General features: G+C 40.7%; 71 protein-coding genes (1 of these 71 running past the window's edge). 15 read left to right on the forward strand and 56 right to left on the reverse strand.

The window, feature by feature from the left end; all coding sequences use genetic code 11:
• Positions 1-99: 99 nt before the first annotated feature.
• Complete coding sequence (locus tag FTV25_RS10745) at positions 100-726, forward strand: deaminase (protein ID WP_180003485.1); 627 nt, start codon at positions 100-102, stop codon at positions 724-726.
• 52 nt (positions 727-778) lie between these two features.
• Here FTV25_RS10745 and urtE read toward each other — a convergent pair whose 3' ends face one another.
• From urtE to FTV25_RS10775, 6 genes are all read right to left on the reverse strand, one after another.
• Complete coding sequence (gene urtE / locus FTV25_RS10750; protein ID WP_180003488.1) at positions 779-1,477, reverse strand: urea ABC transporter ATP-binding subunit UrtE; 699 nt, start codon at positions 1,475-1,477, stop codon at positions 779-781.
• Positions 1,478-1,490: 13 nt separating this feature from the next.
• Complete coding sequence (gene urtD, locus FTV25_RS10755; RefSeq protein ID WP_034171447.1) at positions 1,491-2,309, reverse strand: urea ABC transporter ATP-binding protein UrtD; 819 nt, start codon at positions 2,307-2,309, stop codon at positions 1,491-1,493.
• Positions 2,306-3,379 (reverse strand): urea ABC transporter permease subunit UrtC, encoded by a 1,074-nt coding sequence (gene urtC, locus FTV25_RS10760; protein WP_034705328.1) that lies wholly within the window; start codon positions 3,377-3,379, stop codon positions 2,306-2,308. The genes urtD and urtC overlap by 4 nt, the downstream gene beginning before the upstream one ends.
• A 4-nt stretch (positions 3,380-3,383) precedes the next feature.
• On the reverse strand, positions 3,384-5,021 hold the full coding sequence (gene urtB, locus FTV25_RS10765; RefSeq protein WP_180003491.1) for an urea ABC transporter permease subunit UrtB: 1,638 nt from the start codon (positions 5,019-5,021) through the stop codon (positions 3,384-3,386).
• A 94-nt stretch (positions 5,022-5,115) separates the two neighbouring features.
• Positions 5,116-6,402, reverse strand: a complete 1,287-nt coding sequence (gene urtA / locus FTV25_RS10770) for an urea ABC transporter substrate-binding protein (protein WP_159123013.1) — start codon at positions 6,400-6,402, stop codon at positions 5,116-5,118.
• A 317-nt stretch (positions 6,403-6,719) separates the two neighbouring features.
• Positions 6,720-7,487 carry an alpha/beta fold hydrolase gene (locus FTV25_RS10775; RefSeq protein ID WP_180003493.1) on the reverse strand — a complete coding sequence of 256 codons (768 nt, stop codon included), beginning with the start codon at positions 7,485-7,487 and terminating at the stop codon, positions 6,720-6,722.
• A 684-nt stretch (positions 7,488-8,171) separates the two neighbouring features.
• Here FTV25_RS10775 and FTV25_RS10780 point away from each other — a divergent pair.
• On the forward strand, positions 8,172-8,453 hold the full coding sequence (locus FTV25_RS10780) for a damage-inducible protein J (RefSeq protein WP_159123011.1): 282 nt from the start codon (positions 8,172-8,174) through the stop codon (positions 8,451-8,453).
• Between the two features lie 34 nt (positions 8,454-8,487).
• Here the strand turns inward: FTV25_RS10780 and FTV25_RS10785 are convergent, their stop codons facing one another.
• From FTV25_RS10785 to FTV25_RS10815, 7 genes are all read right to left on the reverse strand, one after another.
• Positions 8,488-8,856 (reverse strand): hypothetical protein, encoded by a 369-nt coding sequence (locus FTV25_RS10785; protein ID WP_159123010.1) that lies wholly within the window; start codon positions 8,854-8,856, stop codon positions 8,488-8,490.
• Between the two features lie 15 nt (positions 8,857-8,871).
• The gene (locus FTV25_RS10790; RefSeq protein ID WP_034706678.1) at positions 8,872-9,237 is read right to left on the reverse strand and encodes a hypothetical protein; all 366 of its coding nucleotides are present in this window, start codon (positions 9,235-9,237) and stop codon (positions 8,872-8,874) included.
• A 131-nt stretch (positions 9,238-9,368) separates the two neighbouring features.
• The gene (locus tag FTV25_RS10795; protein WP_034706681.1) at positions 9,369-9,971 is read right to left on the reverse strand and encodes a nitroreductase family protein; all 603 of its coding nucleotides are present in this window, start codon (positions 9,969-9,971) and stop codon (positions 9,369-9,371) included.
• 419 nt (positions 9,972-10,390) lie between these two features.
• Positions 10,391-10,882, reverse strand: a complete 492-nt coding sequence (locus FTV25_RS10800; protein ID WP_005235543.1) for a hypothetical protein — start codon at positions 10,880-10,882, stop codon at positions 10,391-10,393.
• Positions 10,883-11,221: 339 nt separating this feature from the next.
• Entirely contained in the window at positions 11,222-11,395 is a 174-nt protein-coding gene (locus FTV25_RS10805) for a hypothetical protein (protein WP_171431285.1), read from the reverse strand.
• A 236-nt stretch (positions 11,396-11,631) separates the two neighbouring features.
• The gene (gene fumC, locus FTV25_RS10810) at positions 11,632-13,026 is read right to left on the reverse strand and encodes a class II fumarate hydratase (RefSeq protein ID WP_180003495.1); all 1,395 of its coding nucleotides are present in this window, start codon (positions 13,024-13,026) and stop codon (positions 11,632-11,634) included.
• 135 nt (positions 13,027-13,161) lie between these two features.
• Positions 13,162-14,172 carry an NAD-dependent epimerase/dehydratase family protein gene (locus FTV25_RS10815; protein ID WP_034706304.1) on the reverse strand — a complete coding sequence of 337 codons (1,011 nt, stop codon included), beginning with the start codon at positions 14,170-14,172 and terminating at the stop codon, positions 13,162-13,164.
• A gap of 272 nt (positions 14,173-14,444) precedes the next feature.
• On the opposite strand from FTV25_RS10815, the gene FTV25_RS10820 reads away from it, so the two are divergent.
• The 4 genes from FTV25_RS10820 (at position 14,445) to FTV25_RS10835 (ending at position 16,775) form a co-directional block, all read left to right on the forward strand.
• Positions 14,445-14,684 carry a hypothetical protein gene (locus FTV25_RS10820; protein WP_180003497.1) on the forward strand — a complete coding sequence of 80 codons (240 nt, stop codon included), beginning with the start codon at positions 14,445-14,447 and terminating at the stop codon, positions 14,682-14,684.
• Positions 14,685-14,801: 117 nt separating this feature from the next.
• The gene (locus FTV25_RS10825; RefSeq protein ID WP_180003500.1) at positions 14,802-15,443 is read left to right on the forward strand and encodes a hypothetical protein; all 642 of its coding nucleotides are present in this window, start codon (positions 14,802-14,804) and stop codon (positions 15,441-15,443) included.
• 224 nt (positions 15,444-15,667) lie between these two features.
• Positions 15,668-16,321 (forward strand): hypothetical protein, encoded by a 654-nt coding sequence (locus FTV25_RS10830; protein WP_180003502.1) that lies wholly within the window; start codon positions 15,668-15,670, stop codon positions 16,319-16,321.
• Positions 16,290-16,775, forward strand: a complete 486-nt coding sequence (locus tag FTV25_RS10835) for a hypothetical protein (protein WP_180003504.1) — start codon at positions 16,290-16,292, stop codon at positions 16,773-16,775. The genes FTV25_RS10830 and FTV25_RS10835 overlap by 32 nt, the downstream gene beginning before the upstream one ends.
• Before the next feature lie 71 nt (positions 16,776-16,846).
• On the opposite strand, the gene FTV25_RS10840 is transcribed toward FTV25_RS10835, so the two are convergent.
• The 15 genes from FTV25_RS10840 to FTV25_RS10910 all read right to left on the reverse strand — a co-directional run bounded on the left by FTV25_RS10840 (position 16,847) and on the right by FTV25_RS10910 (position 31,399).
• Positions 16,847-17,593, reverse strand: coding sequence for an N-acetylmuramoyl-L-alanine amidase (locus FTV25_RS10840; RefSeq protein WP_180003506.1), 747 nt, complete (start codon positions 17,591-17,593; stop codon positions 16,847-16,849).
• Between the two features lie 11 nt (positions 17,594-17,604).
• Positions 17,605-18,000, reverse strand: a complete 396-nt coding sequence (locus FTV25_RS10845) for a hypothetical protein (protein ID WP_034171137.1) — start codon at positions 17,998-18,000, stop codon at positions 17,605-17,607.
• A 63-nt stretch (positions 18,001-18,063) separates the two neighbouring features.
• Complete coding sequence (locus tag FTV25_RS10850; protein WP_180003615.1) at positions 18,064-18,297, reverse strand: hypothetical protein; 234 nt, start codon at positions 18,295-18,297, stop codon at positions 18,064-18,066.
• Positions 18,290-20,308: a hypothetical protein gene (locus tag FTV25_RS10855; RefSeq protein ID WP_180003508.1), complete on the reverse strand. Its 2,019-nt coding sequence runs from the start codon at positions 20,306-20,308 to the stop codon at positions 18,290-18,292. Before FTV25_RS10855 ends, FTV25_RS10850 begins: the two co-directional genes overlap by 8 nt.
• Before the next feature lie 13 nt (positions 20,309-20,321).
• A complete protein-coding gene (locus tag FTV25_RS10860; RefSeq protein WP_180003510.1) occupies positions 20,322-20,714 on the reverse strand; it encodes a hypothetical protein in 393 nt (130 codons plus the stop codon).
• Positions 20,711-21,067: a carboxypeptidase regulatory-like domain-containing protein gene (locus FTV25_RS10865; RefSeq protein WP_180003513.1), complete on the reverse strand. Its 357-nt coding sequence runs from the start codon at positions 21,065-21,067 to the stop codon at positions 20,711-20,713. Before FTV25_RS10865 ends, FTV25_RS10860 begins: the two co-directional genes overlap by 4 nt.
• Entirely contained in the window at positions 21,057-22,277 is a 1,221-nt protein-coding gene (locus FTV25_RS10870; protein WP_180003515.1) for a hypothetical protein, read from the reverse strand. Before FTV25_RS10870 ends, FTV25_RS10865 begins: the two co-directional genes overlap by 11 nt.
• A 53-nt stretch (positions 22,278-22,330) precedes the next feature.
• Positions 22,331-23,947 (reverse strand): hypothetical protein, encoded by a 1,617-nt coding sequence (locus FTV25_RS10875; RefSeq protein ID WP_180003517.1) that lies wholly within the window; start codon positions 23,945-23,947, stop codon positions 22,331-22,333.
• Between the two features lie 9 nt (positions 23,948-23,956).
• Positions 23,957-25,921, reverse strand: a complete 1,965-nt coding sequence (locus FTV25_RS10880; RefSeq protein WP_180003519.1) for a hypothetical protein — start codon at positions 25,919-25,921, stop codon at positions 23,957-23,959.
• Complete coding sequence (locus tag FTV25_RS10885) at positions 25,911-26,330, reverse strand: hypothetical protein (protein ID WP_180003521.1); 420 nt, start codon at positions 26,328-26,330, stop codon at positions 25,911-25,913. Before FTV25_RS10885 ends, FTV25_RS10880 begins: the two co-directional genes overlap by 11 nt.
• Positions 26,327-27,706, reverse strand: a complete 1,380-nt coding sequence (locus FTV25_RS10890) for a hypothetical protein (RefSeq protein WP_180009798.1) — start codon at positions 27,704-27,706, stop codon at positions 26,327-26,329. Before FTV25_RS10890 ends, FTV25_RS10885 begins: the two co-directional genes overlap by 4 nt.
• 45 nt (positions 27,707-27,751) lie before the next feature.
• Positions 27,752-29,917 carry a tape measure protein gene (locus FTV25_RS10895; protein ID WP_180009799.1) on the reverse strand — a complete coding sequence of 722 codons (2,166 nt, stop codon included), beginning with the start codon at positions 29,915-29,917 and terminating at the stop codon, positions 27,752-27,754.
• 83 nt (positions 29,918-30,000) lie between these two features.
• Positions 30,001-30,492: a cell envelope integrity protein TolA gene (locus FTV25_RS10900; protein WP_180003482.1), complete on the reverse strand. Its 492-nt coding sequence runs from the start codon at positions 30,490-30,492 to the stop codon at positions 30,001-30,003.
• 12 nt (positions 30,493-30,504) lie between these two features.
• Positions 30,505-30,786 carry a hypothetical protein gene (locus FTV25_RS10905; RefSeq protein WP_180003525.1) on the reverse strand — a complete coding sequence of 94 codons (282 nt, stop codon included), beginning with the start codon at positions 30,784-30,786 and terminating at the stop codon, positions 30,505-30,507.
• A gap of 52 nt (positions 30,787-30,838) precedes the next feature.
• Positions 30,839-31,399 carry a hypothetical protein gene (locus FTV25_RS10910; protein ID WP_180003527.1) on the reverse strand — a complete coding sequence of 187 codons (561 nt, stop codon included), beginning with the start codon at positions 31,397-31,399 and terminating at the stop codon, positions 30,839-30,841.
• Between the two features lie 499 nt (positions 31,400-31,898).
• Here FTV25_RS10910 and FTV25_RS10915 point away from each other — a divergent pair, with 499 nt between their 5' ends.
• Positions 31,899-32,069 carry a hypothetical protein gene (locus FTV25_RS10915; protein WP_179992514.1) on the forward strand — a complete coding sequence of 57 codons (171 nt, stop codon included), beginning with the start codon at positions 31,899-31,901 and terminating at the stop codon, positions 32,067-32,069.
• A 30-nt stretch (positions 32,070-32,099) separates the two neighbouring features.
• Here the strand turns inward: FTV25_RS10915 and FTV25_RS10920 are convergent, their stop codons facing one another.
• The 26 genes from FTV25_RS10920 to FTV25_RS11045 all read right to left on the reverse strand — a co-directional run bounded on the left by FTV25_RS10920 (position 32,100) and on the right by FTV25_RS11045 (position 49,710).
• Positions 32,100-32,438 (reverse strand): hypothetical protein, encoded by a 339-nt coding sequence (locus FTV25_RS10920; protein WP_179992513.1) that lies wholly within the window; start codon positions 32,436-32,438, stop codon positions 32,100-32,102.
• 394 nt (positions 32,439-32,832) lie between these two features.
• Positions 32,833-33,009 carry a hypothetical protein gene (locus FTV25_RS10925; protein ID WP_179992512.1) on the reverse strand — a complete coding sequence of 59 codons (177 nt, stop codon included), beginning with the start codon at positions 33,007-33,009 and terminating at the stop codon, positions 32,833-32,835.
• Positions 33,010-33,118: 109 nt separating this feature from the next.
• Entirely contained in the window at positions 33,119-33,871 is a 753-nt protein-coding gene (locus FTV25_RS10930) for a hypothetical protein (protein WP_179992511.1), read from the reverse strand.
• Positions 33,871-34,041 carry a hypothetical protein gene (locus tag FTV25_RS10935; RefSeq protein ID WP_180003528.1) on the reverse strand — a complete coding sequence of 57 codons (171 nt, stop codon included), beginning with the start codon at positions 34,039-34,041 and terminating at the stop codon, positions 33,871-33,873. Before FTV25_RS10935 ends, FTV25_RS10930 begins: the two co-directional genes overlap by 1 nt.
• A 9-nt stretch (positions 34,042-34,050) precedes the next feature.
• The gene (locus FTV25_RS10940) at positions 34,051-34,473 is read right to left on the reverse strand and encodes a hypothetical protein (RefSeq protein WP_180003530.1); all 423 of its coding nucleotides are present in this window, start codon (positions 34,471-34,473) and stop codon (positions 34,051-34,053) included.
• Positions 34,448-34,945, reverse strand: coding sequence for a phage virion morphogenesis protein (locus FTV25_RS10945; protein WP_180003532.1), 498 nt, complete (start codon positions 34,943-34,945; stop codon positions 34,448-34,450). Before FTV25_RS10945 ends, FTV25_RS10940 begins: the two co-directional genes overlap by 26 nt.
• 7 nt (positions 34,946-34,952) lie before the next feature.
• A complete protein-coding gene (locus FTV25_RS10950) occupies positions 34,953-35,393 on the reverse strand; it encodes a gp436 family protein (protein ID WP_180003534.1) in 441 nt (146 codons plus the stop codon).
• Between the two features lie 7 nt (positions 35,394-35,400).
• A complete protein-coding gene (locus FTV25_RS10955) occupies positions 35,401-35,739 on the reverse strand; it encodes a hypothetical protein (RefSeq protein WP_180003535.1) in 339 nt (112 codons plus the stop codon).
• 10 nt (positions 35,740-35,749) lie between these two features.
• Entirely contained in the window at positions 35,750-36,823 is a 1,074-nt protein-coding gene (locus FTV25_RS10960; RefSeq protein WP_005236581.1) for a major capsid protein, read from the reverse strand.
• 3 nt (positions 36,824-36,826) lie between these two features.
• Positions 36,827-37,213 (reverse strand): hypothetical protein, encoded by a 387-nt coding sequence (locus FTV25_RS10965; RefSeq protein ID WP_180003537.1) that lies wholly within the window; start codon positions 37,211-37,213, stop codon positions 36,827-36,829.
• Entirely contained in the window at positions 37,210-38,187 is a 978-nt protein-coding gene (locus tag FTV25_RS10970) for a hypothetical protein (RefSeq protein ID WP_180003538.1), read from the reverse strand. Before FTV25_RS10970 ends, FTV25_RS10965 begins: the two co-directional genes overlap by 4 nt.
• 55 nt (positions 38,188-38,242) lie before the next feature.
• The gene (locus FTV25_RS10975) at positions 38,243-38,644 is read right to left on the reverse strand and encodes a hypothetical protein (protein ID WP_180003540.1); all 402 of its coding nucleotides are present in this window, start codon (positions 38,642-38,644) and stop codon (positions 38,243-38,245) included.
• 54 nt (positions 38,645-38,698) lie between these two features.
• Positions 38,699-39,904 carry a phage minor head protein gene (locus FTV25_RS10980; RefSeq protein WP_180003542.1) on the reverse strand — a complete coding sequence of 402 codons (1,206 nt, stop codon included), beginning with the start codon at positions 39,902-39,904 and terminating at the stop codon, positions 38,699-38,701.
• Between the two features lie 3 nt (positions 39,905-39,907).
• Positions 39,908-41,392, reverse strand: a complete 1,485-nt coding sequence (locus FTV25_RS10985; RefSeq protein WP_180003544.1) for a DUF935 family protein — start codon at positions 41,390-41,392, stop codon at positions 39,908-39,910.
• Between the two features lie 9 nt (positions 41,393-41,401).
• A complete protein-coding gene (terL, locus tag FTV25_RS10990; RefSeq protein ID WP_180003546.1) occupies positions 41,402-42,937 on the reverse strand; it encodes a phage terminase large subunit in 1,536 nt (511 codons plus the stop codon).
• Positions 42,938-43,402 carry a DUF2280 domain-containing protein gene (locus FTV25_RS10995; protein ID WP_005236588.1) on the reverse strand — a complete coding sequence of 155 codons (465 nt, stop codon included), beginning with the start codon at positions 43,400-43,402 and terminating at the stop codon, positions 42,938-42,940.
• A gap of 47 nt (positions 43,403-43,449) precedes the next feature.
• The gene (locus FTV25_RS11000) at positions 43,450-44,091 is read right to left on the reverse strand and encodes a putative metallopeptidase (protein ID WP_180003549.1); all 642 of its coding nucleotides are present in this window, start codon (positions 44,089-44,091) and stop codon (positions 43,450-43,452) included.
• Positions 44,051-44,491, reverse strand: coding sequence for a hypothetical protein (locus FTV25_RS11005; RefSeq protein WP_180003551.1), 441 nt, complete (start codon positions 44,489-44,491; stop codon positions 44,051-44,053). The genes FTV25_RS11000 and FTV25_RS11005 overlap by 41 nt, the downstream gene beginning before the upstream one ends.
• An 872-nt stretch (positions 44,492-45,363) precedes the next feature.
• Complete coding sequence (locus FTV25_RS11010; protein ID WP_159122978.1) at positions 45,364-45,852, reverse strand: antiterminator Q family protein; 489 nt, start codon at positions 45,850-45,852, stop codon at positions 45,364-45,366.
• Positions 45,849-46,259 carry a DUF559 domain-containing protein gene (locus FTV25_RS11015; RefSeq protein ID WP_180003553.1) on the reverse strand — a complete coding sequence of 137 codons (411 nt, stop codon included), beginning with the start codon at positions 46,257-46,259 and terminating at the stop codon, positions 45,849-45,851. Before FTV25_RS11015 ends, FTV25_RS11010 begins: the two co-directional genes overlap by 4 nt.
• Complete coding sequence (locus FTV25_RS11020; protein ID WP_180003569.1) at positions 46,256-46,513, reverse strand: hypothetical protein; 258 nt, start codon at positions 46,511-46,513, stop codon at positions 46,256-46,258. The genes FTV25_RS11015 and FTV25_RS11020 overlap by 4 nt, the downstream gene beginning before the upstream one ends.
• Positions 46,510-47,211 carry a hypothetical protein gene (locus FTV25_RS11025; protein ID WP_180003571.1) on the reverse strand — a complete coding sequence of 234 codons (702 nt, stop codon included), beginning with the start codon at positions 47,209-47,211 and terminating at the stop codon, positions 46,510-46,512. Before FTV25_RS11025 ends, FTV25_RS11020 begins: the two co-directional genes overlap by 4 nt.
• A complete protein-coding gene (locus FTV25_RS11030; RefSeq protein WP_180003574.1) occupies positions 47,192-48,160 on the reverse strand; it encodes a hypothetical protein in 969 nt (322 codons plus the stop codon). Before FTV25_RS11030 ends, FTV25_RS11025 begins: the two co-directional genes overlap by 20 nt.
• Positions 48,157-48,855, reverse strand: a complete 699-nt coding sequence (locus FTV25_RS11035) for a phage antirepressor KilAC domain-containing protein (protein WP_180003576.1) — start codon at positions 48,853-48,855, stop codon at positions 48,157-48,159. Before FTV25_RS11035 ends, FTV25_RS11030 begins: the two co-directional genes overlap by 4 nt.
• Before the next feature lie 51 nt (positions 48,856-48,906).
• Positions 48,907-49,398: a phage regulatory CII family protein gene (locus FTV25_RS11040; protein ID WP_180003578.1), complete on the reverse strand. Its 492-nt coding sequence runs from the start codon at positions 49,396-49,398 to the stop codon at positions 48,907-48,909.
• A gap of 57 nt (positions 49,399-49,455) precedes the next feature.
• Positions 49,456-49,710, reverse strand: a complete 255-nt coding sequence (locus FTV25_RS11045; RefSeq protein ID WP_180003580.1) for a YdaS family helix-turn-helix protein — start codon at positions 49,708-49,710, stop codon at positions 49,456-49,458.
• A gap of 115 nt (positions 49,711-49,825) precedes the next feature.
• Here FTV25_RS11045 and FTV25_RS11050 point away from each other — a divergent pair, with 115 nt between their 5' ends.
• From FTV25_RS11050 to FTV25_RS11060, 3 genes are all read left to right on the forward strand, one after another.
• On the forward strand, positions 49,826-50,527 hold the full coding sequence (locus tag FTV25_RS11050) for a LexA family transcriptional regulator (RefSeq protein ID WP_180003582.1): 702 nt from the start codon (positions 49,826-49,828) through the stop codon (positions 50,525-50,527).
• Between the two features lie 75 nt (positions 50,528-50,602).
• Positions 50,603-51,358, forward strand: coding sequence for a DUF3800 domain-containing protein (locus FTV25_RS11055; RefSeq protein WP_180003584.1), 756 nt, complete (start codon positions 50,603-50,605; stop codon positions 51,356-51,358).
• Between the two features lie 158 nt (positions 51,359-51,516).
• Positions 51,517-52,629 carry a hypothetical protein gene (locus FTV25_RS11060; protein ID WP_180003586.1) on the forward strand — a complete coding sequence of 371 codons (1,113 nt, stop codon included), beginning with the start codon at positions 51,517-51,519 and terminating at the stop codon, positions 52,627-52,629.
• On the opposite strand, the gene FTV25_RS11065 is transcribed toward FTV25_RS11060, so the two are convergent.
• The gene (locus FTV25_RS11065; RefSeq protein WP_180003588.1) at positions 52,626-53,216 is read right to left on the reverse strand and encodes a sce7726 family protein; all 591 of its coding nucleotides are present in this window, start codon (positions 53,214-53,216) and stop codon (positions 52,626-52,628) included. The genes FTV25_RS11060 and FTV25_RS11065 overlap by 4 nt on opposite strands.
• Before the next feature lie 118 nt (positions 53,217-53,334).
• The gene (locus FTV25_RS11070) at positions 53,335-53,505 is read right to left on the reverse strand and encodes a hypothetical protein (RefSeq protein WP_180003590.1); all 171 of its coding nucleotides are present in this window, start codon (positions 53,503-53,505) and stop codon (positions 53,335-53,337) included.
• A 114-nt stretch (positions 53,506-53,619) separates the two neighbouring features.
• On the opposite strand from FTV25_RS11070, the gene FTV25_RS16200 reads away from it, so the two are divergent.
• The 5 genes from FTV25_RS16200 to FTV25_RS11090 all read left to right on the forward strand — a co-directional run.
• A complete protein-coding gene (locus FTV25_RS16200; RefSeq protein ID WP_306669827.1) occupies positions 53,620-53,955 on the forward strand; it encodes a hypothetical protein in 336 nt (111 codons plus the stop codon).
• 208 nt (positions 53,956-54,163) lie between these two features.
• Complete coding sequence (locus FTV25_RS11075) at positions 54,164-54,517, forward strand: hypothetical protein (protein ID WP_005104451.1); 354 nt, start codon at positions 54,164-54,166, stop codon at positions 54,515-54,517.
• 221 nt (positions 54,518-54,738) lie between these two features.
• Complete coding sequence (locus FTV25_RS11080) at positions 54,739-55,104, forward strand: hypothetical protein (RefSeq protein WP_180003593.1); 366 nt, start codon at positions 54,739-54,741, stop codon at positions 55,102-55,104.
• Positions 55,101-55,376: a hypothetical protein gene (locus tag FTV25_RS11085; protein WP_180003595.1), complete on the forward strand. Its 276-nt coding sequence runs from the start codon at positions 55,101-55,103 to the stop codon at positions 55,374-55,376. The genes FTV25_RS11080 and FTV25_RS11085 overlap by 4 nt, the downstream gene beginning before the upstream one ends.
• Positions 55,377-55,378: 2 nt before the next feature.
• On the forward strand, positions 55,379-55,784 hold the 5' end (the start) of the coding sequence (locus FTV25_RS11090; RefSeq protein WP_180003597.1) for a YqaJ viral recombinase family protein. Its footprint extends 575 nt past the window's final position; 406 of the gene's 981 nt are visible here — the first part of the coding sequence; its start codon is at positions 55,379-55,381; its stop codon lies off the right edge, out of view.

The following is a 55,784-nucleotide window of genomic DNA, read 5'->3' on the forward strand; positions in this document are numbered from 1 at the left end:
TGAATATATAGAGATGTTCTATAACTCAAAACGCAGACATGGTTCCAATGGTCAGCGTTCTCCATTAGATTATGAAAAGGCCCATCAAAAGATGGTTATGTGTGTCTAGAATTTTGGTGGCTATTCAATGAGATAAAAACAAAATTGTTCACTAAAATTGAAAATTTAAGCGAACAAGATAAGTATCAAATAGAACTAATTTTAAAAGAAAGTCCAATTAAAGACATTACTGAATATGGACGTATTGTACACGCAGAGATGGATGCTATCTTAAGTTGTGCAAGAACAAATGATTCCACTAAAGATACGACCTTATATGTAACTACTTTTCCATGTCATAATTGTGCGAAACATATTGTTAGCGCCGGCATAAAAGAAGTCATTTTTGTCGAACCTTATCCTAAGAGTAAAGCCTTTGAGCTACATGATGATTCCATCACAGAGTATAAAAATGATAATAAATTACGGTTTAAACCATTTATTGGAGTGGGACCACGTAGTTTTCTAAATCTATTTTCAATGACATTGGGAGCAGGCAATGAGATGGTAAGAAAAGAATCAAATGGCTCATCAAAAAATTGGGAAAGTTATTCTGCTAAGTTAAGAATGTCTACAAGTTTAGTATCTATTAAGGCATTAGAAGAACTTGTTTCTGATGCTATTTATAGATGCCGTGATATGGATCAAGAAAAAATTAAATCATTATTAGTTTCCTTAAGTGAATAAAATCATTAAAAGTTATCTCACCCTTATTCTATAATTAAGGGTGAGATAAAGATTAAATCGCCACCAGATCCCGAATACCTTTGTCTGGCATTTCGCTTCCGATACCTTGAGCAATCACTTGTCCACGTGCCATAACCGTATAACCATCTGCCAGTTCTTCAGCAAAGTCATAGAACTGTTCTACCAGAACAATTGCCATTTCACCGCCATCAGCCAGCTTACGAATCACGCGACCAATATCTTTAATGATAGATGGCTGAATTCCTTCAGTCGGTTCATCCAAAATGAGCACACGCGGTTCAGATGCCAATGCGCGAGCAATCGCCAGTTGTTGTTGCTGGCCACCGGATAAGTCACCGCCGCGTCGATACTTCATTTCTTCTAATACCGGAAAAATCTCATAAAGATGTTCCGGAACTTTACGGGTTTTGGCTCCTTTAAATTTCGCCATGCCAATCAAAATATTTTCTTCTACTGTTAGGGTTGAAAAGATATCTCGTCCTTGTGGCACATAAGCCAAACCTGCCCGTACTCGCTGTTCAGGACCCAGTTTGGCAATATCTTTGCCATCTAAAAGAATCTGACCTGATTTGATGGGCAAAATTCCCATCAGACATTTAAGTAGTGTCGTTTTACCAACGCCGTTACGACCCAGTACGACAGAGCACTCACCGACAGGTGCATTGAAAGACACATCACGCAGAATGTGACTACCGCCATAAAATTGATTTACATCTTTAACTTCTAGCATCAGTCAGCCCCCCTTAACGTCCAAGATACTTTTCAATGACATCTTCATTGGCCTGGACTTCTGCCAATGTGCCTTCGGCTAAAATCGCCCCTTGTGCCAGCACCGTTACTTTTTCACTAATGGTATCGATGAAGCTCATATCGTGTTCGACCACCACCAGCGTATGATTTTTTTTCAGCTCCAGACAAAGTTCAGCAGTCCGTTCGGTTTCGGCATCGGTCATCCCTGCCACTGGCTCATCCAGTAAAATGAGTTTTGGACGTTGCATCAGCAGCATACCAATTTCCAGCCATTGCTTCTGACCATGCGATAAAAGCCCTGCAGGTTTGTGAATAAATTCCTGCAAGCGGATTTGCTGTAAGGATTCATCCAAGGCATTTTGTGCATCCGGATCGAGCTTGCTGAAAAAGCTTTTTTTAACACGTTTATCTTTAGGTGCAGCCAAGAGCAGATTTTCCATCACGGTGAAATTTTCAAACACCGTTGGTTTCTGGAATTTACGCCCGATGCCAGCTTCTGCAATTTCTTCAGTACTCATTTTCGCCAGATTATAGGTTTGGCCAAAAAATGCAGAACCTTCAGTAGGACGGGTTTTCCCGGTAATGACATCCATCAACGTGGTTTTACCCGCGCCGTTTGGCCCAATGATGCAGCGCAATTCACCTTCTTCGATATACAGCGATAAATCATTTAAGGCACGGAAAGCATCAAACCAGACACTGACTTTTTCCAGATAAAGTGCGATCCCATGGCTAAAATCTGGCCCTTGCTCTTTTGGTCGGCCATAGCCTTCAGAAGCATGGCCGCCATGAGGTTGTAAAATTTCACTCATTCGCTACGCTCCTTTTTAAAACGGTCAAATAATCCAATCACGCCTTTAGGCAGGAAGATGGTGACCACAATAAATAATGCCCCCAGAATTAATAACCAGGCTTCTGGATAAGCGACAGTAAAGTAAGTTTTAACTGCATTAATTAAGCCTGCACCCAGGATCGGACCGATCAAGGTACCGCGACCGCCAGCCGCTACCCAGACTGCCATTTCAATCGAGTTCACCGGATTCATTTCGCTCGGATTAATAATCCCGGCTTGTGGTACATACAGTGCACCAGCGATACCTGCAATCACAGCAGATAATACCCAGGCTGAAAGCTTGTACCATAAGGTGCGGTAACCTAAATATTGCAGACGGTTTTCACTATCACGAATCGCGCCAAGCACACGACCATAAGGTTTATTCATTAAATGGCGTAGACCAACAAAGCACAGCAATAACACCAGAGCCGTGATAAAACATAGGCTGGCACGCATCGGTGCTGATGTGATGTCCATGCCTAAAATGGTTTTGAAACCGGTAAAACCGTTATTCCCGCCAAAGCCTGTTTCATTGCGGAAGAATAAAAGTGCTGCCGCAAAAGTCATCGCCTGAGTAATAATCGAGAAGTAAACGCCTTTGATTTTTGAGCGGAAAGCAAAGAAGCCGAAAATAAAGGCAATTAGTCCTGGTACCAAGACCACAAGTATCATGGCCCACCAGAAATGATTAGTCCCCACCCAAAACCAGGGTAATTCAGTCCAGCTCAGAAAACGCATAAAGTCAGGCAAACCATCACCTGCTGATTGACGCATTAGATACATCCCAAAGGCATAACCACCCAAGGCAAAGTACAGGCCATGACCTAAACTTAAAATACCGGCATAGCCCCAAACCAGATCAAGTGCTAAAGCAACTAATGCTAGGCACATGATCTTGCCGATCAACGTGACCCAATAAGCAGACAGATGCAGGCTTGAATCCGCTGGCAATAAATGCAGCCATGGCAAGGCCAGTAAAATAACAAAACAGATCGCAATTGCGAGTGCGCTATAAGGTTTATCTGAAAGTAATGATGTGATTTTCATAGGCTTACTCCACAAAGCGTCCTTTAATGGCAAACAAACCTTGTGGGCGTTTCTGAATAAACAAAATCACAAGAACCAAGAGAATAATTTTCGCCAATACTGCACCCATACCAATTTCCAGTACGGTTCCACTGACACCTAGTCCCAAAGCGGCAAGAACTGCACCCCATACTTGACCAACACCACCGACAACAACCACAAGGAAAGCATCGATAATGTAGTTCTGGCCCAAATCTGGCCCAACATTACCCACTTGAGCCAAGGCACAGCCGGCAAGACCGGCAAGACCTGAACCCAGACCAAATGCCATCATGTCAATCCGGCTGGATCGGATACCGACAGCACGAGCCATTTGACGGTTTTGCGTTACGGCACGGACAAATAAACCAAAACGGGTTTTATTCAGTAGATAAACAAGTAGCAGCAAGACAGCTACAGTAAAGACAATAATTGCAATACGGTTATAAGGCAGCATCAGGCTTGGAGTAATCGAGATCCCGCCTGAAAGCCATGAAATGTTAGAAACTTCGACATTTTGTGCCCCAAAGATCATCCGCACCACTTGCATCAGGATCAGGCTCACCCCAAAGGTTGCCAATAAGGTTTCCAGTTGACGGCCATATAAAGGACGAATCACGGTACGTTCGATCAGCATGCCAATCGCTGCACTGACAATAAATGCCGCAGGAATCGCTGCGATCAGATACCAATCTACCCAACCACTAAAATGGGATTTAAAGAAACTTTGCACTACATAAGTGGTATACGCCCCGATCATGATCAGCTCGCCATGTGCCATATTAATGACACCAAGCAAGCCATATGTAATGGCTAATCCTAAAGCCGCAAGCAATAAAATACTGGCAGTACTTAAACCGGAAAATACATGTCCAGCCCATTCACTGGCCTGAATTCGGGTTTTGATACTACTTCTGGCATCGACCAGCGCTGCTTTTAAATCAGGATGCAGATTTGGCTGAGCCAGTTCATTTTGAACCAGTGCAAGAACGTCTGGTCTGTTGGAATCTTTTAAAACTTTTGCCGCTTCTATTTTGGTCAGGACATTTTCAGATTGATAATCCAGACGTGCTTTTAACTGGGCAAAACGTGATTTAACCGTATTGTTTTTTTCATTTAAATACATCTGATTGATGGCTTTAGCATCAAGTTCGGACAAGTTATTTTCCAGAATATCAATCGCCTCAAGTCGCTGAGAGGCTTCTTCTGAATTTAATTTCTTTTTTGCTAAACCAAAGGTCAGTGCTTTATTTAAGGTATTTACCAGCGTAATTTGCGATAAATCAGATGGCCAGGTTTCCACGGTTTTTCCGTCAGGATAGCTAACCAGTTTGTCTTCTGCTTCCAGAATATAAGTATTGCCTGAACTGTCAGTATAAAGCTGATCTTTTTCAACAAACTCTGCCAGCTGATCAAGTTGTTCAACACTGGCAGGCCACTGGTTTAATAAAGCACGACGAGTGGCAAAGTCCCCACGAACAAACTGCTGAATAGCATCAAGTGACTGTTGAGATGATTGCGATACGGTTGTTTCGCTAGATTGAGTTTCCGCATGCACCATATTGAGACACAAACACTGACTCAAAATTAAAAAAATGGCCGCGAGATTTAGGCGAGTGGACATGAGTGCCCTCCCTATTTATATATTTAACGCTGTCCCGTCCGGGAGATGAAAAACCAGAAAGGCCTACTGCCGGAGCAGCAGGCTTTGGAGGAAATTATTTAGGAATGTATGGGCTCCATGGCTCAGCAGCGATGGTTTTCGGAGTCTTATAAACCACGTCAAACTGACCATCACCACGGATCTGACCAATCATCACTGGTTTATGTAAATGATGGTTGTTAGCATCCATTTGTAACTGATAGCCAGATGGTGCATCAAAGGTCTGACCTGCCATCGCTTCACGAACTTTATCCACCTCAGTAGAACCGGCTTTTTCTACCGCCTGTTTCCACATATTGATACCCACATAAGTCGCTTCCATCGGGTCATTGGTCACAAACTTGTCTGCATTAGGCAATTTGTATTCCACGGCATACTGTTTCATCTTGCCGCTGAATTCAGTATTTTTCGGATTTTTCACGGACATGAAGTAGTTCCATGCCGCTAAATGGCCGACCAATGGCTTGGTATCAATACCACGAAGCTCTTCTTCACCTACAGAGAATGCCATAACAGGAATATCAGAAGCTTTAATGCCCTGGTTACCCAATTCACGATAGAACGGTACGTTTGAATCGCCGTTGATGGTTGAGATCACCGCAGTCTTTTTACCTGCAGCAAATTTTTTCACGTTACCGACAATGGTTTGATAATTACTATGACCAAATGGTGTGTACTCTTCCATGATGTCAGCATCAGCAACGCCTTTAGATTTCAGGAAAGCACGAAGAATTTTGTTGGTGGTACGCGGATAAACATAGTCTGTACCTAGTAATACAAAGCGTTCTGCTTTACCGCCTTCTTCACTCATCAGATATTCAACAGCCGGAATCGCTTGCTGGTTAGGCGCAGCACCGGTATAGAAAATATTTTTAGACTGTTCCTGACCTTCGTATTGGACTGGATAGAACAATAAGCCATTTAACTCTTCAACCACTGGCAATACCGATTTACGTGATACCGAAGTCCAGCAACCAAAGATGACCGCAACTTTATCCTGAGTGATGAGCTGACGTGCTTTTTCAGCAAATAGTGGCCAATCAGATGCTGGATCAACGATAACCGGTTCAAGCTTTTTACCTAAGACACCCCCATTGGCATTGATTTCATTGATCGCCATCAACGCTGTGTCTTTTAATGAAGTTTCAGAAATGGCCATCGTGCCAGATAAAGAATGCAAAATACCAACTTTAATCGTTTCCCCACTAGTTGCAGCTGCTTTCGGCTCAGAGGTAGCGGCCGTTTTATCTTCAGGCGACTTTGAACAACCTGTTAAAGTCAGTATTCCCAACATTGCAGCAACAATTAAATTTTTAGAAAACTTTTTTTGTTCGACTTTCATGTACTTCTCTCCAACCTTAGTTAGGCTTTTTTAGAAAATTTGAGAGAAGCTATTCAAATACTGTGCCACTTTTAATTTATAATTTTAACCCACTGAATTTCATTATGATTATCTATTTAAAATAAAAATAGAGATTAAATTTTGCACCACTAAATACATGTTGCTCTAAAATAGAAAATAAAATCTGAGGCTGAAAATCAATTAATTAGCCTATAAAAACCTCAAAAAAATGCAGCCTTTTAAATCAAAATATTAAAATGCTTACTAATGATGCATAAATAAAATGAGCAGAAAATACATCTGCTCATCAATATAATTTATTTTTCATCAATAAAATTTTGCATATGCTGCAAAACTTCCGCCGTCTTTTCACCATGTAGCCAGTGCCCTGCATTTTCAATCACTGCAATCTGTGCATGAATAAACTGCTGATTGATGGCTTCAAAATGTTCAGATTTAGAGATATATGATGAATTTCCACCTCTTAAGAATAACGCTGGAAGTTCATTTTTTTCTATCTTCTCCCAAGCAGTAATATCTTCATAATGATCAAACAGTGCTTGCACATTAAACAACCACTGCCCTTTATTAAATGATTTTAAAAGAAACTGGATGACCATTTCCTCTTGAATATATTCACGCATAATTTTTGCTGCTTCATTTCGTGAAGCGACTTGCGCCTGTTGGACTGCAAACAAGGCTTTAAATATTTCAGAATGATGATTTTCTTGATATTGAATTGGCGTGATATCTAATACAACCAGTTTTTCAATCAGATCAGACGCCAGGTCTGCCAGCTTCATGGCAATTTTTCCGCCCATTGAATGCCCGACTGCAATAAATTTTTTAATATTTAAACTGGCTAACGTTTCTAAAATATCTTCGGCCATGATTTGATAATTCACTTCATCAGAATGGCCAGATAAACCATGATTTCTGACATCAATTTGAATCGTAGTTGCCTGCTCTGAAAAATGTCGGGCTAACATACCTAAATTACTTAAACTACCAAATAAACCGTGAATAAATACCATTGGGGCTAAAGTTGATGTTTCATGGGTTTGTATTTGATAATTCAGGATCATTTGAGAATTCCGTGATTTCCTATGTTAGGTGTTAATAGTGGAGTTATATTGGAAGTTAATCAATTGCCAATGACATAATTTAAAATTTTGCTTAGGCTATTTTTATGGAAATAAAATATGCTTAGGCTAAATTGCAATATCTGCTCATAATTGAGTGTCACACTAGATCATTAATAAAAAAAATATTTTAAAATTTTTAGGAAATATACGAGTTTTAGAGGTTTATTTGGTATTAAGTTTTAGTTATGGGATATGGATTTTGCGAGAATAAATATAAAGTAGAAAATTGCTTAGGCTATTTTAGCGTGCAATGATTTTACCGCCCTTCGTTTGAGTAAAAAAAAAACATATAAATATTTAATATTTCATAATAAATTTCAAAAGTAGCTGATATTTACCCGGTAAAATTTGTATATATATAGATTTTTATAAAGTTTATTTAATGAATAATTTAAAAAGCACTGAAATCCATATGCTACGTATCAGAGTATTTATGCATTTTATAAACAAGCTGAGAGTCGAAAAAACGGGCTAATTTTTTGGCCCTACCCTTTTTTATCCGTCTATACCTTTATCAAGATCAACATCCCTAAATAAGATATGAATATTTAATTTCATTAGCTTCTATATGCTTCATATCTGATAGTTTAAAGTAGTGTATAAAATGTATTCTAAGGCTATCTTATGAACAATTTAGTTAAAAAAAGCATTGAATTCTTAGTGGAACAAGACGTTGTTGAATCAGCAGAATGTGTAATAGCAGAAGCGGGTTTAACTCCAGCAGAATTGATCACGATAGTTTATGGTGAAATTGTTCGAACAAGTCAAATACCTATTATTCCTCAAGTAGGAACTAAGGATTTCAATATAGCTCGATTAACAGCAGCGAGTTCCTTTATTCCAACTGTCAAAGTTTCCACTCCGGAACAGAAGGATGCATTTTTAAATGATGATGGTGGCTATTAAAACTCAAGACGATGCTCTTGCTTTTATAGCTTAATTACACTTCCCTACTCTTACAAAATACTGCGGTGGTCATACCTGAATTATTCATGCTCTGTGCTTGTCGATCCAGAAAGCTTTTAGCAATCATCGCCATTGTGGACGCCATATTGAGTTCATGATTTTCTTCAGAAACTTTTTGAATCTCTTCATAAGCCGTTAAACGCTGGCAGAATGCCTGACGTTGACTTTGTGCATCAGCATTCTGATCTGGATCATCTAAAATATGTTTGGTTTCATTGACTATTTTTGTTTGCATAGCAATAAACTGATCATAATCCGCTTGTGAAAGCTTTTTGGCAAAAGCCATATTGTTCAATTGCATGCAAATAAAGAAAGTACATATTAAAGATGAGGATTTGATCATTTCGAAGGTCTTCTTTTAGTTTTCTTCTTTCCAGACATCTTCATAATCATCTGCATCAATCATGAAGCGGTAGCCCTGCTCTAAAGCCAGATAAGGTAAAACTTCAGGGGCGATATCCTGTAACTCACGCACAGTCATGGTTTCAAAAGCATCTTCATTTGAAGCCAGTTCACCACCATAAATATACCAGCTAATATTTTCTTCTGTCTCAGGCTTTCTACGGATTCCGACAATTGGATCCTGCTTCAGGGTATGTACAGCCACTGCAACGACATCATCACCACTTACTTCTACATAAGCAGAACCGACCTCTTCACACAGCAATTTCTGCTCTGCAATCAGTTCCTGTAATGGTGATAACTTCTGCGTGTTTTTCGACATTCGGTTTGACTCATTAAATTCTTTAAATACCGCTTTAGTTTAGCCTAGTTTTAAAAAATCTAATGCGTATTTTTATAAACAACCTGGAGATCTGTCCTTAAAAATGATTAAAGACAGATCGGAAATTAAGCTTATTGGAAAACTTTGAAGCGTTGATCATCTTCCAGATAATCTTTCGCACGTGCTTCACCTTCAACTGAACCAAATACCAGTTGAGCACGAAGTTTCCAGTTTTCTGGAATATCCCACTCTGCATGAACCTGCTCATCTACTATCGGATTATAGTGTTGTAAAGATGCACCCAAGCCTTCAGTATGCAATGCTGTCCAGGTAGAGAACTGAGCAATAGCAGTTGAATGTTCTGCCCAGATTGGGAAATTCTCGGCATAAGATGGGAATTGCTCTTGCAAGCCTTTTACTACATTTTGATCTTCAAAGAATAAAACTGTACCCGTACCTGCAGCAAAGGTTGCCATTTTTGCAGTCGTTTTTGCAGCACTTTCTTCATCTTTGGCATAGCTTTTTAATTTATCAGCGACAAAGCCCCAGAATTTTTCATGTTCGCCATTGAATAAAATAACGGCGCGAGATGATTGCGAGTTAAAAGATGACGGACTTTGCTTGATCGCATTTTGAATCAAATCAGTTAAATATTCAGGAGACTGCTCTACATTTTTACCAATGGCATAAATAGTACGGCGTTTTGTAATTAAATCTAAAAACTGATTCGACATTCGGTTAAATCCTTGGATATATCTTCGGGAAAACTGGAACCTTCACTTATTTTTATGAAGGAAATCTAATGAATAAGAATTCTGTGATTCATTTACTCATTAGTACTGATAGCTTAAAAAAATATGACTGGAATAGCTATATTATTAAAGTAATATCTTTATATATTCTTTTGATAAAGAATAGTTTTTTAATTTATTTTTTATCAAACGATAAAATAAATGCCCTTTTCTGAGCCAATTTCTGTTTTAAAATAAATCACTTTGTTCAATGATGTAGCAGAAATCTGTTTTGATGATAAATATAGAAATTTGCTTAGGCTATTTATTAACATAAGTGAAATGTCAATCCTTAGAAATCGCTACAAAAAAATCATCCCCCAATTTGGAGGATGAAATTGAATGAATCAGCTTAAATTTACTTAGAATTTGGCATTAAGCACTTGGGCAGAGACTTTATTTTTCCAAAGATCACGTAAGGTTGGTAAATAGAATTTTTCACCTAGTTCTACCAGTTCAGCATCAATCAAGCCATGCACATCATGCATAAATAGATAATCCAGATCCACACTAGAAAGCTTAAGATGTTTCTTCTGATATTCTCTGCGTTTTTGCTGCGCCTCTTTCACCAACTGATCCGCAAATGTCTTATCTTTATACTGGGTGATCGCATTTAAACGCAATTCAATAATGCCCCACCCTGTTAATAACATCTGAAATGTCTCAAAGTCCTGAGTGGTTGATTCCCAGGTCATTTCATCAAGATTTTCATTTTCCGGGAGAACGGGTAAAAGAAGTTCCATTACACTTGGAAAAATCTTTTTAAAATTCAAAATAAATTTAACAGGATGCTCACCTGGATAATCCTTGAATTGAACCTTTTTTTGAACATCTGTTAAATAAATATCAAGCATTAAATTTTCCTTAAACAACCTGCCATTTTATGGATGTTTATTCATAAGCCATAGAAACTCATGCTGAATAAACGACAAAACAGCAGTAAAAACGAACTGCATTTTAGCAGCTATATACGCTTATTCAATGTTAATTCGGTATGAGAAGCCATGAGGATAGGCTTTAGCACTAAAAAAACTTCAATAGTTATCTCTAACCATCCTTCTAATACGATTTCACCTGTAATTTTAGATTCTTTCTTTTATTTGCTCATGAATCTATAAAATTAAGAACTTCTGATGAGGAGAATAAAAAAGCCCACTCATAGAGCAGGCTTAATAAATATTTATAATTTTGAGTTAATCTATCTCACCAGTTTTGCCGGTTCCCATACATTTGACACACTGTTTGGCTTCCACAACGTTATAGCCGGTACCGCTACAGCTGCTACACTTCTTTTTTGTATAATCTGGATATAAATCCTCATCTGGATAGGATTCGTCCAGATCAAAATCATCATCAAAGTCAGTCATCACCCTTACCTCATTTTTCTAGTTATCAGGGAATTTCTATTAGTAATCCTTCATTGCATATCTGTCAAAACATGAACGATAGATGGTTCATAGCATTTAATAAGCAAGCTTAATTGAATGAGAATTTTCCAGAAAAAACATGTGCAATTGATTTTATTAAAATTTGTATGAATAATCCTTAGATATTATAAAGCCCTCATTTAGAGGGCTTTATTATTTAACCATAATTAGAAGACTTATTTTACGTTTGGAGCCACCATATTTTCAGGGCGAACCACCTGATCGAACTGTTCTGCAGTTACCAATCCGAGTTCTACTGCGACCTGTTTTAAGGTTTTACCTTCTTTATAGGCAGTCTTGGCCACTTTAGCTGCATTCTCATAACCAATGACTGGATTCAATGCAGTGACCAGCATTAATGAATCATGCAGGAAGTGCTCAATCTTGTCACGGTTAGGCTCGATTCCGACTGCACAGTTATCGTTAAAGCTGTTACATGCATCGCCAAGCAGTTGAATAGACTGCAACAGGTTATAAGCAATCACTGGCATAAAGACATTCAGCTCAAAATTCCCTGATGCACCGGCCACATTAATTGTCGTGTCATTCCCTAAGACTTGGGCAACTACCATAGTCATGGCTTCACTTTGAGTCGGGTTCACCTTACCCGGCATAATACTTGAACCCGGTTCATTTTCAGGAATACTTAATTCACCAAAACCACAACGTGGTCCACTCGCCAACCAGCGAATATCATTGGCAATTTTATTCAGGCTAACGGCTAAAGTCTTTAAAGCACCTGAAGCAAAAACTGCTGCATCACGGCCGGCCAAAGCTTCGAACTTGTTAAGAGCGGTGACAAAAGGCAAGCCTGTTAATTTAGCCAGAGTATCCGCAGCTTTAACAGCATAATCTGGATGTGCATTGAGGCCTGTACCGACGGCGGTTCCGCCTAATGGCAGTTCATATAACCCTTGCAAAGCCTGATACAGTCGAATTAAAGCATGATCCAGTTGAGAGACATATCCACTGAATTCCTGACCTAAAGTTAAAGGTGTGGCATCCTGAAGATGGGTACGACCGATTTTTACAATCTCGGTAAATTCCTGAGATTTGGCATGCAAGGTATCACGTAAACGTGTCACTGCCGGTATTAGCAGTTCATTGATCTGTAAGCTAGCTGCTACATGAATCGCAGTCGGAAAAGAGTCATTGGTCGATTGAGCGCGGTTGACATGATCATTTGGATGCACAGGCTTTTGTGCACCTAAAGGATTACCCAGCTTCTGGTTAGCAATATTGGCAATCACTTCATTACAGTTCATGTTACTTTGCGTGCCCGAACCGGTTTGCCATACCACTAGCGGGAACTGGCTATCCCATTGACCGCTGATCACTTCATCCGCAGCACCGATGATATAGGTCGATAACTCATGAGGAATCTGGTTTAACTCGGCATTGGTGATCGCAGCTGCTTTCTTGACCAAGCCCATGGCACGAATCATGGCGCGTGGCAAATGCTCATTGCCAATCTTGAAGTTCTGTAGACTACGCTGAGTTTGTGCGCCCCAAAGTGCTTCACTCGGTACAGCGACTTCTCCCATCGTGTCATGTTCAATACGTGTTTGCATGCTCAACCTCAATTGTTATTCCATGTTTTACTCATTTAGACAGCAGCTTCAATGCTGTACTCTATTCATCTTAATGAGTTTGATTAATTTTGCAAATGATAATTATTATCAATAATTAACTTATAGGATTCTTAATCACTGCCCTCTTAACGTATTCTGATAGAACAGCCATTCATCCTCTAACATTTTCCTTAAGGTATAGCGTGGCTGCCAATGTAACAACTGTTGGGCTTTATCCGTATTAGCACCCAGTTGATCCATTTCAGCATGCGGATATGGCAAAGCATCTACTGTAGGAACAGCGGATTGGGTGACTTCTGCAACCTGATCCAGCAAAGTCTGCATTGAGATCAGCTCTCCAGCGATATTAAAGGCTTCGCAAGTCCATTGTTGCTGTTGAGACAGCCAATGTAGCGACTTGAATACCGCATCACAGACATCCATCACATGTAGAAAACTACGTTCTACTGTATAGTCTTCGGTCTTGGCCTGACGGCGCAATTCCAGATATTCACGCTGCTTCGCACCCACCTGCATGGCCAGAGGCACAATATTCTTTGGTAAAGGTGGCACCCATTCACCTAAAATGCCATTTTCAAAAGCACCCGCGACATTGGAAAGACGTAACATCGCAATACGCCATTCATTATCCGTCTTGGCAGTATCCCGGATGATTTCTTCCACCATCTGCTGTGATTTAATATAAGGATTTGGATAAGTGTAATTGAAAGCCTGATCTTCTTTTAAATCCGTTCCGGAATGGCCATATACAGCCAATGAAGACAAATGCACCAGATTGCGTACTCCAGTACGCTGCATGGCACGCATCAAGCTCATGATACAGCTGACATTATCATTATAATATTCAAGTGGTTTTAAAACTGATTCTTCTAATGATTTAAAGCTGGCAGTATGAATGACAGCCTGTACTGAATTCTGTTCAAAAACTTTATTTAATGCTGGAGTGTTACGGATATCAATTTTGACAAAAGGCACATAGCGGCCGGAAATAAATTCAAGGCGTTCTAAGGTCTGTAGACTGGCATTGGCCAGATTATCGACCACAATGACCTCTAGTCCTTGTGCCATCAGACTTAAAGCAATATGTGAGCCTAAAAAGCCTAAACCACCCGTCACTAAAATCATTGTTTATTAACTCCGCTTTAGAATCAGTATTTTAAATTGATATGGTGTTTATTTGGTGCTTTCTCCGACTTATCCACAGGATCAAAAACGCAAAAACCGACCCAAAATTTCTTCTGAGCCGGCTAATCTGCTCAATAAGTATATTTTATTTTACAGGTCGAACAAAAGTTGATTGTTATGTAATGTATGGAATTCATGACAATGAATTAAGCCTCATCTTGAGAGCTTTTATTAAATTATAATCTTCAGTTATAAAACTAAAAGGTAAGAGTATGAGCTACAACTATCCTCACTATATAAAGAAGAATGGAAGATATTTGGCCTACCGAATCCAGACTGATGAGTATGATTTCTTGGAAGTGTCAGACGTTGATGCTATGTATTCTGCTGGCTGGTATTGGGATAAGGATTTTGAGAAAGCTAAGCAGTTCTACAGTAAGTATGAAGCGGAGAAGTTTTTGAGGGATAAACGTGGGGAATTTTGGGAAGGCGTGGAGATAACAAGACAATGAGAGCATGGACCTACTTTTATGTAGAGCATACGATAAAGAATGGGTAGATTTTTAGGACGGAAGCCGGATGGGCTTAAATTTGAAGAGTAATTATGTGTTTTTAATTGGGGTGAAAAGTTGAAAAGAATCAATCCATTGGCTTTAAGTGTCATTGGTGGAATATTTATATTGGCTATAGTTTACATTTTATTCTGGGTTTTATTACTATGTCTTGAGTCACCCAATGCTGCAAAAGAAGCTATAAATATTTTAGGCAGTTACTTTGGTGGGGTTGCAACACTATGGGCTGCTTTTATTGCAGCTTATTTATTTAATGATTGGAAGGATCAGCATAATAAAGGGATAGATGCTCAACTTTGCATGAAGGTTATGGATTCAGTTTATGATTGCGACTTAAACCTCCTTAGAATTAATACCTTCATGGTGGATTATTTGTCAACACCTCATAAAATTTCTTATCAGCAGGAGTTGAATATTAATCTAAAACAACTAAGGGATATTATAAATATTATGGCTTCATCTTTATGCATACTGGGTCATATAATACCAGAAGATGATTACAATCAAGAATTTTTACCCAACCTGCAAAGTGTTATTGATGATTTAGAAGAATATTATAAGGCAATAAATACCACGTTTAGGGGACTCAACACTCCTATGCCTATTGAGTTTATTCAAAGCTACAACACATTATGTGAAGGTAGTAGGATTAAGTATAGATCCGTAATTGAAAAATTACGCCGGTACTATAAGGCTTAACTCTCAAATCACCTCAATACATATTCTTTCATTCACATTCGTCGTAATCGAATGAGCTGTGTAGCCTAGTAGGATGCACAGCGTTAAAAAACTTAAATAAAGCTACTTTTACTTAAATTACAGCCAGTTAGTTTAAAAAAATATGGAATATACAGTAAATTTATTTGAATATTAATATTTTATGAGTATATTGCATTTACGAAATTATCATCAGATTTGAATATATGGCAATGAATATAAAAAATTTTTTACTATTAGGGATATTGGGATTTTTAACTGGATGTCAGGTTGTAGAAACTGCAGATGATAAAAAATCTGTTTCTATGCTACCACTGTATATTCCTAAAGAAGCGCGTTATTTAAATACTCCATCGAATGCACCCACCTCTGAAAAGTTGACGGCATATACAAATCAACTTGTTAGCCAAGAGCAAAAATATGCAACGATAAAAACTATTCCTTATACATTTTTTCAGGGTTCTGGCTCCCTTAGTGCGTACCCATATACCGTTTATACCTTTGATGGAAAACGCGTAAGATTTGTTGAGAATTCAATCATCAGCCCTTCTACTACAATGACTCGATTTGATTACTCGCAAGCAAAATTAAAACTACCGGTTGGTCAACATGACATTGTTTTTGTTAGCGGAATAGGTAACCATAGTTATTTCACTGAAATTAAAAATATAACCTTGGAAGAAAATAAAGATTATGTGATTGGTGTTGATCGTATTCCAGGCAGCAAGCCAAGAGTATTTATTGCTGAATATGAAGTAGATTCAAGATTTAAATCAAACGATCCAGACTCTATTGTAATTAAAAAACGAATTGTTGAAGATGTTGAGCATGCAAATCTCAAAAGTGTCAAAGTATATTAAAGAAACAGCTACTTTCGGATTATTGGCATCCTTAGTCCTATTACAGGGCTGCGTAAAAATGATCTTGCCGACTTCTGAAAGTGAATTAATCTCTAAGTCAATTGGCAAAGGTGGGTCAGTAGATGTTCCATTGGGATATGTAGATGCTTATGCGAATTTAAAGCAAGCGTATTTAAGATGTGAGCAGGTAAAAACTGCGAATTCATATGTATTAGTTGATGCAAATTTAGATCGGGAAAAAAATCTTGCCATTTTTTTTGGTAAAGCACCTTATGGCACCTATCTGTTTAAAACAACTATCACGCCGTCTGATGCTAACAATTCTAAGCTTACTCTTCATTTGATGAAAGCTCAGCTATTAACAGAAAAAGCCAATCAAAATTTACTTCAAAAGCGTTTGGAGCGAGATAGACTACGTGCTTTAGGCCAAGACACTAAATGCAATAAAGATTAATTTTTCAAGCCAAGCATTATATTAAAGTTTTAAAAAAGCTGTGAACCCTAGGGTTGCACAGCAGTAAAATCTTAATTGCACCTTTCATAATCAATCAGCACTTTGGCCACAGCTTTTGCTGCAATCCAATAACGTGCCTGGTATGCTGCAAGCTCAGCTTCATTCGAAATAAAACCAAGCTCCACAATCAAACCGCCAGCATTCACGTACGCCAAGCGGCCACGTGCTGACTTAGATTGGTCAATCCAGCCATTATCGCCACGTAATCGGCTGCCCAATGCAGTTGCTACAGCTGCAGATAGATCCTGTGCCAATTTCTTATCTTTTGGCAAGGCAATTGTCTCTACTCCATTCGCTTGTCTCGAAGTCGCAGCATTCATATGGAATTCAACCGCAACACTAGATCCTTTGATCAACTTGATGGCCGATGAAAGCGGATCATTCTGTGATCCGGTACCATCATTTTTGACCTGAATGCCTGCCTCACGTAAATAAAAAGAAACCGCATTCCTGAAATTAGTCACCAAATCAGCTTCTTTAATTTTGCCATTCACTGCACCAGGATCAGAATTGCTATGTCCTGCCGTGATAGTGGCAAAACCTAAAGATTGCGATAGATTTGGCTGAGCCTTTTTACGGCCAATCAGCACCGCCAAGAACATCAAGCCCAATGAAGCAATCGTTTGATACGGTTCAGGCAAGACATTGGCGTTATACACTTCCTGCAAAACTAAATGTACGCAGGATAAAAAAAGCGCCATATAGGCGCCGTATTTTACTGAGTCAAACTTCCAAACACTTTCATTAATTAATTTCATCTTATCTCTCTTCACTGTTTGTTTTTTTGTTGATCAATCTGGTTCCGCATTGCTGCCAGGTCTGTATCCATGCGGATCTGCTTTGATTCGATAATGGCTAATTTTTGATTTAGTCCTGCATTTTCTTTAGCAAGTGCTGTGCTCCCTTGAACTATCCATGAACCAAAGGCAATGAGTAGCCCAATAGCAGTTCCACCTAGGGCTTTCGCAAAGGTGAGCCCTCCTTTAGCCTGGTTCATATCCGCCTGAAGCAGATCAATATCCCGTCGGTTTGCCACAGCTTGTGACTGGTAATATTCATTCCGTTCAGTTAAGCGAATGACGTTGTTGTTTAATTCACCCATTTCCAAGCGCAGTTGATCTAATTTTTTCTCAACTCGCACCCCATACGTTTCACTGTCAGGCATACTCCCCCCTATTTTTTTGGCAATAAAAAAGCACCTAAAAAAGGTGCTGTCATTTGGTTAAGTTTAGACTTCTATTTCTGAATGCTGACCAGTTGGTGCTGGCCTTAGGATCACCTGGTTTGAAATGAATACTCTGGCACCTAAATTGTAGGCTGTACCAGAGGTGCAAAGTACTGGACCAGATCCACCAGCGATCTGCACCCGATACTCTGGATGCTTCACTGATGTGATGGTGCCAATGTATTCGGCATGGGTTGGATTCAAGAGCTTACGCAATTCAAATAAAGGATTACTCACGGCTGATGCGCTCCACGGTAATGGTTTCATTGACCTTTTCATGTGAGAAGCTGCCTGATACTGAATCAATTACACCCCACCACTGACCATTGAAGGCAATGGTTTTACCAGGTAGCATCTCACCAATTCCCTGGCTAACTGGAATATCAGAGAAAGTGTGCAGTTCTTGAATATTAGCTTTCACCAATGCATTTTTTCCGTAACTGGCACCAGATACCACATTAAATAATGGACCAGTGACTGTTTCCAGTGGCACATCTCCCGAAGTACCGCGCTGCTGTACTTTCAGACTTTCACCACTTCGACTATTCACTACGGTAATAGCATTAAAGTCAGCAATGTATTCATCGTTCTTCTTAATGTTCTGTTGCATCACCAGGCTTTCAGACAAAAGAATATCGTAGTCATCTACGGTCATCGTATCCCAATAGCCTTTCTGGTACCGGGGTAAAATAGTCAGGGTGTTGCCTGCTTTCTGGCTATAGATAAAGCCACCGCCTGAATCAACGACCTGCTTGATTGCATCGATTGGTGCAAGTTCTGCATAGCTCAGGCTTTCAATCGGAACGATCCAGCCCAGTTCATCCATGAGCTTCCAATCTAGAATAGTACCTGCATTAGCCCGATCTAGTTCAGCCTGAACCAGTTGAACAGAAGTACGTTCGTTATCCTGGATAAATGAGCGTGTTGGTCCGTATTTATCTGAGTTCAACGCTGTAACACTTCGACCTGGATAAGTGTATAAAACACTGGCAAAACGTCGGGTTTCTTCTGGATCTTCCAGCAAAATATGATGCTCAAAGCCATTGATGACCAGTTTTAAAATAACCGGCTGCCCATCGATCGGCTGTAGTTTATCTTTCTCGGTATGGGCCACTGTAATGGAGTAGGTCCAGCACCATTGAGACCGGCTGCTACTATAAGTGCCATCCATTACTTTAATTTTCTCACCGGTATCTAATCGCTCGGCTGTTAATGTATTCACGATATACCACCAGTTCTTGTTTGGCAGTGCTGGAATACAGTCATCTGCACCAAAATTTAAAACAACGTTGTGCGAATCAACGTCATGACATAAGCAGATAAAATTTAAATCACCAGTGCCCTCATATTTAGGTATTTCAGGCTTTGGCCAAGGTTGAACCGGATGCTTGCGGTAATGAATCGCTTTAGCTTTATCCCAAGGTAAATCCGACTTGGTGATGATCTCTAGACCCTTGTCCCATTCAAATGAAAAGCACTTTTCAAATTGCTCAGCGACTTCATATGAATAGGTAAATTGCTTACGTCTGCGGATCATTTCCTGCCAGACCGTTTCCCGGTTATGTCGTAGTTTGATCGTTTCCTCATGCAGGTAGCGCTGGTGAATAAAGCGTTTATCGCCATCTTCCCAAATTACATACGCATCAGAACTCAATCCGGTTGCTTGCTCATGTAGCGACCTGATCGCGCGATTTAACGACCCTGCATGCTCATGCCAAATATCCACTTGATTAGAAATTACCAAGCCTTGATCATAAAAAAGAGCCTCATTCGAGACTCTTAATATTGGCTTGGCCCATGGTATTTCTGTGGTACCTAAGGCTGCTATGGCTTTTTGGTAGCGAATGTCAAAACCATAAGACACGCCTACCAGATGATTAATATCGAATAACGCTTCAAATTGGGCATTTAATCCAGTTTGAATGACCGCATCCACTGCACAATACTGATCAATTCTGACGGCAGATAATTCAGCTATAAAACCGGTTTGTAGCTGTACATCTAGCTGTGCAAACTGCCCTGTAACAGCACTAAACTCTGCATTAAAGCCCGTATTAATCTGAGCATCTAATACATCATTGGTATCACTAACTGCATTAAGTTCAGGGATAAATTTTGTATTGATTACTACATCAAGAGAAACAAGGTTTTGACCATCACTGCCGAAGTTAAGATCGGTAGAGCCGGTGACGGGATCTTTAAAGTTAAGGTTTACCTGGTGGCCATCGGGTGGAATATAGTTCGACACATGTCCACCTCATTTATGTTGATGGTCGTAGAATCAGTGAATTCATCATAAGAGTGCTGCCCAGCACTAAATTAGGATTTGCCAGAGTTATGTCAGATCCAACCGCAAAGTCAGCAACTGCTTTCCCTTCACCATTAAATAAACGCGCCCAAACTGCAGTGCCTGATTTTATAACTGTTGCTGCATCTGTCTGATTCAACTCAACGTAATCGGTATGCACTTGTTTGATTGAGGGTTTAGGCAGCGTTAATGTAACCAATCTGGCGCTATTGTTTGCTGCTACCGTTACATTTGTAGGCTTTGCATCATCATAAAAAACAAAGGTAGCGTTTGCGCTACCTTGATCTAAAAAATTTGCCAGTGCCTGTAATTGAGCCAGCCCGGCAGCTAAAGAGGTTTGGATCATTTTGCCACCACTTTATCTGAAATCACTGCGTTGTATTCTTCGTTTGGATCAAAGGCCACTACAAAACATTCTAGCCCAACTGCAATGTTTCTAAAGGCATAAGAACCATCAGCTTTTGATGTAGTTTCCCAAAGCAATTGTCGGTTACTACGCTTAAAAACACAGATAGGCACAGGTGAATAATTAGCACCTACTTTTTTGGTTGTGCCTTTGATTTGACCAAGGCCTTGATCTACATTCAATACCGTAATAATCGGCTTAGGCAAACGAATAAATGCATAGCCCAATTGTGTTAATTTTGCATAATTTGGGCTATATCCGCCATAAAAGACCCTGTATATTTTAATGTTCAATTTTAATTACCTCGACTGGAATCGCCACCCATAAAGCCCCAAACCCATGAAGAACAACGCGATTGCTAAAATCTATATCCATAACAATTGATGGGGATTGGTTTTGTGCCATAGAGGGGGTTTCACCACTATTTGCGCTAAACCCAGATGTAAACACTCCACCAATTAAGCAACCTAAAAACTGGTTTGTGCCTTTATGGAATAACTGAATTGGTCGTGCAACTGTGGTATTAAATACGTCCACTGTGTTGGGCAAAAAAGATGAGTTTGCTTGAGGTGAATAAACTTCATTTCCCGATGATGTTGCTACATCAACTCGCACTGGATAAACCCCAATGAGAGCGGCGAAACTCCTTGTTTGAGATTGTGCGGTAGTGGTACTAGCTCCATTATTCTGAGCGAAAAGCACCGGGTATTTTAAAACATCATAATTAAGCGTCATTGCAGGAACCACCCCAACTGCCGCCCTGTTACCACCGGCACTCCCAGACATAATATTGTATGAAAAAACGATATGATATTTACTACCAACCACCAACCCATTACCAAATGTTGAATACCCTTGGCTATAAGTGTAGTTATTAAATGTTGCTGCGGTAGATTCACTAAAATCCCATCGAATATTGGAGGTTGCTTCTGCCACCGTGGCGCATGTTGCGAGATCTTGTAGACAATTAGGGTCAGTGATGTGTCCTAAATTGAGATCCACTGTTCTCCCTATCCCAACAGCCATACAATTACGGTTACCCGAAGTGGTCGCATTTTGAAAGCATAATCGTGCATACATATCCGTATCATCGATATGTTTGAACTTATAAATCTGAATATGATTTAACTCATAAACCAAATCCCAACCAAGCGAAGCAACCTTGGTTGTAAAATTGCCTGCGATTGAAGCTGGTGCACCATCAATCGTCATCGTAACTGTATTTGCAGTCACACTATCAATGACAAATTCACCACCATTGATACCTAAAATCTCAGGAGCACTGACTTTTAGAACACGATCCGCCACATAGCCATGCGTGCCACCATAAGTAAGTGTGACCTGATTGCCTGCCACGGCCACGCTTGAAACAGTCTGCTCGTTATACCCCAGTGCCAACATTTTCTTAAAACGATCTGGAAATAGGTTTTTAGACCCCGCACAAAAGTCCAAACCTACATCAGAAAAATCAAATAATTTAGTCTGTGTCTGTTTCATTGCCATTTTCATTCACCCATAAAAAAAGACCGCATAAGCGGTCATATTTGATTTAACTTTTAAACCACGCGGTCAATGTCACCACGCAGCATGATCTGGAATTGATCTGACATGACAGTTGGCTCAGATTGCTTCACTGTACGAATCACCCAAACTGGGAAGTTTGCAGCTACAGTGTTAAAGCGCAGCACGTTACCGTTTGCCCAACCTGCACCCCAACCTTCCTTTTTCACTGTAAAGTAAGGCAAGCCAGTCACGGGGTTAATCGGTGCAAAATCGACATTCACACCACCCGTGCCGATCTGCCCCGAATATTCACCAACACAACGGAAATTGGTATTGTCTGTGAAAGTTAAAGCCCATCGTTCCTGAATCGCACCTTTGTTGGTCACAGTAATTGGATATAGCGCATCGTTATAGTTAGCTGAAATGCCACTACCTGTTGCTTCATCTGCCCAAGCGCCATTCCATGAACCTTGTACGAACTTTCTGGTATAACGCGCCTGCATATCGCCAATCACCAGCGCCGATCCGACAATGGTATCCACTGCATCATAGTTATGCGTTAAAGGCTTGGTGAATGTTAGCTGGCCATTGATCTGCACATCACGAATCAGACCCATATCCTGATAGCGATATTTCACTGTCAGTGGTGCAACCAGATTGCCTAGTGCGAAGTCACCGCCCAATGTCAAACGACCATAATCATAATCAATAGTGTAGAGATCAAACGGTACTTTTGTGCCATTGGCATCTTCCAATTCTGCCCATGAGATCCGCTGATCATTCAGGTCATATGTGGTACCTGCAATCGCACTTGACAATTCCTGAGACTTGCTTGAGCTGACAATACCAATACCACCCACCCGGAAAATTGGTACCCGACCATCAATCGGTAAGCGTGTAGCAGACAGACCCAATATTTCAGAATCCAGAGGAATATAGGTATACGCGACTGCGTTATAACGCACCGATGAAGCATCTACCCAGACTGGAACATTGATAAAGGTATCTGCCCCTTCCTGATATTCTAATAGTGGGTCATACCAGTCGTTTGCCTCAATATCCGCACGGTTGGCTTCGGTGATTTTGGTTTTGGTATAAAAATAAATCGTGACAAAACCATTATCCCAATTGACCTGACCATGGGCCAGCTGCGTTTCAATCACCCCGTTTTCATCTGCAGTTAGTGTTATTTGACCATACTCAATCGTTCCGACAACTACTGTAAGTGATTGCGGACGAATTGGCATAATAGGTGTTCTGAAGCTGATTTTATTGATTGGCAGCAGATCAGTTGTTGTGGTTAATGACTCAAGAACAATGGTGTTGTCCGCATTTGGTGTCCAGGAATCTATTTCAACAATTCCGGTGCCATACTGAATGACACCAGACTGAATACCGCTGTTATTGGCCGGATTCACATTGCGATATAGCAAGCCAGTGCGATCCAGGAAGGTATCAGCACCCACCTTAAATCGGACTGAGCCTGTCAAAATCTGCTCATCAAAGCCAGAGGATAAATCCAGTTTGAGCTTATTGGCCGTCACCATATGGGTTGCCGAGTTCGATCCTGATGTATCACGATATTTAATCTGAACATCTACAGCACCAAAGGCTTTCAGTTCAACCTGTTCACCAGAAATACTGGATGTTTGTGGAGAATAAAAAGACATATTTCCTCGCTAGGCAGCCGCATAGGTAGCCATAGGTGTAAAGGTTTGCACAAATCTGCTCGCTGTACTTTTTGGTGTGACTTCAACTGCGCCAGTGGCATAGATAATGGTGCCTTGCACTTGACCGCGGCTATTCACCAGATTACCCATAGTTGCATTCACCGGCACATCTGTCAGAGTTACAGACCCTGCAATCCCCTCACTGCTTTGAAGTGGAATTTTTAACTCAACACTATTTGGCTGAATTGCTGGTCCTGTACCAATGGTAAAGGTCAGCTTTTGATTTGCAGGGGTAACATCCATCTTGGTTTGTTCAAGTGAAGTGCCGTAGTTATAGATCACTGAAAAGACTGTGCCTTTCTGTGGCAACTTATTCGGAATGATTTTGCCAATCCCGGTGGCATAATTAATTTCGCCGGTGGCATCACCGGTAAATTTGCCCTGGGCATTGGAGGTTGCTGTTTTCTCTTCACCTTCAAGCATCCAGTTAATCGTGATACCCGGCAATACACCTGGTCGACCTAAATCGAAATCAAATGCTGCTTTATCTACATTCAGATTTGACCGTACAAAGGTAACGATTGGTGTTCCCCAATTCAGCAGAATCGGTGTATCCACATCCGGCAGTGCGCCAGTGGTTAGTAACCAGGAACCAGTTTCGTAATTGATCATCCCTGAACCAAAAGATGGACTGGCAGCTTTTAACTGCCCCGAGCCATCATCTTTAAGTTCATAGAATTTTCCCTGGCTCATGTATGAGATTGATAAAGCACCCGGAGCTGGAATTGGAATAATCACCCCAGTCCAGTTGTTGCTTTGATTATTCTGAGTTACCGGAATGGCATGGCTCTGGTAGTACTGATTTGGTGCTACCGCAGGTTTGAATGTGATATTCAGATTCATGGTTCCAGTTGGAGCGGCTGCTGTCCACTGAATTAGTCCACGTTGATAATCAATCGTGCCAACTTGTGTGCCTTGAGTATTCTTGAGCAAGCCACCTTGATCTGTAATCTGCTGACCTTGCAAAGTAAAAGATATACTGGAAGGAATCACAGCTGATCCGATATACAGATTCTGACTGACACTAATTGCCATGTTTGGATAACTGGCTGTAATGGTGCCTTCGTTACCTGCTACCAACACCACACTTTCACCTGCAGCATTGACATCAATAATTGGGGTCTCTGTCTGAGCGGAGGGAATCAGCTGAGCAAAGATGCTTTTGGCATTGACTGTGAATTCTCCAACGTTTGCATCAGATGCCAGTGCTGTAGATGAATAATACAGCCCGGTATCCGCAACAATCGTATCGCGGATGATGGTTTTGGATACTGCGTTACCCTGATACCACTGACGAGCTGAAAGACCCACAAAGTCGATCTCAAGCGGATCATTTAGCGAGTAAGTAGCAACTTTGTACTCGACACTCTTGTTATCTACCACCATTACAGCAGTTCGTGTTTCAACTTTAGTAATACGTACATACTGCTCACGCTCTAAAGCTTTACCTTCATCACTGATCAGGACAATGGTGTCACCTACTGAAGATTCCACTTCCTGAGGAAACATAGCCACCTGCAGTGATGACATACCTTTCCAGTGGGTATCCAGTGGTGTACCTGCGATCTGACCGCCTTTGGCTAGATAGTTTTCCACCCGGTTCTGGGCAGACTGGCGTTCATCGGTCCAGTTTTTGGTGCTGAATAGCAGTGCAGATACGTTTGGATCCTCTGGTAGCTCAGATACAAAAACCGTTGCACCCATTAATAGATCAGTGTCTTCAGTAGTAACTGCCGGAAAGATCTTGCGCATAGATACATCGCCCATGGTGCGATCCATTTCCGACACATCATTGAACAGGTTATTACTAATGCCATCCTGCACTACAACACCAGAATATTTACCACCGCCATCCGAGTTATCAGTCAAGCGTTCAGACTTGTAAATTACTAAATCCTTAGTTTCAATCGCCATCGTTTAACTCCGTAAAGCGTAATGTCACGTTGTAATAATCATCCAGTGATACAGCTGGAATTCCTTTTACCGGTGCGGCTTCTAAAGCGCCGTCCTGGTGATTAAATTTGACTATGAATTCTCGGTTGTCATGAGGCTGCTCAAACTTCAGTTTGAAATTCTCTTCCTGTAATTTTGACCATTCAAGAACAGTCCGTAATTCACGTAGCTTGATCCAGCCCATTTCCTGATCTGCCGGCTGCAAGGTAATTGGCCGACCTGATTTCTTTTTGCCTTCCTGAATATGCAAAGTGCCATCCATGGCATAGGATTGAGTCTGCTCAATGGCTTTCCATGAGAATTCATCAGACCATAAAAAACCGTCCTCTAATGGGACGGTCTCTGATGTTGCTAAGCGAATAAGTTTCATGTTGATTTCGCCTGTACTTTTAATTGATTAACAAGTTCATTCATTAGGGATTCCTGACCTGCTGGGCCTGTGAATTTCATTTGCTTGCCATTGAAGTCGAAGTTATAGGTAACCTCTTTGCTTGGCTGGCTTGAATTGCTAACCGAAGGTGAAGAAGGAATTGACGGCGCATAGTCACTCAAACTACTGGAACCAGTTGAAGCGACATTGATACTGCGGAGCAATTCATTAATCTTATTGGTACCATGCTGAGTGGTTGTTCCATTGGCTGCAGCTCGATCAAATTCAGCATTGATCAATGCTTTCATTGCCACGCTGCTTTCCTTTCCAAGACCTTCAGCTTTAGCATCACGATCAGCGGCCATAGCCTTGGACCAGATGGTAGAAGCCAATTTCTCAGCTTCTTTATCGTCATAGCCTTTGCTTTTCAGCTGTGAAATCACATCAGACTTGGTGTAAGAATCGTATTCGTAGATTCCTTTACTCAATGCCTCGCCTTGGCGCTTCATTTCCTTATTAAAATCACTCTTGGCTTTAGAAACTGCATCTGCCCAGGCTTCGGTAGAAGATTTGGCTTCTTCACGTGCAATTTGCCCTGCATGGCGAAAACCATCACTGATTCCATAAGCAGAGTCTCTGACACGGTGATTGGCTTTTTCCCAGTCGTCCGCTGATTTGACAGCTGTTTTACCCGTCTCATCAACCTGAACTTCTAAATCCAAAGCTAAGGCTTGAGATCGAATAAATCCATCAACCACACCACCATTAGCCTGAACAGCTACATCAGCATATTTTTTAAATGCCTGTTGAAGTTGATCAGTTGAAGCCTCTCCACTCTTAAGCAAGACCTCATACGCCATTTTGTATTCAGCAGCAATAAGTTTTGCTTCATCACGTGATCGCAAACCAAATACAGAAAATGCTTCATTGACGGAGTTAACACCAGCAGTCATCTCATCAAGTTGGCGATTAATATTAAATGCCTGAACTTCAACTTGATGTAGCAGCCCATTTGTTACAGTTTCACCAAGTTCACTCTTGAGGCTATTAATGTGACTGCGAATAGCATTCAATTGCTGAATGGTCTCAGCACCATCTACGGCTTTTGTGATTGATTGGTTTAAAACAAGTGCTGTATCAAGACCCTGTCTCTTTAGCTCATCAAGATTCCCAATAATGACCTGAATATCATTAACGAGTGATCTTGATGCAGCCGACCCCTTTCCTTGAAGTTGTTCAAAGCTAAAACCTGTTCGCTCAACAGCCAAAATCATGGCTTGCTCAGCAATAAGCACCATCTTTTGAGCTTCAAATGAGGTTCCTGCGAAAGCTGCTTTTGCATTAGTAGCAAACACAACCAGATCTTCGCTAGACATGGCCTCTTTTAGAGACTTTTTAAGGCTTTCCGATGAGATCTTTCCCTATTGTTCAAGCAAAAATAGGGCCGTCACTGAATCATTGATACTTTTGGTTGACTCAAAAACTAATGAATCCTGAAGCTTTTCCAATGCTTCAACGGCAGATTCACCTTTCTTGATCAACTCATCAAAAGCTGTAATAAGCTTTTTTGACTCTTCTGTTAGTTGATAAGTTTTATCTCTAGCCTTTTCTGCAGCGGCTGCCTGTTCTGCCTTAATTTCGGCTGCAACTTTGGCTTGTGCTGCCTCAAGAAGTTGTTGCTTCTCAAGTTTCTCAATAGCCTCACCATAACCCATGGCTTTAGCAGCTGCTTCACCCATCCACTCACCAAGCGGAGTAAGCATGCCGACTGTTGCTGCACCCATCACACCAAGCGAGGTAATAGCAATACCTAATGTAACTAGACGACCTACCAAGCCCATCAAGCTTGTACCGGCAGAAGCGGTCGCTGTAGCTGTTGATGTTGCTAACTGCCCTTTAGCCACTGCTGTGGCTCTAGTTGCGTTAGCGTTAGCTATTTGCGCCTGTGTATTGGCTACAACCGAAGTTGTTTCTTGGGTAATGGCTAATGATGCAGCCTTAACGCTATTCGCTTTATCCAAGAACATTAGACCGATGTTTAAAGCTTTGTAAGCCACAAATGCCTGACCAGCCAGCATTAATGTAGAAACAATAGTATCTAGGTTTTCAGCAACAAATTTAATTGCCTCTGCAACTTTTGCACTTGCACCAGTTGCTGCATCAGCCTCACCAATGTAGATAGTCCAAGCTGTTTTTAAGTTTTCAATAGATGCGCCAATGGTTGTAGGGAACTTATTAAATTCTTCAGTAATTTTCTCGGACTGACTTAATAAAGCCTTGGTTACCACATCAGTAGTAAGCTTACCTTCTCCTGCCATTTCTCGCAGTTTGCCAGTGGTTACATCCAAACCGTCTGCCAATGCTTGAGCCAAACGTGGTGACTGCTCCATCATGGAGTTGAATTCATCACCGCGAAGTACACCAGAACCTAATGCTTGGTTTAACTGGGTAATTGCTGCTTCATTAGATGCAGCAGATCCACCTCCAACCTGAATAGCTTTGTTAATTGTTTCTGTTAATGCCAATGCCTGTTCTTGAGGCCACTTCATCTCTTGGCCAATCTTGGTTAGGCGGCTAAACAGATCCCCAGTTGCTGTTAAATTTGAGTTGGTTGCTATAGAGACATTTTTAACATCATCCATGGCTTTTTGAAGGTTGCCATGATCTCCAATCGCAATACTGATACGGCCAGAAAGGTTCTTATACTCATCAGCAGTTTGAGCAATTTCAGCAGCGGTAGCGCCAATTCCAAGTGCTGCAAGCGCACCTGTTATTGCATTGAATCCAGTTTTTAGACCTTGCAACTCTCCAGATACTGCTTTTGAAGCACTTTCCGTTTCTTTTAATTCTTGCTGAGCACCTTCAAGAGAGTTATCTAATTGCTTAACCTGACCCGTAGTCTCTACGGTTTCATCACCTAGCTGACTTAATTCAACTTCAAGATTATGTACCCGCTGACTCGCTTCATTGAAGCTATCAAGGGAGACACCTTCTGTGGCATTAGAAAGTTTTAATAGTTCATCCTTCGCTTCTTGAAGCTGTTTTTTAAGCTCAGGAATGCTTTTAGTATCATCAAACTTTGCAGTGGTCGTAATAGCTTGGTCGGCAGCGGTCTTATATGCTTCAAGCGCTACTGTTGATTGTTTAACGCCCTGCTCTAGCTCACGTACTTCACGCTGCGCACGATCAATATCTTCAGGTGTAGCATTAGTAGCAGCAAGATAATTAAGATGTAATTTAGCTTGTTTTAAGTCATCTTGAAGACTTTGAAGTGCTCGTTCTCCATAGTCACCTAATTGCTTTAAGTTATCAGCACTAACCGTTGCATCATCTCCAAGAGAATCTAATGCTTTTGCGGCAGTATATAGTTCAGTTACTAATTGACTGACTTTTTGCTTTGTTTCTGAAGGTACAAGATTGCCTAAAGCTTCAGATGTTTTTTTAGTTTCTTTTTCAAAGCTGGCGGTTCCAGCAGAAACAGCTTGCTGCAAGTCATTAAATGCCTTTTGAGCATCCTTAACATTAGAAACCAGCCCCTTTGATTCCCCTTCCAGAATCAGCTTAAAAGTTAAGTTTTTACCAGACATGCTGACCTCTAAATTTTAGGCAATAAAAAACCCGCCGAAGCGGGTTAATGTAGGTATTTAAAAGCACATGTTAGTGCCTTAACTTATCCACAAGACTTAGACCATAGAGCGTCCATTACTTGAGGAGTAAAAACAGAATTTTTTGAGTCACTTTCAATCATGACCGCATCATTTGCCGGATCGTAAATATAACGAAAGTAGCCAACATAACCGCCCATGCGGTTTTTAGAATTTACTTCACCACAGTTACCCTTTTGATTTCTAAATTTCGCTGAATCCGAGTCAATTAATTGTTCTTTGACTTTCTGAGCAGCTAATTCAATTTGAGCTTGTTGTTTATCTTGCTCTGCCTTTTGTACAGCTTCATTCTCTCTGATGCGGTCTAATTCTGCTTGGGCCTTTTGTTCTGCGGCTGATTTAGCCGCATTAGAAGCATCAATTTTTTCCCGCTCTAATTTTTGCTGGTGAGCAATCTCGGCTTGTTTTAGTCTTTCGGCTGATGCCTTGTTGCTTTGGTGCATAAAATAAAACATACCGGATGCCAAAACTAAAAGACCAATGATTAAGTATTTCATTCGGCATCCCTCTTAAATATTACGCCATAAGATTTTTACAATTCTGTCGCGACATAAAATAATAGTGTATTCCTGCAAATCCACTTCTTTTACATACTCAGTAGCTGCACAATATAGTTTGCCATCATCAAGCACATAGTGTCTTGGACCTCTAACTTCCAATTTATCTTTTAGAGATTGATGACTATCACCAATTCGTACCAGATCCCCTGATGGGGTTCGGATACTGGTGGTTGTTCTCTCAGCAAAAGCAAACCCCGACACTAAACACAAAGCTAATAATAAATATTTCACATTTCACCCCTAAATTATTATTTTCCCATCATAACTTTAGGGTGATGCGTGATCAATCAGAAACCATTTCTTTCTTGAATGATTCAAAGCCTTTTTTGTCGGATTGGGCTGCACGTGCAGCAATAGCAGAGTTAAAAATTCCCTGCTTGTACATCTTGTTTGCCGCCTTAACATAGCCCTGGAATGCGCCGTAGGTCATCTCCATGATCTCGCTATGCTGATGGCCCATTGATACCAGAAACTGGAATGAATCAAACCAGGTGGAGTCATCTTTCTTTTTAATGCCATGTTTAGGCTTTTCGTATTTGAAGTAAGCCTGATTGACTAGAAGTACAGCTTTAAGCAACTCCTTGAAGGTTTGCTCATCTGAAGTTAGATCAAAGATAGCTTTCTGGTTCAGGTTGGTCACACAGGCAATAGTTAATATGACCTGCACACCATGAGTCCTGAATAGTTCTGTCAAAATCTCATCTGAATGATCTTTATCTTTGATGAAGTTTTTCAACACTTCAGCATGCTTTAGCCATTGATCAAAGTCTTTCATCTGGATCTGGCGAACTTCGATATCCTTAAGCTTAATGCTGCGATTTGTTGCTAAGAAAAAATCATTCATGATGGGGTCTCGAGATAATTTTAGGCATTAAAAAAGCACCCGGAGGTGCTTTTCTTTTAACTTTAATAAAGGCTGAATTCTATAAAGCCCAATTACGACCTTGCCCCATCTCATAAACGATGAGAATTAAGGCTACTATCATTAGAACGACAACAACGATTTCGGCTTTGGTCAGCATTTTCGGAGCTCCACTTTTCATCATTCATATGATAAGCAAAGCATACAATTAATAACATAAAGATTACAAAAAAATTATTGGATGTTACAAAGATTTAGAAGTTAGGGAAGTTTCTTTAGAGTGTAACTACCTACTGAAGCATTCAAACATTTCGTTAAGCAACTCAACAAAAAGTTTCAACCGAAAAGCATTCTTACGCAAACCTAGAAACCTATAACTTTAGACCTGAATATCTTACATATCCCGACATAGCTGATACATCCGTGATTTAAATCATTCTCTACACTGAAATTAAGTCTTAGAAACGTAGAGGAAATTCAATTGAAAAAGTATTCGAAAATTCTAATCTTAGCTTTAATGGGATTTACTGGTACCGTGGCTATCGCAGCTGACTCGATTCCAATAGAAGCCACTGCCGCAGCTGAAGCACAACAGGTTGCTTTAGAGTATCGAAATAAAAAAGATCAAAAATCTGAATCATCTGGTGAATAAAAGAAAGCCCTTAATTAAAGGGCTTTTTAATTACTTCCAGCTTGGCGTACAACCATTCTTCCATGACAACTCAAATTGCTTTTGATCCGTCTGATTTTCTACAAGTACTATATCCTTTGAAAGCACAATAAAACGCTGGAAGGGAACATAATCACTATCTGCTTCTTTATAGCTTACCTCTCCACACTCGCTTATTTGATTGCGGAACTTTGCCGAATCAGGGTTGGGAATGAATTTTTTTGTAGCTTCTTTTGCAAATTCAAGCTGTTCCTTTTTGCTTGTTTCTAAATCAAGATGCTGACCGTTAGATTCCTTGTGTCCACACCCAGCTAAAATCACAATAAAAAAGAATAAGCTTAAATTTTTCATAATATCCCCATGTATTAAGGGCAGCACTTTACATTAATTTTCAATCTTATCTAAAGCCTAGGGAGAGTGGATTTGTAAAGTTATGTTTTACTATTTTAAGTCTTTTTAAAATTGACCCTATATAGCCAGGTGGAACTTCCACTTATCAAAAAACCGCCCTAAAGGCGGTTCTTAGCTTACTAAATTACTGACATACAAGATAAATAAAAGTAGAAATAATTATTACGGCTAGGATGGAGACAAATATTTCTATTTTAGTCATAGCAGTTTTATTCTCAACGTTAACTGAATATCTTTTATAGCCCTATTGAGCGCTAATTAAACTAACAAAATATTACAAAACATGAGGTATTAAAAAACCACTCCGGAGAGTGGTTATCTACTTGTACTTTTATCAGTGGCGCAGAAGGTCATCAACAATAAAAACTTTCTTATCAATCCTACTTACAACTTCTTCAAGAAGCTTTTCATCATTTGATTCATATTTTATAAGTGTCTCGTCACCTGCACTTTTCACACTTACGTGTACAACGGGTATCTGGTCAATGTTGTCGAAATTTAGTTTATTCATTCTTCTCACCAATGCTTATAATTCTGCCTAAATTATAACATTGATAAAAAGTACAGGCACAAAAAAAGACGCATAGCGCCGTGGAGTTCTTTGTGCCTGCATGAGGTTATTACGCTGCCGGAATCGTCACAACATGGCCATATAAGCCTAATGCCGGATCTGCTTGCTTCGTTACATCAGATAAAGCCTGACCAGAGATTTCATACTGACCAAGTTCTTCATGAATCAGTGGGAAAGTGGTTTCTGGCGACTTCTTGGTACGCCATAAACGTACAGCCATGTGTTTACCATTTGCGGTATTGATGCCCTTGAAGAAAAGCTCATACTCTTTTTCAAAGTCGGATGCCAGAGTGGTATTAGTCACTGCACCAGTGGTGTAGGTGGCTAAGATCGGCATGGTCAGATCTGATACATCATGGAAAACCACAGTACCAAATACAGCATCCAGTGTGTAATTCTCTGGATCAACAGTCTTAGCTGTACCAGTGGTTGAATCCTTGAATGAAACCGTTTTCAGGTTATAACCATCCAGTTTGATTTCTTTACCGGCCACCACAGTACCCAGTGATACATCTGTCGCTGTACTGGTCGCTACGGCGTGATTCATACCAGACAGGATGTATTGAAGGTTTTCTGGATCAGTTTCTTCCAGCGTTCCCGTAAAATTCACTGATGTTGCGTTGATCATGGTGAAGTCAGTAGTACGCTGACCAGATGTTGATTCTTTATGTTCAACGACATCAGCACCTATTTCCAATTCAAAGTCTGGCACGTTACCCAAATGGCGCATTGCACTAGCAACACCATTCACAAGTTCTGACAGGTAAAACTTACCTTGCAGCGAAATATATTCTTTAGCCATTACTTTTCATCCCCTGTAGTTTTCTTGGCTGGAGCAGCTTTAGGTTCAGGTATTTCCTGAATGACACCATCTGCCAGTAATTTTTTGATTTGCGTATCATCCAGCCCACCAACGATGTCATCTTTCTTAAAACGACCTACAGGCTGCAATGCTTTGTATTGTTTTGCCATGACTGGCTCCTAAATGAATTTTTGTGATTCAAAAATAATCGTGATGTATGCAAAGCCTGAACTATACCCATCCCGAACCGAAATCATTTCTAGTGCCGTTCGTGATGCCTGAGGCTGCCAGCCGGAAAGTAATTGAATGACCTTCTCGGTTAACAACCCAGCTTCATCACTCACCGCTCGGCCATCAGTCATCTGAGATTGAGCATTACGGCATGCAACCGTAACCGCCCATTGCTGGCCAATCTGGTTGATGCTTCCACGACCTGCGCTGGCTTTCTTGTCTATACGGACAAAATTGACATGCGCAGATGGCGTGACTTGTGACATCTCGGTGACCATAACTGAATTCAACGGCGTGTAGATCTGCTTGAATTCTGGAATTTCCTTCAGCTTATTTGCGATCTCATCACGTACCGCGAAGAAGGTGCTCATCTATAAAACTCCCGACAATGTCTAAAACCATGACTTCGTCTTCAGCATTCATGCCAAGCTGAGTCCGAGGTGGAATAATGGATTGCTTAACCTTTCGATACTGGCCACCAACTGCAAAGGTGATGTATTGGCCATTCTTAGGTAAGATTGTTGCGCCGTAATGCAGATGGGGTGCATACGCAACATCTGTACCCACCTCCACACCATTTGAAAGAACATTGTGTGTGTAGGAATTCATCAGGCGGCCAGTATCTCGAAGCGTTTCACCACCCTGCATACGTGCACGCCATGAAATCTTCCACGGGTTCCCATCTACATCAGTACCGGTTAAGAATCGATGCTGCACACTATCCACAAGTCCAGCACCAATCTCATCAAACAGCTGGTTCTTCAGTGAATCAAAATTACCCAGTTGCTTAAGCACCGCCTCGATGGGTGAGCTATCAGCTTGGATGGTTATTGCAAAAGCCATAAGCACCTCACTTCAAGCTGGGCATCTGGTCCAAGATAGAATCTCCAAATACACCACCGGTATATGAAGTACCGACTGGCGCTGTTGAAGGTCGTCCTTTAGGTTGATCATCCACGATCTGGTATGTTTCAGGTAACTGAATCTGCAAATGTGCTTTGCTATCAGCAACACGCTTTAAGAATGCGATTGCATCCTCATAACGCTTCCGAGCCTCTTCGATGGGTTGCTGGAAGTAAAGACGATAGCGTGCGATGTCACACGCCATACGCTTTAAGTTACTAGGCACATTGGGAAGTGGCAAAGGATAACGACCACCGATATGACCGTTAATCTCCTCTGTTGCATCCTGAATTGCATCAGTTATTGAAGACTGAGAAGGAAGCATCGCTTTCAGATTTTCAATCTCATCACCAAATCGTGCGACCAAATCTGCTTCAGTCGCATACATAGATCACCTACTTGGTTTCGTCAGCAGGTTTTGAGTCTGCTTTAGGTTTTGCAGCAGGCTTCACCTTTTCCAGTTCAGCCACCTTGGCTTTGAGCTCGGTAACTTCTTGATCGATTTTATCTTTGTAAGCGGTCAAAGTTTTATTGGTTTCCACCAACTCGGCATTAGCCTTTTCCAGTTCAGCCAAGCGTGTACCTGTGCCATCCGCTTTGGGCTCTTCTTTGGCTTTCCCCTCTTCAATAGCCCCAGATGCTAAAAGGGCCTGAAGTTGTTTAGCTTCAAGCCCCTCAATTTCCTGACCTGGACGGAAGTGTCCGATCGATTGTTTTGCAATGTACTTTGGCATTTTGATCTCCTTATACAAATCCACGTCCACCAACTAAACCGTTCTTATTATTAGGAACAGCAAGTGGAGATGATTCAGCTAGTAGTTGAATGCTTGAAGGATTCTTTTCCTGCCATTGGCTTAAATAGAACTCTAGAGCTTGGCCAAATGCTTCAACGTTTTGCAATGCACAGTGAGCAATCCAACCATTAGCATCAGAAACCAGCCCAAAGAAATCTTCTGGAATGAAACGCTCAACACTTCCATTCATGCTGTGTTTAGCATCATAGGTCCAGATTTCCAGGTTATCGATAGTACCGCGGAATTGAGGTTTATCAGACTGATCGAAAGTTGGAGTAAGTGGAACACTCACACCCGCATATGGAGCAATGAACTTTTCCTTAAACTCAGGATCTTTAATCAGCGTGTTATACACTTTTGATGTAGTTAAGGCCATGATTGGCGATGTACCAGCATGCTCAACAGAAAGATCAATCATCGCTTGAATATCTTTGACTGGAGTGGCACCCGCTTGGCCCCATTTGATCAACGGCGTAAAGTTACATGCTGCATTACGTTCATAATCCACTTCATACATCGGGAAGTCTGCAGAAGCAAAAGTGGTTTTACCGTAGAGAAGCACATCACGAGCAATTAATAGCTTTCGGTTTTCGATAGACTGACGCAGATACAATGCTTTTTGAGCCTGATCGATTAACAACAGATCTGCATCTGATAAACGATTTGAACCAGTCGCAATCACACCAAACTGACGTAAGCGTGCGATCAGAGCAGTGTTTTGCACCTCACTTGGCATTACTGTCATCATTGGTTTCAGATAAGCTGGCTTTACGAATTTCACGTTACCAGATTCACCCACTTTAATCTGACGTCCAGCTGCAGTCGGGGTAACAAATGGCGCAAGTGGAGTCGCTGTATTTAGCTCACCAACTGGAACTTCTTTTTTGGTGTATGAAACACGCTGAGGGAAAAAGCGGTCCATTAACCAAGTATCTACCTTTTGAGTAGTATCGGTCAGTAATACCAGCTGTGGAACATCCAGTAATTCCACTGGTGCATTTTGAAATGTAAAAGTTTGACTCATGTCTTAGTTCCCCACAACTTTACGAAGTTCGATTTTGTTTTTTAATGCTTGTGCACGTACTGCATCATATTGAGCAGTAGCCAGAGGTGTTCCATTCACTGTAACTACTGCAATATCAAATGGGCCTTGCACGTAGATCGGCATCTCAAGATTATTAGCCGCATGGTAAGTAGATTGAGCTGCGGTGAAATCCGAAACAGCAATTGCATTCCATTCACCTACTACACCTTCAGTGACAACAGGATGATCAGCAACGTTATCGGCACTCACGTTAAGTAAATCGCCGCGCTTATATGCTGTAGCAGTTTTTACTTTGGCATTTTCTGTACGTACGCCGTCACCGACCACTAGCTGTTTATTTTCAATAGTTCCTGTTACGACTTGGCTCATGATTTAGCTCCTTGTTGCTGTGCTGCTACAAACTGATTAAATGCCTGATCTAAAGCCGAGCCTTGTGGAGCTTGACCACCTTGCCCCGGATTGGCTTGATGAGTGAACAAGTGAGTAAATGCCGGATTTACACTTGGTGTTTGTGTTTGCTGTTGTTGTTCAGCTGGTGTTTGTTGAGTGCCTGCTGCAAACTGTTTGAGTGTTCCTGCCATCAGTTCAAATGCATCATCTGGCATGGCTGCAAACTTTGTTTTTTCTTCAGCGCTGAATTCTTTGCCCAGGTCTTTACCTAATGCAGTGATTTCAGCTTCACGTTTTGCTGCTGCGAATTGTTTGTTTTGTTCAGTCAGAGTATTCACCTGACCTTCCAATTCGGTAATTTTGGCCTGAGCCTTTTCTAATTCGGTCACGTCTGTGTCCTCTGGTTGATTAAATTGTTTTGGAGAGTGACTTGCTGCCACTGCGTTTGTATTGTCATCCGCACCCAAAGCACAGAAAGACACCTCACGAATACGACCACCACGGAAAACCGTGATAGGCCCTTGATGCACTTTTCCATTTACAGTGACTGATGCACCCGCTTGGATTTCTTCGACTGCAGAGGGTTCAATTCGCACTGACATCTGCCATGGAAAGCCATCGTCAGAGTCCTGAGCAACCTGAGTACCAAATTCATTACTCATTAGATCGCCTGAAACTGTTAGGCCGTTCTGGTGATCAATGCTGTGGCTATTGATGGCTCCAGCACGTTGCCGAGTTGAGTGATCCAGTAACGCAGGGATTCGGCCTTTAATTTGCATAGAATCAAGATCAAAGATGATTCGATCCCAATACCAATGATCGGTAATAACTTCACCACTGTATGCAACACCAGAGAAAGTCCGCTTCTTCTTGCCTTCTTCAGCTTGATCGACATTTAAGTTTCCAACTTGGAAGCAATACTGATTCGGCTTATGTTCCTCTTCTTTTGGCATTTTTCATGCTCCATAAAAAAACCGCCCCAAAAAGAGCGGTTTAAATTTCAATTTTTTAGAGTGATTGAATTAACAATTCAAGTTTTTCAATAGCCACGGTCTTTGCACCAAAGTACCCATCAATACTTGCCACAGCACTCAAAGTATTAATAGCCGCCAACTTTGTATCAAAAGCAAGATTTTTAAATCTTTCAGATAGATTTGAAATAGATTCATCACTACCTAAAGCCATACTTCCATTCGATACATCTGGATTTTGGGTTAAAGCATTTGAACCAATATTACGCCCTAATGCATGACAACCACGCTCATCAACCTTTAAGGCACCCATTAGAAATAAACGTAACTGCTGTTCTTCTTCCGCTGTTTCGACGGTTAAAGTGCGAATAAATTTGGGTAGCTCGACACCTTCTTTAACATCAATAGGCATCATGCTGTCGATTCCAGATACACGCATTTTTATTTTCCTCAATAAAAAACCGCCCAGAAGGCGGTCATATTCATTTTTAAATTAGTTTAATAAAGGCTTTAGTGTATAAACCACCAGCCCTTCAACCGTTTCAATCGAAATCACCTCAAAAGACAATCCTATTGGCATAAGAACACCGTCACCTGCATTGAGCATGTTCAAATCGATACCAATACCTTTGGTATTCTCAATCTGAATCACGATGTCACCAGCACTTTCAGCCATCAGCAACGGCGCATTCAACTGGACTGTCTGCCCTACCTGGTAGGCCGCTACTTGATTAAGAGTCACAGCACCCACCACGGTTGAAGCCGTATTGCTTGCCAGAGCCTGAATAGCTGCCATATCGGTACTAAGCCAGCGTTTAAGTACATCATCAGCCAGTGAGCTTGTAGCAGAGTTTAAATAACTGCTTAGTGCTCCATCATTCCCTTGCACATAATCCAGAAAGGTGCGGATCGCACTTGGCCGGATACTTGGGTCTAGTGGAATAACCGTATTAGCCACCGTATCGAACAGGTCCCGAGTTTTATCATCCATTGGAGCAAACAGACTGGTGAGCTTTTTACTCGCCGTCCATTCAGCCCTGATGACTTCCTTCTGCTCGAGGAGATACTCCTTATCTAGACTTGAAGCACTGATCTTTTTATCCACCAGTGATTCAAGTTCACCAAACTGTAATGGATGAGAACTCCAGTCCAAAGCTTCAGCCACTTCTGGCAACTGATCATCTGGCGTAATGCCGTATTTCAATGCCTGCTTCTCAGTCAGAGCAACTACAGTACAGCGACAACGAAAGCCCAACGGCGGGTAATGTGTCAGCCAGAATGGATGATCAATCGGCAATACGATCCGGTTCAAAGCTAAATGACTGGGACGTACCCGACTATCATTGATAGCAGAGTACATCAGGTAAGGTCGTTTAGTCTTATTTCGTTGCTGTTGTTGCCATCGCCCATGACCGTAAGCACCTTGAATATTGGTACGGAATACATTGTCTAGGTAGTGCTTTGGCAGAATGATTTCAGATTCTTCAATCAGCTTCTGAAAATCTTTGAAAGTACCGCCGTCGGCAATGGATTTATTCACAGCCTTAATGACTGTCTCAATCTGCTCAAGACTCGATAGAAAGCTAACCGTGGTTGCCATCTGCCGGGTCTTGAGGTCCATTGAATAGAACTCATCCGGCAGCACGATCTTTTTGCTATGAGCGTACCGAAGCGCCTCAAGAAACGTGACTGGTTGCATAGCTTACTTCCCGTTTTGAGCCGTCACATATCCCAACACATCTGCAGCATATAAAGCCTGATCCAGATTAGCTGCGAACTGTGTCTGAGTTGCACCAGGTATTAATTGCATCAGGTTATAAGCCAGACTTTCTGGACTATCAGACTTGAATATCAATTCCTTGACTTGGTCCGGCTTAAGTAGCTGTAATTCATCTTGGCCATCAGTTAGTTCTTCAACCTCTTGCTGTTCAGGTGAAAGCTTGTTTGCTGTTGCCTTGAAGTTGAATGCCTGGCGAGGTAATGCAGTGAATTGATTGAAGCCAGTTTGAGGCTGTTCAATCACATCACCATCTTCCAGACCATATTCACGCTTAAAGTATTGTGGCGTTAAGACTGCACCAGCATTTTTAAGCTTCACATCACGATCCGCTTTAGGCTCTTCCAGTGATTTCTCTTCACCAATGATGACCCGGTGGCGTTCCCAGCCATTGATATCACATAGCGCGTTAATAATGGCTTGTATCGTTGGCATGATCATCCGGACATCGGCTTTATACTTTGAGTTTTGCACTTCAAGATGCACATCACCTAAAGCTCGCGAACCTGCGCCATCGGTACCACTGGTTAGAGTTTGACCCAGAATCACCTTTTGAATACGGCGCTCAAGGTTCTTGTCAAAAGTTTCGAATGTCTGTGATGCGTTGCCATTGGTATTGGCTGTCTGGATCTCTACCGAATCTGTACCGCTTAAAGCAATTACCGAACTGGCATGCGCTCTAAGTAGTGCATCACGCATATCTGTCGTCTTGCCGGCAGTTTTACCAACCAGCATTGGTAAGCCAAACTTTTCAACGAACTTGGCCCAGAACTTAAAGCCAGACGTTTTGAAGAACCAGACCCAGTACAGTCGACTTAAAAGAGCCTCACCTAATGGATTCTCATAAGTAGATTTACAACGTGTCAAAAAGTGTTTGAAGCGCTGGTCTACTTCCTGATCCTGTCGAGTCGTGTTGTAGTTAGCCAGCAGCATCAGACGACCATCATTCTTAGGCTCATACCATTGCATTGGCTTTTCACCAATCCACTTAAAACCAATAAACGGCGTAATGGTATTGCCATCAATATGTAGGCTCGGTTCCTCAGGCTTGGTATAGATGGCTTCTAATACAGAATATCCGTACCAGCGAGCATTCTGCGCACCCAGAAGAATCTCAGACCACCACTCACGTAAATGCTCCATGATGATTTTTGATTCCGGTCGATCCATCGGTTCTACACGCCATGATGCACTTTCAAGTTTATCTTGGCGCTTTTCAATGGCCTGATAAATCTCATCGTCATACATCATGACTTTTAAACGTGGACGGGTGACCCCTGCTTTTCGAAGTACTTCATCGCCGTCTGGCATTTTGGTCAGATAACTGATTAAAGCCTGTTCAGCCTCATGAGAATACAGTGCACCAGCTTCAGGTTTTGCATTCTCAGGCTTTTTCCTTTTCTTAGACATAACTCAACCTTATGCAGCCGGAGGGCTGTAATTAATCGCAATTACTGCATCTTCAATCGCATCAATCAGCGTATCTACCTGGTCATCATGATCATGGGTAAATGCCGCATTGAATGCTTCACATTCTTCAAAGAATTCACCGACCCAATGAGCATCTTTAGGTACCATCACAAAACGATCTTCCGGTTTGTCCTTATAGTTCGCTTCAAGATGAACCTGTACATCCATAAACCGGGATAGCTTGTCTGTATTACGCTGGACGGGAATCACAGCAACACCGGAGTAAGTTCCTAGTGTTTGGATCAACTGGGTACCAGATGCCTTGTCTTCTACTTTCATGTAGCGGATAGGTTTGGTATGCCAGGTGTATTCCTTGTGCTTATCCAGAAAGGCTTTAGCCTGACGATTCAGTTCTGGTGCTTCCCATTTACCGCGCAAGAGATCTAGCAAGTACAACTTTCCATCTATGCCCATGCCTACCAGCAGGAATACGGAATAGTCATTGTGCTCTTTAGTCTTTTGAGCGGTATCAACAAGGACGGCGCGCCACTGAAGCTCTGGAATATCTTTATAGAATCCGAACCATTCAGATTTAATCAGGTCACCGCCTAATTTCTTAGGCTGCTGCATGTACTGGCTAGAGAATGTATAACGGGATACCGTGGCCCCTTCTTTATCCTTGCCACCCTTTTCAAGTTGTAATAAGGATTGAAGCGATTCTTTCTTTGGCCAGTAACTTTGGCGGCCTTGCTCATCATGCTCAGCATCTCGCGGTACCAGCTTTTGAATATGCTCTGGCAGGGTTGTAATGTACTTATCATCAATCAGTGCCGGGATAGATATTTGAGTCCATTCACCAGGTAGATTTCCCGTCATAACAAAATTGGTTGGATCCTCAGTATGCAGGCGCTGCATGATCATGATGATCGGCGTATCAGACTTGGCCTTACGTGAGTTCACCGTATTAAGTAACTTACGATTGGCGGCATCTCGTTTGATCTTACTGAAAGCATCTTCTGGCTTTAATGGGTCATCAATGATGATACAACCTGTAAAGCCATCATCAGCCAGTGTTCCTGCGCGCCGTCCTGTTACCTGTCCACCCATAGAGGCCACATACACATGGCCAACATCGTAGTCCTCAACTGTAATCTTCCATTCCTTTTTGGAGTCAGTACTATTGGAGACCGTTAAATCCCACATCATCCGATAGTCTTTGGACTTCACAATGTCACGCGCCGTATCTGATACACCCTCAACTAGTGATTGAGAAAAGGATAGATACAGAAATCGAGAGCGTGCATTCAAAGCCAAACCACGTGGAATTAGATTGGTTGTCAATTCAGTCTTACCAGCACCTGGTGGAACATTAATGACGACATTTGCAATCTCACCTGCAATGACCTGGTCAATAATCCATGAGATATAAACATGGTGCCAATTCACCGTAAATTTAAAGCCCATACGGGGCTTAAAGAATCGCCGGGTGAAATATAAATGCTCATCCTCACACAGCTTCTTTTCAACCTGTGTTTGCAGATCCATTTAATATTCCTCTTGGGCCTTCTTCACCGCAGCTTCAACCTGTTCTTGAGTAGCATGGACAACTGTAGTCTGTAATGCTTCACCGTCCTTACCCGTAATTTCTTGTCTGTTAGTGAATTGACCACCTACATCCTTAGCAGCCTGTTCAAGAATCTTAAGTGCTAATTTTGCATTCTTGGTTTTTTCAAGTTGCTTCTGATATTGCTTAAGCCGGTAATACTTACTAGCAATTGGAATATCTATCAAACCTTCATCAAATTTCTTACGAGTCTGGTTGAATAGATCTGCAAGTTTTTTCCCGAGATTGCGACCCGCATATTTAGTCGGGTCATAGTTTTCACACTGACGACGATCGATTTCGATGTTGAACTCTTGCTTGACCAACTCCGCAACTTCTTGAGGGGTATCACGGCATGCAAGAGCTTGAACAATAAATATTTTTACAGGCTCTTTAAGTGCTGCCATAAATCCCCCTTTTGTCATGCTACGTCATGCAAAGTAGGCAAAAAAAATTAACCGATGACACAGTTCCCACAACACGCAGCAATACTTGTTTCAGATACAAACGGCGCATTCTTGGCAATTTCAACGAGACGTTTCACTGAATCATCAGCTCCCCATCGTTTAGTCTCACCAAAGAACACTTCCACGTCATGGCCAGCTAAGTAGTGCTTAGGCAGCCCAGTTACATCGCTATAAATGATTTCGCCATCTTCATCACGCTCTACACCGATGTGATAAAGCTCATGCTCAATCAACCGGCAGAAGTCTCGATCTGTAGCTTGTTCACAATAAGTAGCGTCAACGGTAATCAGATATTGAGGTACGAAGCCAAACCAGTCCCGCATCTGTTGTTCCTGGCGCGCTTTCTTCCAGCCACCCACGTTAAACATGACCTTTTCACACTGGCCTAATACCATACGTTTTTTCGCTAGAGCGGCAGATGAAGCCCAGGCAAATGCAAGGAACTCATCATTGTCGTGAAGTAGTTCAGCAATATGATCATGATCTGGGTTGTGCAATTCACCACCTAAAGTAAGCCAATTCTTCACAACCCATTCTTTAAGCTCTGGTGCAGGTGCCAAGCGAATAGCTTCCTCTTCCTCAGCCTGGTCAATCAGATCCGTGGGTGGGAATGGTCTGAACTGTTCCATAAGATGCCTTTAAATTTCTAAGCCACTGTATAGCCCTATTGGATGATGAGATATCAGATACTTTAAAGCGAATGTACCGATACCCCATTTCTTCAGCATGGTCATAACGATCAATGCTCCATGCTTTAGTAGCCAGCTTACCCTTACGGCCACCAGACCACGGACCACCCGCTATTTCAATCAATGTGAGATAACCAACCAGGTGCAAATCGAAACGCCAATGTTTAGTGGTTTTAAAATGAAAATATTCTTCATATTTGATTTCCATCCGATCAAGAATCTCTTTCAGTCGATCGAATGCTTCTAAGTATTTCTCACTAGGCTTAGGTAATGGTCTGTTGCGAGGTTTTGTTTTAATCGGCTTTTTACACACAAGAGCTTTATATGTATTAATTTCCATAATTCCCTACTTTTATTATGGGATTATCTAATACCAGACAAACTAATGAATAAGCTTAATTGATATATTTTTAATATTCTTTTACATTTTAGCAACTTAAATTCGCACTAAAAAGGTATGATTTATTTTTAATAAACAATAGCTTATTTGACTAGTTTTTATTAACGGTTATGATTGTTTCACAACAAAAAACTCTTGATAAAAATTTTACAGCAAGCCTATGACTCTACTTGGTGGTTTCATAGGTTTTTTTTCAATCCCGTATGTCTTTTGGGGAAGATATACGGGATTCTATTTTTTATATTTCTAAAAAATAAAAACCCCTCAACATCTAGAATGCGAGGGGCTTTGATTGCCGTAATACGTTCGGCGATTTTGAAATAAAAAAGCCCGCTTAACTCTCTCCAATTAAACGGGCTTGACTTGCGTTACAACGTCTTTCTTCTTTTGCAGAGCAACTATATTGCTTAAGTATTACAGCTTTATGAAACAGCTCTTTGCTTGAGTGATTGTTATTTAACTTCTTTCAAACAATCCCGGCACACTTTGATTTCTTCATCATCAACCGTGTAATCGATCTCAGTCACACCATGTAGGCCGAATAAGCAGAATATAAATTGGAGCATACTTTTCTCCAGACAAAAAAATACCCCCTTTGGGAAAAGGAGGCTGAAATTGGAAAGAAACTACAGCATAGAATCTATGGGCCATTCTACATGGGTTTGTTTTTTAACCATTGGCAAAATATTACATTTCACATAAATTCTAATCAACAAAAAAGCCCACCATTTGGCGAGCTTTTAAATCAATCTAGTGCTTTAACGTACACTTCGATCACTATATCACGAATATCGCATACCCCGTGCGCACAGTCAAACGGTTTTTTTAAACATATCAAAAGTTAAGTGAGGATAGCGACACTTCACAAATGCCAGTCCACACTTCAGGTCTTGGCGGATCTGGAGTACAGAGGTATCGTTGCTTTCAGCGATATCACGCAATGAATTACCCATTACATAATGAGACCACAATGTTGATACCCATTCCTGAACAATTTCATCTTCAATTGTTTTTAATTCAATAATCACTCGCTGAATTGCACGCGCTTCATTGTCATCAATCTGACAGCGAATACCACGGCGCTGAGTGCATAAACGATCCTTAAGCGTTTTATCACTCATGTACATTGCTAGAAGACGTTCACGCTGTTCCTGGGTAATTCGTCGAGTAGGCATAGTTTTCACCATGACCACCATGGTTTCAGTATCCCCATTCATCCAAGCCCCAAACTGACGAAACCAATCCTCAGCACTAAACTTAGTCCAATCCATTGCCTGCATAATCGTTACTGCTGCATTCATCGTATTTCCCCTACCATCTTCTCTATCTGCTGAATCGCGTGACCTGACTTCACTTGATCTGTACTAAACCGTATTACCTGAAAACCCATCATTGTTGCTGCGTTATACTTTTCCATGTCCCCAAGGTAGCCTTTACCCCTTGTGTGCCTTCCTCCGCTCCATATCCCGCCTTCAATCTCTACCAGAATCTTTTTATCAATTAAGTGAAAATCTGCTCTCCACTTGCGATCAGGATGAAAATAAAACTCCTGCTCAAACTTAATTTTTAATGTCTTTAATTCTCTGGCCAGCTTCGCTTCAAACTCATTCGGTACTTTTTCGCCTTTCACCTTAGGGCGTGTGGAGCGCCCTTTCGATCTGGTGGCTTTCACTATTTTTTTGTATTCAGCGATTGAGTAGCTGGTCATGTATCCCCCACAGTACGCACTCCAAATAGCTGTTTGGTCTTTTCTGTAGCCACATACAACCTGGTGCAGTGATTACATCTAAAGGCCAGATATCCCGCCTGAACCAGACCGCGTAATTTTTGATTTAAAGAAGATCTGGTTTTGTCACATACATGCTCTTCAAGCTCAGCTGATGTGACCTCATGTTTAGAGAAGGCCACATACACCAGGATGTCTTTGATTTCTTCGAAACGCTGGATGCTTGGTATGTTCATACCCCACCCCCTGCGCTTTCCTTAAAGCCTTTAATTTTCTGCTTGGCTTCTTCCAGGTACTTCTTAAGCTCATCACCTTGAAGCGGTTGAGTGTCTTTAGGTGAAGACCCATGACCCCACTCACCAAGATCAGCCACAATCTTTTTCTCAATGGCTTTTGGGCGCTCCCAGACTGCTTGCTGTTGCCCCTGTTCGGCATACTCCTTAACTACGTCCACATAGTTATCTTTAAACGCCTCATACGCTAAATAAGAGGCTCTATCGACGTTCTTTGCCCACTGGATCTCGGCAAACAATTCATAGCAGCGGTCATACGCTTCTTTTTCGGCATTTGTGATCGGGTGGTTGTTATCACCAAGCCATTTCACGATATTGCCCAGTGCTGCATGCTTCCCTTTGAATGAATCAACAACACGTTGCTGCTCAGTACCAAAACCTGTAATCCCAAGACACCATTTGCGGAACATGGCTGGATCTGGACAAAAGCCGTTATCACGAACCATGCGAAGGCCAAGATCAATCTGTTCGCGTGAAAGGTCTTCAATGCAGATTTTCATTGCATGGCTGATTGCTTCAATCGGCATACCTTCAAATGTTTTTTCAAAAGAGCGTGGTGCAATTGCCTTGAAGATTCCAACCAGTTGACCTGTCTTGATTGGCTGAACTGCAGTTTGTTGATTAGTAACCATAGCTGTCATTGCCCTGCTCCTCTTTTGCGATCAACTGTTGAATTTCATCCCAGCGAGATGGTTTTGGGTTTTGTTGTCCAGGTGTGAATTGCTGCTTTGGTGCAAACAAACCTTGATAGTTGCCAGTGATTGAAGTTTTCAAAGACTCGTTGCTGCCATCAAATCCCCATTTCTGGAAATCTTTGTAAATCGCATTTAAGGCATTTTTGGTCAGCTTTGTTTTTGCTGTTTGAGAGCGACTAGAAACGTATTGCTCCCAAAGAGAGAAATCACAGAGAAGTGAAAATCTCTCTGAAGTCAGTTTGATTACTTCGTCATAAGATAATTTACGAGCCCTGTCTTTGCGCTCAGCTTCGGCTTTTGCTTTTTCCTGTTTTACAAAGAAAGGAAAATTATAAAAGTTAGCTTCCAAAGGTTTTTTAGAGCGAAGCGACTTAATTAATAGTTCTATAGATAGAGTTCTATAAGTTAGTTCTATTGTGTCTTCAGTTATGGAAGTGGTTAGCACTTCACTTTTGGAAGTGGTGCGCTTCACTTTTGGAAGTGCTTCACTTTTGGAAGTGGTACTTTTGTTTTGAAAGTGCTCAACCAATGAAACCTCATTAATCTGGTATTCATTCCCCTTGCGACTGTTCTCGCTAACAATAGAAATCACACCTAAATCAAGTAATTCCTTAAGGCCTCTTCTAACGGTTGCGGTGCCTAATTTTTTAGAGCCCTCGAGCTTTCCACCTTGCAACTGTGAATAGCTCACATGGTCGGTTATCTTGTCCTTAAAGCCGTTAATACGATCCTCAAGTTCTGCATAGACATTTTTCGCTGCATCACTTAAAAAAGGCCGCACCTCATATCGGTATAACCGACTGGACATGACATAGCCTTTTTCAAACTTGTCAGCCATTTTTTTACCTTTGGAGAATTGGACAATATTGTCCTCATGTTTTTTTAGGGCTGTCATGCGGCTACTCCTTGCTCTAACCACTTCGCAATGCGAGTAATTAATTTTTGAGTAAGTTTTACCTGTGTGAATACCTTTTCACCCGACTCAAATAAGCGAGGTGCAGAGGTCACAACATGAATAAGCTTCTGATCAACAGATTTTTGATAAGCCTGGATTTTTCCGTGTTGGTCACGATATACAACCTTGTGGTCAAGAAGATATTGAACCAACTGGTTTTGACCAACCTTGAGAACTTTTGCGGATTCGCGAATACCAAGCACATTGGTGCAGTCAGCAATGCGATCCAAGCCTTTGGCCTTTGGCTCCAGTACCGCTACTTTTTGAGTAAGCTCAATATTAAGTTTGGCTTGTACTTCGATTGCTTGAAGTAGATGTGCTGGGTTGGTGATGTCGAATTGTCTTTGCTTTAGTACCGCCAAAACATTTTTTCGAACTGATTTTGATTCACGCATGCCAATCAAGGTGCATTGATCAATATTTAAATTGAAACCTTGAGATGTTGTGCCATTAGGATTTCTTACTACGAAAGTTTCGTAGTACTCCCCTTCAAGCTCATCAGCAATACGATTATTAAAATCGTTTAGACGAACAGGCTTTTCATTGAATTCCTTTCGCGCCTGATTAATAACTTCCAACAATTCAATGTTGGACATAGTGTTTTGATTATGATTAAATTGTGTCATCATATTCATGTTTACTTTCCTGTCAGTTAGTGAACAACCGGAAAAGCCTGATCTAGACCATCAGGCTTTTTCTGTTTGTAGAGCTGATAAATACTTTGCACACTCACCTTTCATGGCTTTACGCAAAGACTGAATCTTGTGTTCGATTTCTTCCAGGATGCGATCTGTCTCATCCATTTCAGCAGGTGTTACCACACCATCTTCCAGAGCAGATAAAACTTGCTTATTTGCTGCACCATTCCCAACATTCATACCAAGCAGTGATTCAAGAACACCTAGTTGATGATCTTTTCCTTCCGCTTGCTCTACCGGCATTAATGCAAAACCTAATTTGTGCGCCCACACTTTTAAAGAAGCCGGGTTTTGTGTATAGGTCAGCATTGCTTCAAATGCTTTTAGACTCGGCAAATGGTTTTCCATGTTTGGATTTGCATAATTCAAAATCGTGTTATGAGACACACCAACAACATCAGCAATCTCTTTAGGTGTAATCCCATTTGATTGGTGAATCATCTTGTGTAGCGCGGTTTTACTTTCCTTGGATATATCCATGTGAACACCTTGATTAAGTTCACGTTTATTAAAAACGCTTACTGGTTGATAATTGGTTTAAGCAGTGAGCGATAAAGCTTGATTTCGGATGTAGTCAAAATCCACATCTGGGCACAATAAATCGCAACTCACTCGACCGTTACTTTCCTTGTCAATTTTGATTGCCAGAGAAGCCCCGCACTTGCTGTTGCCATACATAATTTGATTTAAGTAACCAATTGATGTTTGGCAGCGCTTGGCGAATGCTTTTCGCTCACTGAGAGTTAATTGACTTAGATAGTTTTTTAGTTCGGTTGTTTGAGAAGAAGACATTTTAATCTCCTTTACTAATTAATTTAGTAAATACTAATTTTTATCACTTAATAAGTCAATAAACATTTAGTGTTTGCGAATTTACTTTTTACTAAAAAGTCTGTGAAATACTTAAATGGACATAATTTCTTTAAGACGCGCTAATTTGCGCCAGGCTATTGATGCCAAATTAAAATCTGAGGGTTTTTCTTCGGATGCTGCTTTCTGTGAGCATTACGACCTAAATCCAAGCCACATATCTCAACTTGTGAAAGGTCATGGGAGTTTTGGCGAGCGCGCAGCTCGAAATTTAGAGAAAAAGGTTGGCTGGGAAGCTGGATATTTAGATAGAGATATGCCCGGCACTCAGTCTGAAGTGGTTGCACCAGCTTCTAATGTAAGACCGTCAAGAAGAAAACTAAGGAAGATTCCGGTATTAGATTTTGTCCAAGCTGGTATATGGCGGGAAGTTGTATACGACGGCGTTCATCCAAAAGATGAAACATATACAAGTTATGAAGGCAAAGATCCAAACGCTGTTTTCTCGTTAGAAATTGATGGCTTGAGTATGGCGCCTGAATTTATGCCAGGTGATGAAATTGTTGTAGATGCAGCCTTAGATCCAAAGCCTGGTTCATTAGTCGTTGCTCAGGAAATTCAGCATGGTGTAGCAATGACTACATTTAAAAAATACCGTGTTGTTGGGGTCAATGAGCATGGAGTTGATATTATTGAGTTAGTTCCACTAAACCCAGACTTCCCTACTTACAACTCGTCTCAAATTGAAATTTCAATCATTGGTGTCGTGGTTCAGCACCATAAAGACTTTAAGTATTAATAAGAAAGTAAGTCACCGGTGACTTTGTGGAAATAAAAGCCGCTATATGCGGCTTAGTCGGTATTGGAGTGGGGTATGGAGTTTAGCGATTATATTGTTTATGTTGATGAAAGTGGCGACCATACCATAAATGGCTACAACACAAAGTACCCTGTCTTTGTTCTGGCTTTTTGTATTTTTCATAAAAGATATTACACAGAAACTGTAATCAAAAGATTAGAGCAACTTAAATTTAAGCATTTTGGTCACGATATTATCGTGATGCATGAAAGGGATATTCTTAAAGGCACGGGGGAGTTTAAGAATTATTCTTCGAAAGAACAGAAAGAAGCTCTTTTGAGTGACCTTACCGAATTAATGCAAGAAACAAATTTTATTTTAATTTCATGTGTTGTTAGAAAAGATATTTTAATTCAAAGGTATGCTGCTCCCAAAAATCCATATTTTATTGCTTTAGAGTTCGGTTTGGAACGAATCTATAAGTTTTTGGTGGAGAAGAATCAACAAGATAAGAAGACATTTATTGTTTTTGAACAACGCGGATTGCAGGAAGATAGAGATCTAGAGCTTGAATTTAGAAGAGTATGCGATGGAAATAATTATCAAAAAATCTGTCTTCCATTTGAAATTAAAATGGCATCAAAAAAAGTAAATTCATCAGGCTTACAAATTGCTGATTTAGTTGCGCGCCCTATTGGTAACCATGTCTTAAAACCAGACCAGGCTAACAGAGCGTTTGATGTGCTGAAGTATAAATTTTATAGCTCAAACGGACGTAAAGGAGCTGGGGTTGGATATCATGGCTATGGTTTAAAAGTATTTCCCAAATAACAGATAAACAAAAGGCCCTAACATAACGCTAGAGCCTTTCGCCGACTGGGAATCCCCGGTCCATGTGTAACAGTGTAAAACACAAATAAGTAATATGCAATAGTGATTCATTATACCGCAAACCCGAAGCGGACTTTGATCGGGGGGAGAATAGAAAAATGAGCATTCTTAATAATATAGTTTATATGCCATCAGTAAGAACCAGTACATACAATTTAGGGGCTTTGAAAGAGTTAAGTTTAGACGTAAGGTCACAAATAATACCTAGAATTATAGTTAGAGGAGATAATTGCACTGATCTAGATTCGTTTTTAAATGATTGGGGTGAGATGCCCTTATTTTTAGAAGTATCTCAATACTTACTTGATATAGATTGTGATTTAAATATTTCATTAAATGATAATAATAACCATTATTTAAATAAGTTTAATTTTTTCAAGGAGAAATATGAGATTTCAAATAAATTAATTCCTGTAATTAATGAAATTTCTCCCGACAAATTAAGAGATATTGTTCAATTAGGTATTAAAATTTCAAACCACTTTGATTTAGTTGGGATCATATTAGACATATCTACAAATTTTGATAAGAGCTTCAGTATCTTAAATTCTTTATTAGCTGCTTTTTCTGATGAAGCAATTGCAAACACTATATTAATTATTGATGCTGGAAAAATTGATAGTTTAAATCAAATTAATATAGACAACCTAAAAGCGGCATTTAAAATAGTAGAAAATTATAATTTTTATTCTATCATTACTAGTAGTACATCATATCCAATAACCCGTCCATCGGCTGGCGAAACGGCGACTCATACTTGTATTGATCCAGTTTGGCAAAATAGATTTAACAACCAGTTAAATAAAATTGGAAAAAACCTAATATATGGTGATTATGCCGCAACTGATCCATCTGGTGAAGCAATAGAGTTTGACTTTGCAGTACACCCTATTCCGTATGCTACATATCTTTTAAATGACTCTTTTGAATGGTTCACCTTAAGGGAAGGCAAAGGTGGGGAATATGAAAAATTTAGGATCATAGCTCAAAAAATTCGTAATCAAAGTGGCTATCATGGAGATAACTTTTGTTATGCGACTAATCAAATAAAGAGTATTGCTGAGCATACAAGAAAAAAGGCAGGCAATCAGGCTTACTGGAATAAATTAAAAATTAATCAGCATATTAGCGCAATTATTAAATCAAATATTGATGGCTATCTTGGGGCTATTGGATTAACCCATAATGAAGAGGACAGTGATGATGATTAAGACTTTCGCTCTTTTAGTTTTTGTAAAACATAAGGCTTTAATTCATTCAAACTAGAATGTGCTGATAAAACTTCCCGAATTTCATTTTTTGTCATTCGGGATTTTATTTCTTTAATATTATTTAAAGAAGCAAAAGTTAGCAACTCGTCTTTCCAAAGCAAGCCTGATAAATCATAAAAATTTAATTTTGTATTTTCAGCTGCATATCTAACCACAGTAATTGAGCCAGAGTCGTCAACTGCTAAAACCCCTATATGCTTATCGGTAATTTCTAAAGCACGATGCAAATGCTTGCCATGACTACAAAGCCATATTTCTTCAAAAACATTACTATAAGCTGTCATTTGAGAAGTCCATCTCTTTAAGGTATCTTTCTGTGATTTGATTTCAAAACCAACTAAGCGGCCATTTGCTAGTGCTAGATCTGCACGAAATGAACAATCTACAGTAGACTCTGGATCTTTATTCCAAAAGCCGAGTTCATTAATTAAAATATCATTCTGTTTGAGTTCAAACTTATTGTGAACCCAACTTCTTAGAGCTGTCCGAATATCATCCGGCCCTAAAATCTGATTTTTACCCAACATACTCAACCTCTTTAAAAAAGCTTAAGTTTCCCTACTTAAGCGGTCTGAATTTTAGCAGATATCATTAAATTATCAATTGATCAAGCAGAATAAGAAATATCCGCAACGCTGGGTTTTTTTATTTTAAATAGTTTCCAAGACAAAATAGAAATACACCTGGAAGCATACACAGGAAACCTGCAGCCTTTGCATCCATATGATTTTTGACCTTTTTATGTAAGATATGAGGTCCAAAAATGATTCCCGTAAAAGACAAGATAAATCCCATAATTATTAAAAATGCTGACATGCTTCCTACCCTATTATTTTTCTTAATTTTATCCTATGTTAATCACTGGTTATAGGTTTCCTTTTATAAAATTCTTTCTATAATTCAATATCCAATAACAACAATATCAGAACTATGAGAACAGTAACTTTAATTACCCTAATTTTATCCTTGGCTTTTATTGGCTGCCAGAAGCAACCAAGTCAAGATATAGACCCAATCACAACCACAGCAGCTCTTGAGAACTCAGATAACATTCTTAGTAAATACATAGAAAAGCTTGATTCAGAGTTCACCACTCAAGAGGTACGGGTAAAGATTCTTTGTAGGGACTATCCGCATGAATATAAAAACAACTATATGCCTAATTTACTTAAGCTATCACCAGGTGAATACAGTGAGACAGTGCTCTTGGCTGACATGGATCTAGTTCTAGATCACTACAAGCAGACAAGCAATATCCAATGTTAGACGTTTCTTCCTACTGAAATATCGCCCTACTACACTAGGTTCAAGGCCAACCATGGCAAGGCCTGTAATAACAAAGTAAAGCACTACTAACCCACCCCAGCGGTGGTTTTTTCTTTATGTAAGGTAAGTGTAACCTTGTCTTTAAACGCTACATTATAACAATTAGTATAAAGACACCTATGATTCATAAATAGAAAGGTAAGTCTCAATGAAATATCTGTTAGGCGCAGCATTGTTAGGATTAGCAATTACTGGCTGTACTTCAAATCCAAAAAACGAAGTGGTGCAAGAAAAAGTTGTGAGCAATACTCCAGCTGAAACTCAGGTAATTAACTTTACTGGTCCAATGGATCTTACAGTTGAATTGAAATCTTCAGATAATTTTGAAACTGCAGAAATGACAGATAATTCTGGCAAGGTTTATCACCTTAAACGAGCTATTTCAGGAAGTGGTATGCGTTTGGCCAATGATGACGGCGTTTCAATTCACTTCAAAGCTGGTGAAGGTATTGTAGAGTTTATGAAAGACAAACCTATCAGTATTACTGAATACAAAAAATAAGATTTACGCTTTAAGAGAACCCACCTTGTGTGGGTTTTCTTTTTGTCTATTAAAACATAAAAATTAGCAAAGACTTAATTTTCACTAAATTTATTTAGTATTTACTATTGACAGTTTATTTAGTAAATACTAAATTACATTCACAGACAACAAAAAGCCCCAGCGTAGCCTACGACAACTACCTGGAGCATGACCCACACCTAACTGTGAGTGAAATTATTATGAGTCAATCAAAGAAGAATATCAAATTTGCATTCGGTGCAATGCTCACTGCCGGCGCTATAGCCGCAGTCGCATCATTCGCCTTTGCACTTCAACCAGCTAAAACCTCTAGTGAATTGGCAGAGCCTCAAATCAACATCGCTGCAAAGCATTACGAAGTTCAAAGCGTAAATTGCAATCAGATCTGTGTCGCTACTGTCAAAGCTGACGAATACAACATTTATGTCGAGTATGCGTTAGATGATGGCTCGGTTGAGTTTCTGGACATTCTCAATGTCGTACGTCATGAGAAAGCGGTTAATGCCTATGTTGATCGCTATGAGATTGAAAAGATTAATGCTGCGATTGCTGGGGGTGCTAAATGACAGACCTTCACGATCAATTCGCCATGGCTGCAATGCCAGCTCTAATAATGATGGGCCGCACTGAGGAAAAGGTAGCTGAACTAGCTTACAAGCAAGCCGATGCAATGGTCGCTGAGCGTGAAAAAGGTTCAAGCGAAAGCGTGCATAGCGTCAAGCAAGAACTCATTAAAGCCATTAAAGAACAGCACGACATCGATGTTAGTAATCTTCATCTAACAGCTGGCCATCTAATTTTTGTTTTAAAAACTGGTCGAATTACTGCGGGATTATAAAAATGAATACACAAGTAAATCTACAAGAAGTTGAAAGTGCACGTCAAACATGGCTTGAAGCACGTCGTTTGGGTATTGGTGGCTCTGATGTGGCAGCAATCTTAGGTCTAAGCAAATACCGCTCTCCATATCAATTATGGCTGGATAAAACAGGTCGTACCGAAGTTGAAGATTCTCAAAGCGAAGCGTCTTACTGGGGCAATACCCTTGAAGATATCGTGGCAAAAGAATATGCCAAGCGCAATGGCGTGAAGATCCAGCGTGTGAATGCAACTCTGGTACATCCTGAATATGACTGGATGCGCGCCAATATTGACCGCGCCATTATCAATCCTGATATCTCAGGTAATGTCCGTATCAAAGATGGAAAGCTGACTACAGACCGCATCCTGGAATGTAAGACTGCTA

The organism is Acinetobacter sp. YH12249 (assembly GCF_013417475.1).
Lineage (GTDB): Bacteria > Pseudomonadota > Gammaproteobacteria > Pseudomonadales > Moraxellaceae > Acinetobacter.

Coding starts and splice junctions, on each gene's coding strand:
- FTV25_RS11005 (WP_180003551.1), bottom strand. CDS start 44,491: ATGGAAATTAATACATATAAAGCTCTTGTGTGTAAAAAGCCGATTAAA.
- FTV25_RS10950 (WP_180003534.1), bottom strand. CDS start 35,393: ATGTATGCGACTGAAGCAGATTTGGTCGCACGATTTGGTGATGAGATT.
- FTV25_RS10790 (WP_034706678.1), bottom strand. CDS start 9,237: ATGTCGAAAAACACGCAGAAGTTATCACCATTACAGGAACTGATTGCA.
- FTV25_RS10895 (WP_180009799.1), bottom strand. CDS start 29,917: ATGTCTGGTAAAAACTTAACTTTTAAGCTGATTCTGGAAGGGGAATCA.
- FTV25_RS10890 (WP_180009798.1), bottom strand. CDS start 27,706: ATGTCTAGCGAAGATCTGGTTGTGTTTGCTACTAATGCAAAAGCAGCT.
- fumC (WP_180003495.1), bottom strand. CDS start 13,026: ATGCAAACACGTATTGAACATGACACGATGGGAGAAGTCGCTGTACCG.
- FTV25_RS10805 (WP_171431285.1), bottom strand. CDS start 11,395: ATGACTGACTTTGATGATGATTTTGATCTGGACGAATCCTATCCAGAT.
- FTV25_RS11045 (WP_180003580.1), bottom strand. CDS start 49,710: ATGTCTTCTTCTCAAACAACCGAACTAAAAAACTATCTAAGTCAATTA.
- urtB (WP_180003491.1), bottom strand. CDS start 5,021: ATGTCCACTCGCCTAAATCTCGCGGCCATTTTTTTAATTTTGAGTCAG.
- FTV25_RS11020 (WP_180003569.1), bottom strand. CDS start 46,513: ATGAACATACCAAGCATCCAGCGTTTCGAAGAAATCAAAGACATCCTG.
- FTV25_RS11080 (WP_180003593.1), top strand. CDS start 54,739: ATGAGTCAATCAAAGAAGAATATCAAATTTGCATTCGGTGCAATGCTC.
- FTV25_RS10815 (WP_034706304.1), bottom strand. CDS start 14,172: ATGATTTTAGTGACGGGTGGTTTAGGCTTTTTAGGCTCACATATTGCT.
- FTV25_RS10785 (WP_159123010.1), bottom strand. CDS start 8,856: ATGATCAAATCCTCATCTTTAATATGTACTTTCTTTATTTGCATGCAA.
- FTV25_RS11065 (WP_180003588.1), bottom strand. CDS start 53,216: ATGTTGGGTAAAAATCAGATTTTAGGGCCGGATGATATTCGGACAGCT.
- FTV25_RS10795 (WP_034706681.1), bottom strand. CDS start 9,971: ATGTCGAATCAGTTTTTAGATTTAATTACAAAACGCCGTACTATTTAT.
- FTV25_RS10995 (WP_005236588.1), bottom strand. CDS start 43,402: ATGGCAGCACTTAAAGAGCCTGTAAAAATATTTATTGTTCAAGCTCTT.
- FTV25_RS10920 (WP_179992513.1), bottom strand. CDS start 32,438: ATGAAAAATTTAAGCTTATTCTTTTTTATTGTGATTTTAGCTGGGTGT.
- FTV25_RS11050 (WP_180003582.1), top strand. CDS start 49,826: ATGGACATAATTTCTTTAAGACGCGCTAATTTGCGCCAGGCTATTGAT.
- FTV25_RS10780 (WP_159123011.1), top strand. CDS start 8,172: ATGAACAATTTAGTTAAAAAAAGCATTGAATTCTTAGTGGAACAAGAC.
- FTV25_RS10840 (WP_180003506.1), bottom strand. CDS start 17,593: ATGAAATTAATTAATGAAAGTGTTTGGAAGTTTGACTCAGTAAAATAC.
- FTV25_RS10820 (WP_180003497.1), top strand. CDS start 14,445: ATGAGCTACAACTATCCTCACTATATAAAGAAGAATGGAAGATATTTG.
- terL (WP_180003546.1), bottom strand. CDS start 42,937: ATGGATCTGCAAACACAGGTTGAAAAGAAGCTGTGTGAGGATGAGCAT.
- FTV25_RS11060 (WP_180003586.1), top strand. CDS start 51,517: ATGAGCATTCTTAATAATATAGTTTATATGCCATCAGTAAGAACCAGT.
- FTV25_RS11055 (WP_180003584.1), top strand. CDS start 50,603: ATGGAGTTTAGCGATTATATTGTTTATGTTGATGAAAGTGGCGACCAT.
- FTV25_RS10935 (WP_180003528.1), bottom strand. CDS start 34,041: ATGGCAAAACAATACAAAGCATTGCAGCCTGTAGGTCGTTTTAAGAAA.
- FTV25_RS10910 (WP_180003527.1), bottom strand. CDS start 31,399: ATGAATGATTTTTTCTTAGCAACAAATCGCAGCATTAAGCTTAAGGAT.
- FTV25_RS11010 (WP_159122978.1), bottom strand. CDS start 45,852: ATGAATGCAGCAGTAACGATTATGCAGGCAATGGATTGGACTAAGTTT.
- FTV25_RS10975 (WP_180003540.1), bottom strand. CDS start 38,644: ATGCGTGTATCTGGAATCGACAGCATGATGCCTATTGATGTTAAAGAA.
- FTV25_RS10875 (WP_180003517.1), bottom strand. CDS start 23,947: ATGTCTTTTTATTCTCCACAAACATCCAGTATTTCTGGTGAACAGGTT.
- FTV25_RS10965 (WP_180003537.1), bottom strand. CDS start 37,213: ATGAGCCAAGTCGTAACAGGAACTATTGAAAATAAACAGCTAGTGGTC.
- FTV25_RS11015 (WP_180003553.1), bottom strand. CDS start 46,259: ATGACCAGCTACTCAATCGCTGAATACAAAAAAATAGTGAAAGCCACC.
- FTV25_RS11035 (WP_180003576.1), bottom strand. CDS start 48,855: ATGAATATGATGACACAATTTAATCATAATCAAAACACTATGTCCAAC.
- FTV25_RS11030 (WP_180003574.1), bottom strand. CDS start 48,160: ATGACAGCCCTAAAAAAACATGAGGACAATATTGTCCAATTCTCCAAA.
- FTV25_RS10845 (WP_034171137.1), bottom strand. CDS start 18,000: ATGCCTGACAGTGAAACGTATGGGGTGCGAGTTGAGAAAAAATTAGAT.
- FTV25_RS10870 (WP_180003515.1), bottom strand. CDS start 22,277: ATGGCAATGAAACAGACACAGACTAAATTATTTGATTTTTCTGATGTA.
- FTV25_RS10835 (WP_180003504.1), top strand. CDS start 16,290: ATGCAAATCTCAAAAGTGTCAAAGTATATTAAAGAAACAGCTACTTTC.
- FTV25_RS10945 (WP_180003532.1), bottom strand. CDS start 34,945: ATGGCTTTTGCAATAACCATCCAAGCTGATAGCTCACCCATCGAGGCG.
- urtD (WP_034171447.1), bottom strand. CDS start 2,309: ATGAGTGAAATTTTACAACCTCATGGCGGCCATGCTTCTGAAGGCTAT.
- FTV25_RS11070 (WP_180003590.1), bottom strand. CDS start 53,505: ATGTCAGCATTTTTAATAATTATGGGATTTATCTTGTCTTTTACGGGA.
- urtA (WP_159123013.1), bottom strand. CDS start 6,402: ATGAAAGTCGAACAAAAAAAGTTTTCTAAAAATTTAATTGTTGCTGCA.
- FTV25_RS10800 (WP_005235543.1), bottom strand. CDS start 10,882: ATGCTTGATATTTATTTAACAGATGTTCAAAAAAAGGTTCAATTCAAG.
- FTV25_RS10970 (WP_180003538.1), bottom strand. CDS start 38,187: ATGCCAAAAGAAGAGGAACATAAGCCGAATCAGTATTGCTTCCAAGTT.
- FTV25_RS10980 (WP_180003542.1), bottom strand. CDS start 39,904: ATGCAACCAGTCACGTTTCTTGAGGCGCTTCGGTACGCTCATAGCAAA.
- FTV25_RS11075 (WP_005104451.1), top strand. CDS start 54,164: ATGAAATATCTGTTAGGCGCAGCATTGTTAGGATTAGCAATTACTGGC.
- FTV25_RS10880 (WP_180003519.1), bottom strand. CDS start 25,921: ATGGCGATTGAAACTAAGGATTTAGTAATTTACAAGTCTGAACGCTTG.
- FTV25_RS11025 (WP_180003571.1), bottom strand. CDS start 47,211: ATGACAGCTATGGTTACTAATCAACAAACTGCAGTTCAGCCAATCAAG.
- FTV25_RS11000 (WP_180003549.1), bottom strand. CDS start 44,091: ATGGAACAGTTCAGACCATTCCCACCCACGGATCTGATTGACCAGGCT.
- FTV25_RS10985 (WP_180003544.1), bottom strand. CDS start 41,392: ATGTCTAAGAAAAGGAAAAAGCCTGAGAATGCAAAACCTGAAGCTGGT.
- urtE (WP_180003488.1), bottom strand. CDS start 1,477: ATGCTAGAAGTTAAAGATGTAAATCAATTTTATGGCGGTAGTCACATT.
- urtC (WP_034705328.1), bottom strand. CDS start 3,379: ATGAAAATCACATCATTACTTTCAGATAAACCTTATAGCGCACTCGCA.
- FTV25_RS11085 (WP_180003595.1), top strand. CDS start 55,101: ATGACAGACCTTCACGATCAATTCGCCATGGCTGCAATGCCAGCTCTA.
- FTV25_RS10960 (WP_005236581.1), bottom strand. CDS start 36,823: ATGAGTCAAACTTTTACATTTCAAAATGCACCAGTGGAATTACTGGAT.
- FTV25_RS10955 (WP_180003535.1), bottom strand. CDS start 35,739: ATGCCAAAGTACATTGCAAAACAATCGATCGGACACTTCCGTCCAGGT.
- FTV25_RS10900 (WP_180003482.1), bottom strand. CDS start 30,492: ATGAAATACTTAATCATTGGTCTTTTAGTTTTGGCATCCGGTATGTTT.
- FTV25_RS10925 (WP_179992512.1), bottom strand. CDS start 33,009: ATGAATAAACTAAATTTCGACAACATTGACCAGATACCCGTTGTACAC.
- FTV25_RS10930 (WP_179992511.1), bottom strand. CDS start 33,871: ATGGCTAAAGAATATATTTCGCTGCAAGGTAAGTTTTACCTGTCAGAA.
- FTV25_RS16200 (WP_306669827.1), top strand. CDS start 53,620: ATGAGAACAGTAACTTTAATTACCCTAATTTTATCCTTGGCTTTTATT.
- FTV25_RS10830 (WP_180003502.1), top strand. CDS start 15,668: ATGGCAATGAATATAAAAAATTTTTTACTATTAGGGATATTGGGATTT.
- FTV25_RS10885 (WP_180003521.1), bottom strand. CDS start 26,330: ATGAAACTTATTCGCTTAGCAACATCAGAGACCGTCCCATTAGAGGAC.
- FTV25_RS10860 (WP_180003510.1), bottom strand. CDS start 20,714: ATGATCCAAACCTCTTTAGCTGCCGGGCTGGCTCAATTACAGGCACTG.
- FTV25_RS11040 (WP_180003578.1), bottom strand. CDS start 49,398: ATGGATATATCCAAGGAAAGTAAAACCGCGCTACACAAGATGATTCAC.
- FTV25_RS10775 (WP_180003493.1), bottom strand. CDS start 7,487: ATGATCCTGAATTATCAAATACAAACCCATGAAACATCAACTTTAGCC.
- FTV25_RS10940 (WP_180003530.1), bottom strand. CDS start 34,473: ATGAGCACCTTCTTCGCGGTACGTGATGAGATCGCAAATAAGCTGAAG.